The following is a 54,831-nucleotide window of genomic DNA, read 5'->3' on the forward strand; positions in this document are numbered from 1 at the left end:
CGAAAGGCGGCAATCAGGTGGGCTTTGACCGTTTCGCCGGTCTCGTTGATGCAAGCCTGCAGCACGACAGAGAAGCGGGAATGATCGTCGAGCGCGGTCAGCGGATGCAGCCGGCCGCCCTGCCGCAATGCCACATGGCCTTTGAAGTCCATCTGCCACAGATCGTTGGGGGCGGCATGCTCGAAGCGCCCGAACGGCTTGGCTCCACCCCCCAGCAAGCCCAGCTCGACGCCGTTGCGATGCAGGATCCCGGTCACCGTGGAGGGTGCAGGCGAACCGGTTCCTTCGCGCCGCAGCACCTTGGCGATCTTGCGTCCGCCCCAGGCCGGGTGTGCCCGGCGCATGCCAAGAACCGCCGCCTCGACTGCATCGACGCTGCGCGACGGGCTCGTCGCCGGGCGGCGCGACTGCTCCGCGAGCCCGGCCTCGCCATGGGCGCGATACCGCGCAATCAACTTGTGACCACAAGTGCGGCCGATCCCGAAACGACGACAAAGCGCACTGACATTGCTGCCGTCCTGCGCAGCAAGACGCACAAACTCCAACTTCCCATCCATCACACTGGTGTCCCCAAATGGCATCGCGAACCTCCCGGCGCAAAGCACGCCAAACTGTTCGCGATGTCCTCGCACACCTGTTCGCGATGTCCCCGGTCCAAACAGTGGGGAGACCCGCTGTCATCGTCGTCTTCGCAAATTACGAGCGTGACAAGAATGGCGGAGCGGCGAAAGCTGCCAATCTCCCCACTTGAGGGGGAGATGGCCGGCAGGACAGAGGGGGGCGCTGTCCCGCCTGCCTAAGAAGGTCCGGGCGCCCTCAACCCGCGCGCAAATACCTCGCCAGCGCCACCGCATTGTTGTGCGCTTCATCATGCGCGCCGTAGAGCAGCGTCACCTTGCCGTCGCCAAGCAGTTCACGCAGTTGCGTCACCGCCTCGCCATTGCCGTCCAGCTCGGCGCGATACCGCTTCTGAAAGTCGGCCCAGCGCGCCGGCTCGTGGCCGAACCATTTGCGCAACTCGTCGCTCGGCGCGATGTCCTTCAGCCACAGCGTCAGCGCGGCGTCCTTCTTGCTGACGCCGCGCGGCCATACCCGATCGACGAGAACCCGCTGCCCGTCATCGGAAGCGGGTGGTTCATAGATCCGCTTGACCTCCAGGTCGAAAGCCATCCGACCCTCCGTGCCGTCAGACCCACTCGCCCTTGCGCATCACCGGCACGCGGGCACCGTCCTTGTGGACGCCGTCGATGTCGATCTTGTCCGAGCCGATCATCCAGTCGATGTGGATGAAGCTCTTGTTGCCGCCACGCGCGGCGATCTCGCCCTGGCTGAGCGATGCGCCGTAGACGAAGCACTTGGAATAGCACTGGCCGAGCGCGATGTGGCAGGCGGCGTTTTCGTCGAACAGCGTGTTGAAGAACAACAGGCCGCTGGCCGAGATCGGCGATGAATGCGGCACAAGCGCCACTTCGCCGAGGCGCCGCGCGCCTTCGTCGGTGTCGAGCACCTTCTTCAGCACGTCCTCGCCCTTCGATGCCTTTGCCTCGACGATCCGGCCCTCTTCGAACCGCACCGAAATATCATCGATCAGCGTACCCTGATAGGACAGCGGCTTGGTCGACGAGACATGACCCTCGACGCGCCGCGCATGCGGCGTGGTGAAGACCTCCTCGGTCGGGATGTTGGGATTGCAGGTGATGCCGTTCTTGGCGGTCGAGGCGCCGCCCATCCATTCGTGGCCGTCCGCCAGCCCGACAGTGAGGTCAGTGCCCGGTCCCGTGAAATGCAGCGCGTGGAAATTGTGGCCGTTGAGCCATTCGGTCCGGCCGCGCAGCGCCGCATTGTGCGCCTTCCAGTTGCCGATCGGATCCTCCACGTCTACCCGCGAGGCGGCGAATATGGCGTCGGCGAGCTTGGCCACCGCGACATCGTCGGCGTCGTCCGGAAACACCTGCTTGGCCCAGGCGAGGTCGGGATAGGCGACGATGTTCCAGTTGATGTCGAAGCCGGTGATCTTTTCCAGCGCCGGCTGGTAGGCCATCGAGTTTGCCTTGTTGGCACGTGCCACTTTCGCCGGGTCCTGCGCCGACAACAGCGAGGGATCCTCGCCACGCACGGCCAGCCGCGCCGCATTGTTGGAAAAGGCCTTCGCCATGCCTTCATAGAGCCAGCCGGCGGCGCGGTCGAAACCCGCATCGGCGCCGAAGCGGTAGCGCGCCAGCGTCATCTCGTCGTCGTTGAAGATTGGCGTCACCAGACCGGCGCCGGCCTTGTAGGCATGCTCGACGATGCGCCTGGTCAGCGGCAGGGCCGCGATCGACGAGGTCAGCACCAGATCCTGACCGGGCTGCAGTTGCAGTCCGACCTTGATGGCGACTTCCGCCAGCCTGTCGAGCTTCACCGGGTCGATCGATGCGGAAACGCCGCGCGAATGTGTGGTCATGATCCTGCCTGCCGTCGTTGTTGGATTTCTCAATCTACATAGACCGACGACACTGCGCTTTCCACCGCGATCGCGCCGGTCGGGCGTGCGGTCGCCGATCCGAACTGTGCCATCGTCGCCGCGATCTCCTCCTTGATCCAGGCCTTGAAGTCCCGGACCTTGCGGCTCTCGGTCTTCTCCGCCGAAGTCACCAGCCAGTAACCGAGCCCGCTCTGGGCGCGGATTCCGAATGGCGCCACCAGGCGCCCGTCGGCCAGCGCATCGGCCGCCAGCAATTGCCAGCCGAGCATCACGCCATGGCCGGCAATGGCCGATTCCAGGCACAGCATCGGATCGGTGAAGCGCGCGCCCTTCTGGAAGGTGACGGGTTGGACGCCGGCCGCGGCAAACCAGCTTTCCCAGTTGATCATCGCCCGCTCGTCAGTGATGGCGCATGTCTGGGCAAGGTCCTCGATCGATCTCAATTTCCGGGCGATGTCGGGTGCGCAGACCGGGAAGACCTCCTGCGCCAAAAGCAGTTCTGCCTGCCCGCCCGGCCATTTGCCGCCGCCGAGCCGGATGGCGATATCGATGTCGGAATGGTCGAGATTGGCCAGCCGCACCGAGGCGTCGATGCGCAGCAGCACGTTGGGATGCCGGTCGAAGTGACGCGATAGCCTGGGCAGCAGCCATTTCGAGGCGAAGGCCGGCGCCACCGAAACCACCAATGTGCATTGTGTCGCCTCATCGGCCAGCGCCACCGCCTGGGCCAGCTCACGAAACCCCGCGCCGAGCCGGGTCGCGAACACGGCGCCGAATTCGGTCAGCACAAGGCCGCTCGGCGTGCGCTCGAACAGCGCCTGGCCGAGCTGCTTTTCGGTGCGGCTTATCTGCTGGCTGACGGCGCTGACGGAAACATTGAGTTCGCTCGCCGCCGCTGCGAGCGATCCGAGACGGGCTACGGTTTCGACGGCGCGAAGGCCGTTGAGGTGGATGGGGTTGAGCACGCTCATTTGAGATTTTCTAACCGATTAGGCCGAAATCTCAATTGAAAGACACATCGAAACGGCGGATTTTATAGATGGGAGACCGACCGGCGGAGCCGAAAATGCCAGGGATATTGTCATCGCTGAAGGTCTTGTTCGCCGCGGCCTCGCCGTACGAACCAGGCCGCGAGAGCGACACGCAGAGGTGGCTGATCGATCCGCTTTCGCATCCTGTGCTGAACACCATGTCGGAGCGCGAACTCGGCGATGTGCCGTTCAGGCTGACGGCACGGCGGACCGTGCATGAGACCGCTTCGTTGCACGCCAGTTTCGGCGTGCGCTGCTGAGCGGACGCCGCGCTTTCCAGTTTCAGGACAGGTCGACCACGACCTGGCATTCCGCGGCCGCACTGGCCCAACGGATGGCGGATTGTTTCAGCGATCCCTGCATTTATTGTGCGCTGCAATGACATCAGCCAATTCAACAGCGCTGCGCTACGCCTTCGCCGGCATGATCGCCATGGCCGTCGCCATGGGCATCGGCCGTTTCGTCTACACGCCGATCCTGCCCGGCATGATGGAAGAACTGCATCTGTCGCCGGCCAATGCCGGCTGGATCGCCTCGGCCAACTATCTCGGCTATCTCATCGGCGCGCTTGCCGCTGCGGGCGGCTGGGCGCATGGGCGCGAGCGTCCGCTGATGCTGGTCGGCCTCGGCGCCAGCACCATCCTGGCCGCGCTGATGGGGCTGACCGACGCCATGGCCGTCTTCCTCGCCGTCCGCTTTCTGGCCGGCCTGGCGAGCGCCTTCGTCATGGTCTTCATGGCCAGCATCGTCTTCAGCCACATCGCGGCGGCCGGACGCGGCGACCTGCAGGCGTGGCATTTTGGCGGCGTTGGCCTCGGCATCGCGATCTCGGCGGCGATGATGGCGGTGCTGGTCGCCGAACATGCCGGCTGGGCGGCTGGCTGGTTGTGGTCGGCGGCAATTTCGGCATGCGGTTTCGTGGTCGTCGCGCTGTTGGTGAATGAAGGCCCGCTCGCCGATGCCGAGGCCGCCCGCGAGCCGGCGCTGCCGAAAGACCGGTCGCTGATGAAGATCATTGTCGCCTACGGCCTGTTCGGGTTTGGCTATGTGGTGACCGCGACATTCCTGGTCGCCATCGTCCGGCAAGGCGGAGGCAGCCGTGTTTTCGAGGCCATTGTGTGGATGGTCGCTGGCCTTGCGGGCTTCCCCTCGATCTGGTTCTGGCAGAAGATCGCGGGCTGGATCGGGCTACACGCCGCCTATGCGCTGGCCTGCTTCATCGAAGTGATCGGCGTCATCGCCAGCGTGGCACTTGGCGGATATTCCGGACCGCTGCTTGGCGGTCTGCTGCTCGGTGGCACCTTCATCGCCATCACGGCGTTTGGTCTGCAGGCCGCGCGCCAGCAGGCGCCGAGGGCGCCCCGGCGTGTCTTTGCGTTGATGACGGCATCCTTCGGTTTTGGCCAGATCATCGGCCCGATCGCCGCCGGGCTTTTGGCGCAGGCGTCGGGCAATTTCTTCCTCGCTTCGATCGTTGCCGCGGCCATGCTGCTGGTCTCCGGCGTCATCACATGGTCGGCTGCGCCAAAATCGCCATGATTTGTGGTCTTGCTCTGCGCCGAGCATCGGGCAGGCATTTTCTTTCCCCCTAATGTGTGACCTTATGCCCGCTCAAACCCGCTGATTTGCGCATAGATCGAGGAATTCGCCACAGTGTTCGTATCTTTCTTCCCGCAGCCGAAGCTGTTCTTCACTTCGGCCGCCGTCTGGAGCCTTGCGGCGATCTTGTTCTGGTTTTTCGGAGGTCAGCAACTGGGAGCCCACATCGGCTTTCCGATGGCAGCACCAGGCGCACCACCTATCCTTGGCGTGCCTGTGTTTTGGTCGCCGCCATTCCTGTGGTTTTATATTTATTTCGGGGCAATGCTGGCCATCTTCTACCTGTTCTGGCGCTTCTACGCACCGCACCCCTGGCAGAACTGGTCGATCCTCGTTTCAGCGCTTATACTCTTTTCGACGTACCTAAACGTCGAGATTTATGTTGCGCTCAACAATTGGCGCGGACCATTCTTCGATCTCTTCCAAAAGGCGTTGACTGTACCGGGCTCGGTATCGGCTGCAGAACTCTATAGTCTGTTCTGGGTCTACGCCCTGATCGGCTTGATGTTCATCTCGCTGTTCGTGGTGACCCGTTTCATCGTCAGCCACTACATCTTCCGCTGGCGCACCGCGATGAACGACTTCTACGCACAGAACTGGCCGAGGCTGCGCCACATCGAAGGTGCTTCGCAGCGCGTCCAGGAGGACACTATGCGTTTCTCCACCTCAATGGAGCAACTGGGTGTCGCTTTCGCCGATTCGTTGCTCACGCTGATCGCGTTCCTACCAGTGCTCGATGCCTTGTCCGCGCACATCACCGAGCTGCCGATCGTCGGTTCCATCCCTCATTCGCTTGTGATCGCCGCGTTGCTGTGGTCCTTGTTCGGGACCGTTCTGCTTGCCGTTGCCGGCATAAAGTTGCCCGGCATGGAATTCCGCAACCAGCGGGTGGAGGCGGCCTACCGCAAGGAACTTGTCTATGGCGAGGATGATCCCGACCGGGCCACGCCGCCGAGCCTTGCCGAGTTATTCGAGAACGTACGGCGCTCTTATTTCCGCTATTATTTCCACTACGCCTATTTCAACGTTTTCCGGGCCGGATTCGGCCAAGCAGACGCCATCTTCTCGAGCGTTATTCTTATTCCGACCATCGCCGCCGGCAAAATCACGCTGGGCATATGGCAGCAGATCAGCACTGCCTTCGGCCAGGTTTCTAGTTCGTTCCAATATCTGGTTAGCGCTTGGCCTCAGATCGTCGAACTGATCTCGATCTACAAGCGTCTGCGCGCCTTCGAGGCGACGCTTCTCGGCGAGCCGCTGCCCGATATCGACCAGCGCTATCTGGCAAGGCAGGGTGCCGAGGATCCGGCTTAAGACGATTTCGGTTTGATGTGGAAACGGGTTGGCGGCTCAGCCGCCAACCGACGCCTGTCTCTCGGCGTCGCGTTGCCGCGAAACATAGTCGCGAAAGCTGATGCACTCGACATCCGCTTTGACGCAGACCTCGCCGGCAAATTGCTCCAGCGCGTTCCAGTAGGCGCCGTCATTCATCAGCGTGAAGTGGAAGCCGAGTTCAAGCGGAATGCGCTTACCCTGATATTGCGTGTCAAAAGCGGCGCGAAACGCCTGATAGGTCCGGTTTGCGAACGCGTCCACCTTGCTTGGCCGCTCGAAGCCGCCGGAATGCCTGACATAGAGATTGTAATCCATGGCGATCACCGGCCGTGATTTCGGTCCCTCTGGAATCTGCGGCAGTGAAAAATGCATGATGCCGTTGCTGGCCGTCGGCAAAGCAGGGCCTTGCGAGACGCCGCTGGCGTCGAACTGGTAGCCGGCGTCGGGAAGTGCCTCGTAGAGCGCTTTGCTCGCCGACAGATACGGCGCGCGGAAGCCGGCAACCGCATGCCGCGCGAAATCACGCCAGCCCTTGGGTTCAGGCGCGATGCCGTTGATCGAATAGGCGTTCTCGAGAATGCGTTCGAATGAGCCGAACTCCTTCAGCCAGTCGGCCTTGCTCCAATCCTTGCCGTCGAAATGGCCGCAGGCGTGGCTGGCGATGTCGTGGCCCTCATGGGCGGCGAGGCCGACCTGTTCGAGCCGCTCGGCCACTTCCTGTTTTGAAGCGGCAAAGCCGATGTTGGATTTGCCCGGTGTCTTGCCTGGCGCGGTGTATTCCTTGCGTGTCTCGGGCGACAGGAGGAAGACGCAGGAGACAAAATAGGTGAAATGCGCGCCGGTGCGCTGTGCCAGTGCCCGGCTGCGCTTCCACTGCGAGATGTCGCGGGCACTGTCGAAGGAGACGATGACGACCTGCTTCGGCTTTGCCGGCGTCGGCGCCGCGGGCGGATCGGCCAAAACCGCGCCGGCAGGGGCGAGCAAGGCAAGCGAGAACGCAACAACGCGGGACGAGCGATACATGGGCAGAAATCCGGGCTCCGGGCGGTCAGCAAGCCGGCTATCGCCTAAATGTGGCGCGGGTGCGATTGGGCTTTTCGCCGGTTTGTCCTAAAGGGCAAACATCCGTTTGCCCCGGGAATAGGCGATTTTCCAGCCGAACCCCTTCCATGCCGACAAAATTTCGCTAAAACGCGGGCTCATGAACCGCCCCGGCCCGGGGCAGGAATGGTTTGATTGATGTCCGACGACAGTTTTATCCGTGAAGTCAACGACGAGATGCGCCGCGACCAGGCGCAGAAGCTGTGGGACCGTTTCGGCCCGGCGTTGCTTGTCGCTGCGATCCTCGTGGTGCTCGGCACCGCCGCCTTCGTCGGCTATCGCTACTGGGACGAGACGCGCGCCAACCGCTCCGGCGACGCCTTCTCGCAGGCGCTCAAGCTTGCCAATGACGGCAAGAACGACGAGGCGCTGGCAGCGCTCGATCAATTGGAGAAGGACGGCTACGGCGCCTATCCGCTGCTCGCCCGCATGCGCGCCGCGACAGTCAAGGCAAGCAAGGGCGACGTCGATGCCGCCGTCAAGGACTTCGACGAGGTCGCCGCCGACACCGCCATTCCCCAGGGCATTCGCGACATGGCGCGGCTCAGGGCGGCGCTCCTGCTCGTCGACCACGGCTCCTTCGCCGACGTGTCCAGCCGCGTCGAGGCGCTGACCTCGGACACCAACACGCTGCGCCACACGGCGCGCGAGGCGCTCGGCCTTGCCGCCTGGAAGGAAGGCAAGACACAGGACGCTCTGAAGCTGTTCGATCAGATCGCCTCCGATGACGGCGCCCCGCGCAACACCCGCGAGCGGGCAACGCTGATGTCCGAGCTGATCCGTGGTTCGGGCAATGCGTCGTAAATGCATGTCGCCCAAAAGTGTGCAGCGGTTTTGGGACAACGACATGCATCATTGTAGGACCGTATGACCTTCAAAGTCGCCATCATCGGCAGACCTAACGTCGGCAAATCGACCCTTTTCAATCGGCTGGTGGGAAGGAAGCTGGCGCTTGTCGACGACACGCCGGGCGTCACCCGTGACCGTCGCGTCCATGCCGCCAAGCTCTACGACCTGCATTTCGACGTCATCGATACCGCGGGCTTCGAGGACGCGGCTGCCTCGACCTTGCCGGGCCGCATGCGCGCGCAGACCGAGATCGCCATTCGCGAGGCGGACCTGATCTTCTTCACCATCGATGCCAAATCCGGCCTGCTGCCCGACGACAGGACTTTTGCCGAGATCGTGCGAAAATCCGGCAAGCCGGTCGTGCTGGTCGCCAACAAGGCCGAGGCCAAGGGCGCGCAGGGCGGCATGCTGGAGGCATGGGAGCTCGGGCTGGGCGAGCCGATTCCGGTTTCGGCCGAACACGGCCAGGGCATGCCCGATCTGCGCGATGCGGTGATCGCGGCACTCGGCGAGGCGCGCGCCTTCGGCGAGGACGAGGAAGACGACCAGGAGATCGCTACCGGCGAGGTGCTGATCGGCGAGGACATCGCCGATCCGGACGCCGAGCCTGCCTATGACGACACCAAGCCGATGCGCATCGCCGTCGTCGGCCGCCCGAACGCCGGCAAGTCGACGCTGATCAACGCGCTGATCGGCGAGGAGCGGCTTTTGACCGGACCGGAGGCCGGCATCACCCGTGATTCGATCTCGGTCGACTGGGATTGGCGCGGCCGCCGGATAAAGCTGTTCGACACGGCCGGCATGCGCCGCAAGGCGAGGATTCACGAGAAGCTGGAAGTGATGTCGGTGCAGGACGGCTTGCGCGCCATCCGTTTCGCCGAGATCGTCATCATCGTGCTCGACGCCACCATTCCCTTCGAGAAGCAGGATCTGCAGATCGCCGACCTGATCATCCGCGAGGGCCGGGCGCCGGTGATCGCCTTCAACAAATGGGACTTGATCGATCATCCGCAGGAGCTCCTGGCGGAACTGCGCGAGAAAACCGAACGGCTGTTGCCGCAGGCGCGCGGCATCCAGGCCGTGCCGGTCTCGGCCGAGACCGGTCGCGGCCTCGACAAGCTGATGGATGCGGTACTGAAGACGCACAAGGTGTGGAACAGCCGTGTTTCGACCGGCAAGCTCAACCGTTGGCTTGAAGCCATACTGGCGCATCATCCGCCGCCTGCCGTCGCCGGGCGCCGGCTCAAGGTCAAATATGTCACCCAGGCCAAGACGCGGCCGCCGGGCTTCGTGGTCCAGTGCTCGCGGCCGGATGCGATGCCGCAATCCTATGTCCGTTATCTCTCCAACAGCCTGCGCGAAGCCTTCGACATGCCGGGCGTGCCGATCCGCATCGCGCTGCGCACCTCGGACAATCCGTTCGCCGGCCGGGCCAAGAAACGCGGCTGAGCCTCGGCTCGCCTGATCAGGCCACGGCACGCAAGCCCGCATCCTTTGTCCGCGTCGTTTCCGGCAGCGCCTGCCGCGCCGCCTCCAGCAGGATGTCGCCGAGGCGGGCCGCCACCGGCTCGGGCTCGGCATCCCTGCGATGCAGCAACAGCGCCATCTTGGGCAGCGCTGGCAGCCCGGCGATCTCCGGCGTCATCGCGCTGACGCTGGCCGGCAGGCCGATATCCGTGCGGATCGTCAGCCCCAGCCCCGCGGCGACCGCCGCCCAGATGCCGCCAAGGCTCGGGCTGGAGAAGGCCATGCGCCAAGGCAGGCCGGCACGGTCGAGCGTTTCGGTCGCCACCGTGCGCAGCAGGCAGGGCGCTTCGAGCGCTACCAGCGGCAGCGGCTCACCGTCGTGCAGGCTGGTCGCGATGCGCTTTGCCGGACCGATCCAGCGCATTTGAACATCGGCGACGTGCTGGCTGTAAGGCAGCGTCTCCCCGCTGTGCCAGGCCAGCGCGATGTCGAGACTGCCGGACATGACCCTTTCGGCAAGCTCGTGGCTGCGTGCGATCCTGGCTTCGATCTTGACCTTGGGGTGGGCGCGGGCGAAGCGGCCGAGCACTTCGGGCAGCACCGCCTCGCCGAAATCCTCCTGCAGGCCGAGCCGCACCCAGCCTTCCAGCTCGACGTCGTGGATGGCCGCAGCCGCTTCGTCATTCAATTCGAGCAGCCGGCGCGCATAGCCGAGCATGGTCTCGCCGGCCTCCGTCAAGGCGAGGCCGCGTCCCGACTTGCGAAAGATCGGCGTCGCCGCCTGCTCTTCCAGTTTCTTCAACTGGGCGCTGACCGCCGAGGTCGAGCGGCCAAGCCGGTCGGCCGCCTTGGCGAAGCTGCCCAGTTCCATGCCGGTGACGAAACTGCGGAGAACGTCGAGGTCGAATGTTACGCGTCGCATGCCATTGTCCCAAATTTTCGAATCGAATGTCAAAAACTTCCTGATTTTAAGGACTGATTTATGGCGGTAGATAGAACCCGTCAAGGTCGGCAGCGCTGGCCACCACGGGAATAGAACCATGTCCGCCATCGTCGACTGCGCCGATCAACAGCCAGCACAAATCCTGAAAGACAGGGCCGCCGGGCCTGCGGGGAGGGTATTCGGTCCCGGTCATCGCTGGAAGGTTCTGGGCATCGGCGTCGCCGCGAACGCCAGTTTCTCGGCGACCTTCTCCGGCATACCGGCAACGGCCGTCGTGCTTCGCCAAGGCTACCATTTGAGCAATGCGCAACTCGGCGTGGCGCTCAGCCTTCTCGGGCTGGGGGTTGCGCTCAGCGAGCTGCCATGGGGCCTGCTCACCGACCGCTGGGGCGATCGCCGCGTGCTTCTGATCGGGCTCGGCGCGACGGCTGCATGGCTGTTTGCCATGGCGATGCTCGTCGTGCCGACCAGAACCGGCGTCCCCGATGTCACGCTCCTGTCGGCGAGCCTGCTCTTCGCGGGATTGCTCGGCGGCAGCGTCAACGGTTCGAGCGGCCGCGCCATCATGGCCTGGTTCCGGGAAAGCGAACGCGGCTTTGCCATGAGCATAAGGCAGACGGCGGTGCCGCTTGGCGGCGGCCTCGGCGCACTGGTGCTGCCCTCGCTTGCCCTGGCGTTCGGCTTTGCCGCGGTGTTCGGGCTGCTTGCGGCGGCGTCCGCTCTGTCCAGCCTGTTCGCCTGGCGCTGGCTGCACGAGCCGCCGGCGCAGGACCACGGAAATGTCGCTTCGACGGCTGTGGCCGGACCGGCACCATTGCGCAACATCGAAGTCTGGCGCATCGCCACCGCCATTGGGCTGCTGTGCTTCCCGCAAGTGGCGGTGCTCACCTTCGCCTCGGTGTTCCTGCACGACTTCGCCGGGCTGGGAACGGCAGCGATCAGCGCCAGCCTCGCCGCGGTGCAGACCGGTGCCATGGTCATGCGCGTCTGGAGCGGCCGCTTCACCGACCGCCATGGCAACCGCCGCCGGTTTCTGCGCTCATGCAGTGCGCTCAGCGCGCTCGCCTTCGTGATCCTCTGGGTGCTGGTCCTGGTCAGCCCCGCCATGCCTGGCGGCCAATCCTTCCTGATCGCTGTCCTTCCCCTGGTGCTGATTGTCGCGGGCATCTCGGTTTCGGCCTGGCATGGCGTTGCCTACACCGAGCTTGCCACGCTGGCCGGCGCCGGCCATGTCGGAACAGCACTCAGCCTAGCCAACACCTTTGTCTTCGTCGGCTTCTTCCTGGTGCCGGTGGCCATTCCCGGGCTGCTGCATCTCTGGTCATGGTCGGGCGTCTGGCTGTCGGCCGCGATCTGCGCGCTGATCGCCTGGCCGATCTTCCTGCGGCAAACTTGAGGAACGCCTGCCGCAAAACCGCCCGACTTCGGCGCCACGACCCTGAGGAGACTGGGACAACCCGATCGATCCCGTTAACGTCCCATCAAGGTTAATGCATCATTTTGCTCTCCAGTGGGGTCAGTAGCGTTCCTGGAGAGAGTTCCGTGCATCGACGTCTGTTGAAGCGGCTGGCAGCCGTCGCCGGTGAGAAAAAACGCAGCCTCGTGTCTCCGTTCATCATCGGTCTCGGCATCTGGATCGGCTTCCCGACCGTCGCCGCCTACCAGGACATGACAAGCCTTGTGTCCGGCCTGGAAGCGCCCACCGCGCGCTGGAATTCCTACGTCGAAAAATCGGTCGCCGGCTCGGTTCACGCAGCCGAGATGCCATTCATCGATTCCGACGTCACCGGTTCGATCTCCGGATCTGGTGTTCATCTGGCCGGCGTCGGCAACGTGTCGTTTCGCGGCAAGGGCGGCAAGGTCAGCGCCACGCCCGACGAGGCTCGCGTCGTGCGCGCCGACAAGAAGGGCCGCATCGTCCAGGTCTCTCCCGTTGCCCCGCCGAAGAACTTCAACGCAGGGTCGATCTTCCAGCGGACCTCATCCTTGATGCGGCCCAGCATGGACAGCGACCTGAAGATGGCCTTCGCCAAGCCGCAGATCAAAGGCAAGGAGATCCAGATCGCGGCCGCCTTCCATGCGCGTGAGGACAAGAAGCCCGATCCCGGCGTGCCGACCATGCTTGCCGCCCTGGTCAACAACGATCATCCGGATGTGCTGGCGACGGCCTATGCGCAATCCGAGCCGGACTATGCCAAGGCCTCGCCCTTCGAAGCCCTGCTGCAGGACGAGCAGCCCAACAGCGGCCGCTTCATCCCACCGATGGTCAAGGGTGACCACTCGTGGATCCAGAACCCGCTGCCTGAGAGCGTCTTTTCCAAGCCGGAGCAGAAATGCCTGGCCAACGGCATCTACTTCGAGGCGAGGAGCGAATCCGTGCGCGGTCAGGCTGCCGTCGCCCAGGTCATCCTCAACCGCGTCCGCAACCCGGCCTATCCGAATTCGATCTGCGGGGTCGTCTACCAGAACGACAGCTGGTTCAATCGTTGCCAGTTCTCATTCGCGTGTGACGGCAGGAAGAAGCGCATAGACAGTCCTGCCGCCTACAAGACCGCCCAGGACATCGCCATGGCCGTCACCGCCGGCAAGATATTCATCCCGGAGGTCGGATCGTCGACCCACTACTACGCCCAGTACGTCCATCCCGGCTGGGCGCGCACGATGCAGAAGATGACCAAGATCGGCCTGCATATCTTCTACCGCACCTATAGTGGCGGCTGGAGCTGAGTGGCGTCGGTCGCCGGTCTTTTTCGGGCAGCCATGCGATCGATCAGGGAGCCATTGCCGGGGGGATTCGCGCAATGCATCCCCATCCTTGCGGCGGGCACGATGTCGCACCTCGCTAATTGCTTGTTTTTATTGCCTAAAATACATGGCAATGAACTTCCGCCCGTGGCTTGACGGGCGCAAACCCTCTAACTATGTTGCCGGCGACTTTACAAGCGGACGGACGGTGACGGTCTGACCGGGCAGGGGGGTTACGATGGCCAATAAAAATAGGCCAGACGGAACCGGAGAAACCGGCCGCGGCAAGCAGCATGAACCTGACATCCGTGACGACGATCTTGAGCGACGTCGGCGTGAACTTGAAGCATCGCTTGCGACAAGGCTGCCGAACCGGCTCGAGGGGAAAGACGGCGCGAAAGCGGGCAGTGCGGCCGGATACGGCCAGGCGGTCAAACTCTCCAGTGAATTCATCGCTGGCGTGGTGGTGGGCGCCGGCATCGGCTGGATCATCGACCGTATGGCGGGGACATCGCCGTGGGGTCTGATCGTTTTCCTGCTGCTTGGGTTTGGCGCCGGCGTGCTCAATGTCATGCGGTCCGCGGGCGTTGTGGCGGAATTCGGACAGGGCAATAAATCGCGCCCTGGCCGAGACGACAGCAAATAGCCGGGCTCGCGCGGCAATGGTAATTTGGCCGTACGCGGCATTGACGGGGTTAGAACGTGGCAGCTGACAAGGTCGATCCGATCCACCAGTTCAATATCATCAAGCTGGTTCCGATTAACATCGGCGGCTATGACCTGTCTTTCACCAATTCGGCACTGTTCATGGTCGCGACCGTGGTCGTTGCCGCGGCCTTCCTGCTGCTGACGACGTCGAGCCGCAGCCTGGTTCCCGGCCGGCTGCAGTCGATCTCCGAAATGGCCTATGAGTTCGTCGGCAACATGTTGCGCGACGCCGCCGGCACGCAAGGCATGAAGTTCTTCCCCTTCGTGTTCTCGCTGTTCATGTTCGTTCTGGTCGCCAACCTGCTCGGCCTGTTCCCCTATTTCTTCACCGTCACCAGCCACATCATCGTCACCTTCGGCCTCGCCGCATTGGTGATCGGAACCGTGGTGGTCTACGGCTTCATGAAGCATGGGCTCGGTTTCCTGAAACTGTTCGTGCCGCATGGCGTGCCGGTGTTCCTGTTGCCGCTGGTGGTGTTGATCGAAGTCATTTCTTTCGTATCGCGCCCGGTCAGCCTCTCGGTTCGTCTGTTCGCCAACATGTTGGCGGGCCACATCACGCTCAAGGTGTTCTCCGGCTTCGTTGTCAGCCTCTCCGCGCTCGGCGCGGTCGGTGTCGCGGGCTCGGTCCTGCCGCTGGCCATGGCGGTGGCGCTGACGGCGCTTGAATTACTGGTCGCCTTCCTGCAGGCCTACGTCTTCGCGGTGTTGACCTGCATGTATCTCAACGACGCCCTGCATCCCGGGCACTAAGGCCCCAAGAGTTTCCGGCCCAACGTTTCCAACATTGGCGCCGGATGGAAATCGCAACGGAATTTCAGATCCAAAGGAGTTGAACAAATGGACGCAGAAGCAGCAAAGTACATCGGCGCCGGCATCGCTTGCCTGGGCATGGGTGGCGCGGGCATTGGCCTGGGCAACATCTTCGGCAGCTACCTCTCGGGCGCACTGCGCAACCCGTCGGCTGCCGATGGCCAGTTCGGCCGCCTGATCTTCGGCTTCGCCGTGACCGAAGCTCTGGGCATCTTCTCGCTTCTCATCGCGCTTCTGGCCCTGTTCGGCTGAGAGCACTGGGAAGATTGGACAGGCCGGCCGCGCAAGCGGCGGGCCTGATATCTGGGGATAGTCCATGTTCGTGACATCTGCCTTCGCGCAAGAGTCCGCGCCATCAGCCGATACCAGCCACGCTGCGACGGAAGGCGACACGCATTCCGGCACCAGCGTGCCTGCTGAGGCGCACGGCACATTTCCGCCGTTCGATCCTGCGACTTTCCCGTCGCAGCTTCTGTGGCTGGCGATCACTTTTGGGCTGTTCTACCTCTTCCTGAAGCGGGTCGTGGTGCCGCGCGTCGGCGGCATCATCGATGTCCGCAACGACCGCATCAGCCAGGATCTCGACCAGGCAGCCAAGCTGAAAGGCGAGGCCGACGCCGCTGTTGCCGCTTACGAGCAGGAACTGGCGGAAGCCAAGAAGAACGCCAACTCGATCGGCCAGCAGGCCGCCGATGCGGCCAAGGCGGAAGCCGACACCGCGCGCAAGAAGATCGAGGCCGCGCTCGACGAGAAGCTCGGCGAGGCCGAGGCGCGCATTTCTTCCATCAAGGCCAACGCCATGAAGGAAGTCGGCAGCATCGCCGAGGACACCGCTTCGGCGATCGTCGAAGCATTGGTCGGCGGCAAGGCCAGCAAGGCCGAGATCGCGGCCGCGGTCAAATCCGTGGCCCGGTGAGGAGCGCATCATGGACGCTACATCTCTCGCGACGCTCTGGGCAACGATAGCCCTTGTCATCTTCCTGGCCATCGCCGTCTACATCAAGGTGCCCCGCCTGATCGCCAAGGCGCTCGATGCCCGCGCCATGCGCATCAGCAGCGAACTCGACGAGGCACGCAAGCTGCGTGAGGAGGCCCAGCAACTGCTCAGCCAGTATCAGCGCAAGCGCAAGGAAGCCGAGCAGGAGGCAGCCGACATCGTCGCGGCCGCCAAGCGCGAGGCCGATCTGCTCGCCGCCGAAGCGCACAAGAAGACCGAAGACTATGTTACCAGGCGCACCGCGCTGGCCGAGCAGAAGATTGGCCAGGCCGAGCGTGACGCCATCAGCGAAGTCCGCGCCAGCGCCGTCGACATTGCCGTCGAGGCCGCCCGCGCGCTGCTCGCCGCCAAGGTCGACGTCAAGGCCGGAGCCGATCTGTTCAAAGCTTCGCTGGCGGACGTGAAGGCAAAGCTCAACTAGACTTTAGCGAACGCAGTCCAATCAAAGCCGCTTGGGAAACCTGGCGGCTTTTTTGTTGTGCGTCGATGCCAACGCTGCCGATCTCCCCCCTCGTGGGGGAGATGCCCGGCAGGGCAGAGGGGGGCGTGAAGGAACGCCAGCAGTTCGATTTTCATCGGTTGCGTCGGGTGCGAATTATCCGTGGAACCTGGGCGCAACTGGCTGATAGGCTGGCGGGACAGCGCCCCCCTCTGTCCTGCCGGACATCTCCCCTCAAGGGGGAGATCAGCTACCGTCGCTCAAGCTCAATCCAACCCGTCGAAGATCTCTTCTTCAACCACCTCGGCGCCGCCAAGCCTGAACGGCGAAAACGACACGCGATGCAGGCGCGCGACCGGGCCGTGCGCCTCGATGGCCGTGCGGTGCCGGGCCGTGGCGTAACCCATGTGCACCTCGAATCCGTAGCGGCCGTTATGGCTGCCGCAACCGCACATCATGCGGTCGCGCATGACCTTGGCGACGATGGAGGCAGCGGCGATCGATTGCGAGCGTTGGTCCCCCTTGATCAATGCGCGGCCCTCGCACGGCAACCCCGGCGGCACGTCGCGTCCGTCGGCAAGCGCGAGCTTAGGCCGAACCGACAGCCCGACCAGCGCGCGTCGCATCGCCTCAAGGCTCGCCTTGAGGATATTGCTGCCGTCGATGCCCTCGGCACTGATCGAGGCCATCGAGACCGCCTGCGCGGAGCCCAGAATGCGCAGGAACAATGCCTCGCGCTGCAAATGGCTGAGCCGTTTGGAATCATCGAGGCCTTCGGGAATGTTGGCTGGGTCGAGCACCACCGCCGCAGCGACCACCGGCCCGGCCAGCGGGCCACGGCCAGCCTCGTCCATCCCCGCCACTGGCCACAGGCCGTCGGCCATCGCCTTCGTCTCGAAGGAGAAATCGGGTTTCTCGACAATTCCGAAGAGAAGCGGAGAATCAGAACGCGCGCGAGCCATGTTGCGGCGAGGTTCGCATCGGTTCCGATTCTCCGCAAGTCCCTCCGGGTCGGGTGGGGCGCCGGACCGGGAGGGCACCGTCTGCTGGCCGGGGCAGGCCGGACGGGATTTCACAAGCGAAAAGGGCAGATCAAAGCAGCATCAGCTGCTCCTGGTCCTTTCCCGCGGCGACGAACTGGTCGGTTCGCAGCGTGCGCCGTTCGGCATTGAGGCCGAGCCGCTTGGCGGTGATTTCGAAGCGCCGGCCGATCTGCCAGGCATAAGGTCCGGCGCCCTTCATGCGCTTGCCCCATTCCGAATCGTAGTCCTTGCCGTCGCGCATCGAGCGGATCAGCGACATCACGTGGCGATAGCGGTCGGGATAGTGGCGCAGCAGCCAGTCCTTGAAGATCGGGCTGACCTCCAGCGGCAGGCGCAGCACAACATAACCCGCCTCGCGCGCGCCGGCGGCGCTCGCCGAATCGAGGATCCGTTCCATCTCCTGGTCAGTCAGGCCGGGAATGATCGGCGCCACCATGACCGAGGCCGGAATGCCGGCATCGGAAAGCTGCCTGATCGCTTCCAGCCGCTTGGTCGGCGTCGATGCGCGCGGCTCCATCGTGCGCGCCAGCATGCGGTCGAGCGTCGTCACCGACAGCGCCACCTTGGCGAGCCCGCGCTCGGCCATGCGCGACAGGATGTCGATGTCGCGGGTCACCAAAGCGGATTTGGTGACGATGCCGACCGGATGGCCGCGCGCCTCCAGCACTTCGAGGATCTCGCGCATGATCCGGTACTGCTTCTCGATCGGCTGGTAGGGATCGGTGTTGGTGCCGATGGCGATGGTGCGCGGCTGGTAGCCGTCCTTCGACAGCTCCTTGTCGAGCAGCCGCGCCGCGTCCGGCTTGGCGAACAGCTTGGATTCGAAATCCAGGCCCGGCGACAGGCCCATGAACGAATGGGTCGGCCGCGCGAAGCAATAGACGCAGCCATGTTCGCAGCCGCGATAGGGGTTGATCGAGCGGTCGAAGGAAATGTCGGGCGATTCGTTGCGGGTGATGATGGTGCGCGGCTTTTCCACCTGCACCTCGGTCTTGAATGGCGGCAATTCCTCCAGCGAACTCCAGCCATCGTCGAAGACATGACGGGTGACCGGCTCGAACCTGCCGGACGGATTGATGCCCGCCGAGCGGCCACGGTTGCGATCCGGACGGATGCGCATGCCGCTCTGCTCGATCATCGCATTGGCCATCTCGGCCCGTCCTGCTCCGAAGGCTGCAATGTCGGCGCGCATGATCGGCTCCATCTTCGCCCGCTCCCAGGGACTGTCCATGTTGTGTCGAATCGCTCTGCTCATGAAATTATTCCTATTTCCTTGATGAGAACAAAGCAAGAACTTTCTGTGGTGCGTTGCAAAAACTGGCATCGCGTCCGCCTTTCCGCTATTCGGCTGACGATGCTCAGTGTTCTCATCGAAACCCGCAATGACGAGGAGGCTCTCGCCCGCACGCTCGGCTCGCTGATTGGCGGCGCCGTCGAGGGCGTGGTGCGCGAGGTCGTCGTCTGCGATACCGGCTCCACCGACCAGACGCATCATGTCGCCGAACATGCCGGCTGCCATTATGTGGCGAGCGGCGGTGTTGCCGCCGGCATCAGGCAGGCCAAGGGCGACTGGCTGTTGCTGCTGGAGCCGGGCGCCAGGCTGGTGGATGGCTGGACCGAAGCGGTCGTCGCCCACATGGCCCGGCAAACGATGGCGGCGCGGTTCTCGCGCTCACGCGGCAGCCGTGTGCCGTTCCTGGCGCGGGTGTTTTCGGGAAATCGCGCGCTGGCCGACGGACTGGTGATCAGCAAGCGGCAGGCAGCGTCCTTGTCGAAGCACGCCGGCAGTGCCGAGGCGCTTGCACGCGGCCTGGCGACAAAGAAGCTCGACGCCGAGATCTGGGTAGCGCCGGCGAAGCGGGAATCGCGCAAATGATTCTTTTGCAGCTGCTGTCTACGTCAGGGGCAGGCATAATCGCCGCGCCCTCAAGCATCAGCTGACCCTGCTGGTCGGCCATCCCGCCAAGGAGGTCCTGGACGTCTATGGCGAGCAAAGCCCGGTGACGCTGACCGGCGAAGCTGGCCTCGGCTTCGTTGAGGACCCGTTCGGCTTGCACATGGGCACCGTGCCGGCGTGCACGCTGCGGCTGATGATGGAAGTCGGCTCCGGCGTATCTGCGCCTTCGCGCCGGTGGTTTCACGGCGAACCGGTCATCCGCTGAAAGCGGACAGGATCTCCACAGGCATCCAGCGTGCCTGTCGCCGGGCAATGCGGCCTTGCCTGCTCTCGGCATCATAGTCCATGGCCGCTGGCTCGCGGCTGAACCGCAGCCGGTCGTCCAGGGCATTGACGATGACGATCGCCCTTGAATCCCCACCGTCGGTGGTGACCGCCGCGACATAGACGCCGCAGTCCCGGCAGATCAAATAGTCGGCGGTGCGCAATCCGAACCGGTATCGGTGCAACCGGGCGTCGTTCTCGACCGAGACGATCAATTGGCCGTTCGGATCGGCAACGGCGCGCGAGCCATGTTTGATGCAAAACGCGCATTGGCAAGCACGGACTTCGATTTGCGACGGGTCAAGGTCGGTTGAAAATTGAAGGCGTATGTTGCCGCAATGGCATCCGCCGGCATGCACAGTCATCGCTTCCGCCTCGTCGTCAACGGCAAGGGCCGCCGCCACGAAGGGTACTTCCTCCGGCATCGGGTTTGGAATGGTCTTTCGAAGGCGAGGGCAGCCTTTTGCCTGGCAACGCGACGTGAAACCGGCGCCTAGCCTCGGCTTTACGGAGCTGATTTGCCGCGCCGCAGGTGCTCGTCGAGGCGCGGCATGATCTCGACGAAGTTGCAGGGCATATGCCGGTAGTCGAGCTGCGCCTTCAAGATGCCATCCCAGGCGTCCTTGCAGGCACCGGGCGAGCCCGGCAGTACGAAGACGAAGGTGGCGTTGACGACGCCGCCGGTCGCCCGGCTCTGGATCGTCGAGGTGCCGATCTTGTCGTAGGAGATGCGGTGGAACACTTCCGAAAAGCCATCCATGCGCTTTTCGAAGATCGGTTCCAGCGCCTCCGGCGTTACGTCACGCCCGGTAAAGCCTGTCCCGCCGGTGGTGATGACGACGTCGATCGCCGCGTCCTTCGACCAGTCGAGCACCTTGTCGCGGATCTTGTCGCGGTCGTCGGTGACGATATCGCGGGCGGCCAGGATGTGGCCGGCCTCGGTGATGCGGTCGGCCAGCGTCTGTCCGGATTTGTCGTCGGCGAGGCTGCGCGTGTCGGAAACGGTCAGCACCGCGACACGCACCGGAATGAAGGAACGGCTCTCGTCAGTTCTGGCCATCTGCGCCCTCCGATGCGATGCTGCGCGTCGCCGCGACGAACCAGTCTGGCTGGCGGCCGCGGATCTCGGCCGCCGCGCGCTTGGCGACATTGCCGGTCTCGAACAGGCCGAAGCACGTCGCGCCCGATCCGGACATGCGTGAAAAACCCGATCCAGCCTTATCGAGCCATGAAAGCGCCCGGCCTATGGCGGGCTGTATCGCCTGCGCCGCCGGTTGGAGATCGTTGCGGGTGAGTTCCAGCCAGTTGCGCAGGCTGTGAAAATCGATGCCGCGCGGCAGCGGCGGCAACGGCTCGTTGTCCCGGTGGGAAAGTGCCGAAAACACCTCGGCCGTCGAGACCGGCATGCCCGGATTGACCAGCACCAGCCCCAGCGCCGAGACGTCCGGCACCATCGACAGCTCGTCACCAATGCCGCGCGCGACCAGCGGCCTGGCCGCTAGGCACATCGGCACATCGGCGCCAAGCGAAAGACCGATCCGCGCCAGCCCGGCGCCATCGATGTCCAGACCCCATGCCTGCGCCAGGCCGCGCAATACCGCCGCCGCGTCGCTGGATCCGCCGCCGACACCGGAGGCGACGGGCAGGTTCTTTTCAAGCTTGATGGCGACAGGCGGGGTCTTGTGCGGTCCGGCCTCTCCTCGCAGCGCATCGCGCGCCTTCAACACCAGATTGCCGGCGTCGAGGGGAACCTCCGGCGCATATCGCCCGGACACGGTGAAATCGTCGCTGTCGGCGAGCGCGACCTCGACCCGGTCGCCAAAACGCGTGAACACCGCCAGGCTTTCGATCAGGTGATAGCCGTCGGCGCGCCTTCCCGTGACGTGCAGCGCCAGGTTGATCTTGGCGGGCGCATGCCAGGTACGCGAACCGATGTCGGTGTCCACGGCGTCAGTCGTTTGGGAGATGATGCTCAGTCCTTGGCCAGCCGGTATTCGCCGGTCTTGGGATCCTTGACCAGCGTTCCCATCGCGCCGTTGGCCGCCTGCTTTTCGGTGCGCCGCACCTTGGCCGTCACGCGCTCGGCTTCGCGCACGAATGTGCGGTAGCCGAAATAGGCGGCGACGCCAACGACGGTGAAGAAAATGATCTGCGGCATGTCAAAACTCCTCCCACGCTGGGCCGGCGAAGGCGGCCGGTCGGGTCGGTTAATGCATGTCGCCCAAAAATGTGTTCGGTTTTGGCAAAACGACAGGCACGAGACTTCAAGGCACCTATGCTAGACGGTTTTACGCGGTTTTCAAAGCCCGAACCGAGCCCACAACGCGCGCTCTTCCGCCGCATCGATGACCCCGCTGGCAGCCGCAGCGGCGATATCGGGCGCGGAAAAGCCCTGGCTCGAGCCGAACAGGCCGAAGCGGCCGAGGAAGCCGCGCGGCGCGGTAATCAGCCTGAGCTGGGTCTTCGCCCCGAACCGGGTCTTGAGCACCGTGCGCATGTCGCTGAGCGCATCGACGAGGCCAAGCTCCAGGCCCTTCTTGCCGGTCCAGAACAGGCCGGTGAACAGGTCCGGATCGTCCTTCAGCTTTGTGCCTCGCCGCTCCTTGACCAGATCGATGAAGGTCTCGTGCACCTCGAGCTGCAGTGCCTTCAGCCGTTCGACGTCCTCCTTCTTCTCCGGCTTGAACGGATCGAGCACCGCCTTGTTCTGGCCGGCGGTGTGGACACGGCGCTCAACGCCGATCTTCTTCATCAGCTCCGGAAAGCCGAACGAGGCCGAGACCACGCCGATGGAACCGACGATCGAGGACGGATCGGCGAAGATTTCGTCACCGGCGACCGCGATCATGTAACCGCCCGAAGCCGCGACATCCTCGACGAAGACCAGCACCTTTTTGTTCTTTTCGGTCGCCAGGTCGCGGATGCGCTTGAAGATCAGCCGCGACTGGACCGGTGAGCCGCCAGGCGAATTGATCGAGATGGCGACAGCGGGCGCTTCGAAGGAGAACGCCTTCTCGATCAGGCCGGCAGTGGAGGCAAGCGACAGGCTCGGCCGGAACGGACCGCCGCCGGCCATGATGGTGCCGTGCAGCCGGATGACCGGAATGGTGACGACGGTGGAGCGCCAGGATTTCGGCAGCAGGCGGTTGAAAAGACGTTTCACGTGGGTGGGCTCTCCGGTCGATGGGTTGCAGGCATGTAGGGATTCCCCGGCCAACGGCAATGTGGTGGCCAGGAATAGCTCAATCTCCGAACAGCGAGGCGAGACCGTTGGTGATCATTTCGCTGCGCTCGTCGGGACCATTGCCCGACAGCGCGTGAAGCATCAGCGGCGGGCGGATGGCAAGCTTTCCCCGCGCCCCGAGCGTCGCCCGCACGACGATGCGGATCGCCGCCGCGTCGGGGCGAGGATGGACAGCCAGCATCTCGGCATCGCCGAAACGGCCTGATATCGCATCGAGGATGGCACCGAGTTGCTCGGGCCGCGCAATGACCGCAAGCCCGCCACGCGGCCTGACCACCGCCGCCGCGCTTCTGATCCAGCTCTCGAACAGCCCGTCCTCCATGACATGGGCTTCCTTCCTCAGGGGGGCGGGGGTTGCCCGGTCCCGGGGGGCATTGAAAGGCGGGTTCATGATGACGAAGTCGAAATCATTGTCGGCGAGGCCGGACGCTGCCCGTACCCGGCCCGACATCGTGACATCGGCGACAAGCACCGATGCGCGATCGCTGAGATGCGCATTGCCGGGATGGGCAAGGGTGGCCGCCGCGAAGGCCGCCATTTCCGGCGCGCGCTCGACGAGCACGGCCGCCGCACCCGGGCAGCGCGACAGCACGGCGAGGCCCGCAGCGCCCGCTCCGGCACCGAAATCGGCGAGGCGTCCGCCAAAGGAGGATGGCACGGATGCCGCCAGCATCATTGCATCCATGCCGGCGCGATGGCCGCCATGCTTGGGCTGCACGAGCCAGAACCGGCCGCGATGGAAGGCGTCGACCGTGTGGGCCGGTGTGTCCGGGCCAAAGGTGTCAAGGGCAGGGGCGGCTGGGGCTGCCGACATTATTTTCCGCGTATCTCGTTGGCGATGCCGGCATCGGTAAGGATACGCCGCGCCGCGTCGGCCTTTTCGGCGTCGACCATGACGCGCCGTGGCAGGATGCCGAGCGAGCCGTCGAGCACGCTCATATTCTGGTCGGCGACGAAACAGCCGATGCCGGCATCGCGCATCAGCGATTCGACAAAGGAGATGATGACGGCGTCGTTGGTGCGGATCAGCTCTATCATCGGGCGAAACTCTCAGTTTGCGGCGCCGATGTAAACGGCCACGCGGATTCCATGGCACACTCCGGCTCGGTCACGGCCCGCCCCGGTGTTGGCCGCGATCGGTATCGGTTGACAGCCTGTCATCGACGCCGCGCCAATTCGCCACTTGCCGTGGCCGTATCCGCCGCCCTAGAGTCGATACGGGACTAAGGGTGCCGTCGCACGCGTTATACCAAGACGGGAGTGATTGTCGTGGGTGTCGTTCTCAACATCGAAAATGGGAAGCGGGAACCCGCGTCCATCAAGGATCTCATCGACCTGACGGCAGCCGACATGGGGCGCGTCAACGAATTGATCCTGTCCAAGGCAGGCTCCGACGTCGAGATGATCCCGGAGGTCGCCAACCATCTGATCTCGTCCGGCGGCAAGCGGCTGAGGCCGATGCTGACGCTCGCAGCCGCCCAGATGTTCGGCTATTCCGGCGAGGGCCACGTCAAGCTCGCCACCTCTGTCGAATTCATGCACACCGCCACGCTGCTCCATGACGACGTCGTCGACGAGAGCGGCATGCGCCGCGGCAAGAAAACCGCCCGCATGATCTGGGGCAACCAGGCGAGCGTGCTGGTCGGCGATTTCCTGCTCGGCCAGGCGTTCCGCATGATGGTCGATGTCGGCTCGCTGGAAGCCCTCGACATCCTGTCCAGCGCAGCCTCGATCATCGCCGAGGGCGAGGTCATGCAGCTTGCCGCCGCCAAGAATCTCGAAACCACCGAGGACGAGCATTTCGCCGTCATCAAGGCCAAGACCGCTGCCCTGTTTTCAGCCGCTGCCGAGGTCGGTCCCGTCATCGCCCAGGCAACCCGCAACGACCGTGCGGCCCTGCGCTCCTACGGCATGAATCTCGGCCTCGCCTTCCAGCTGATTGACGATGCGCTCGACTATGGCGGCACCAGCAAGGACCTCGGCAAGAATGTCGGCGACGATTTTCGCGAGGGCAAGGTGACCCTGCCGGTTATCCTCGCCTACCGGCGCGGCAGCAAGGCCGAACGCACCTTCTGGAAGCGCGCCATCGAGGACAATGTCGTCGATGACGCCGGCCTGGAAAAGGCGATCGGCCTGATGACCCGCCACGGCGCCATTGCCGACACGATCGGACGCGCCCGCCATTTCGGCGAGATCGCCCGTGATGCGTTGGCGCCGCTGGAAGAGACGCCGCAGAAGTCGGCGCTGATCGACGTCATCGATTTCTGCATCAGCCGGGTGAATTGAGCGGCTGTCTTTCACGGAATTCCCTCTGGCTCGTGCCGGCGGGGGAGAATCTGTGAAAGCCGTTCCGCCGTCTCGACAAACCACCCCGTCGCAAATTATCTATAAAACATGGCAAAGGGCACGGACGACACCATCGCGGTGCGCATCGGCAAGGCGTTGGCTGACCGCATCATCTCCGGCGCGATCGAGCCGGGGGCAAGGCTTCGGCAGGATCATATCGCCGAGGAATTCAACACCAGCCATGTTCCCGTGCGCGAGGCTTTCCGCCGCCTGGAGGCGCAAGGGCTAGCGGTCAGCGAGCCGCGCCGAGGGGTGCGCGTAGCGGCTTTCGATCTCGGCGAGGTCAAGGAAGTCGCCGAAATGCGAGCCGCTCTCGAAGTGCTGGCGCTGCGCCATGCCGCGCCGCATCTGACGTCGGCCATTCTCGATCTCGCCGAGGAAGCTACAAAGGCAGGCGACAAATCCCGCGACGTCAGGTCGTGGGAAGAAGCCAACCGCGCCTTTCACCGGCTGATCCTCGCGCCATGCGGCATGCCGCGCCTGCTCGCCACCGTCGACGACCTGCACGCCGCCAGCGCCCGTTTTCTGTTCGCGGCATGGCGCTCGGAGTGGGAGACGCGGACCGATCAGGACCACAGGGCGATATTGGCCGCCTTGCGGCAGGGAAACACCGAATCCGCCGCCGCGACGCTCGGGCGGCATGTCCAATGGATTGGCCGCAAGCCGGTCAGGACGGCCTCCGGCGCGACGCGCGAAGCCTTTGCCATCGTGGGCTGAAGCCTTCCATCGTGGGCTGATGCACGTCGCCCAACAGGCCCGGTTTCGGGAGGACGACTGCATAAAGCGAATGGGCCTGAAGCGCGTCGCGACACGCTTTAGGCAGCCTCTGCACAGTGAAGGCTTGCTATCCCCGAAGAAATGTGGATTCGATAATAGATCGAAAGCAGAAATTATCTATAATTTCAATCGGTCGAAGGAATTCTCATGACAAACATCGCATTCGCGTCCCGCAAGCCGTCCTTCAGCCCGCTCCGGCTCCAGGATCGCTCGCTCGCATGGCAGGTCGGAGCCGTCGTGCTCGGCACGCTGTTCCTGGCGCTGTCCTCCTACATCGAAGTGCCCATGGTGCCCGTGCCGGTGACCATGCAGACCTTCGCCGTGACCCTGATCGGTGCGCTCTACGGTTGGCGGCTTGGCACGGTCACCATTGCCGCCTGGCTGGTCGAAGGCGCGGCCGGCTTCCCGGTCCTGGCCGGAGGCGCTGCCGGGCTGCAGCATTTCGTTGGGCCGACTGGCGGCTATCTCTTTGCTTTTCCGGTCACCGGCGCGCTTGTCGGCTGGCTGGCCGAACGCGGCTGGAACGGCAACAGGGTGGTGCTCGCCTTCGCCGCCATGCTGCTCGGCAACCTTGCATGTCTGGTGCTCGGAACGGCATGGCTCGCTGTCATGATCGGCGCCGAACAGGCCATCACCTTCGGCTTCCTGCCGTTCATCGTAGGTGGCTTGCTCAAATCGGCGCTCGGTGCCGCGACGCTCATGGCGCTTCGCGGCAAGGCCAAGCCCGCCAATTCGTGACGATCGTCCAATCCGTGACGATCAGCCAATCCGTGACGATAAGACTGCGCGCCCACCATCTCCTTTGCCTGCTCACCTATGTGGGCAAAGGATACAGCTCTGCCTTCACCGCCAACTATGACGGGATCGCGGAGCGCCTGAGCCGGGGCGAGGATATCCTCCTCGTCTCCGGACCGGACGACATCTGCGCCCCGCTGCTCGACGAACCCGAGCCGCACTGCCTGCGCGACAGCGCGGCCGCACGCGACCAACTGGCCGCGCGGGAGGTCGAGGATCTGCTGGCCCGGCCGATCCACGTCGGCGTCCGTCTCGATCTCGACGCCGCCACACTGGTGCGGCTTCGGCAGGCGTTTTCGACCGGCCTCGTGCGCAAGGCGTGCGAAGGCTGCGAATGGAGCGCGCTGTGCAGCACCGTTGCGGCCGGCAATTATCGCGATACGCGGCTGCAGCGGTCCGCGGAGACGGAAAACTGTCCTTTCTAGCCATGGTTTGTTAATCGGGTGACCCGATTGTGAATTTCAGGCGGATTGAAGCGCGACCCCAAAAAGGACATGCTTTGCCTGGAAAGATCGAGTCTACGCCGATTCCGCTGACGCGGTGACGGCGCGTGGCTGAAAGGGATACGATGCAGCAAGGACGTGCGCGCTGGCTGACAAGGCTGGCAATTGTGACGGGCATGGCGCTCTCGGCTTTGCCGGCCTATGCCAAGCAATCCACAGAGCCGGTCAAGATCTCGTCATTCTCTGGCGCCTATCTGGCGGCCCGGATCGCCGAAGGCGACAACGACCTCGACAGCGCCATCGCCTACTACAAGCAAGCCCTGGCCTTCAATCCAAGCGACACCGCGCTGCAGCAGAGCCTGATGCTGTCGCTGATCGCGCAAGGCCGCTTCGATGAATCGCTGGTCTATGCCGACAAGCTCAAGGAAGTGCCCGACGTCGAGCGTTTCTCGCGCCTGGCGCTGGCGGTCGATTCCTTCCACAAGAAGGACTTCACCAAGGCGCAGTACTGGCTCAAGCTGTCGCTGGAATCCGATCTTGATCGGCTGATTTCGGGCGTCATGTCCGGCTGGGCCGAACAAGGTGCCGGCCAGCCCGCCGACGCAATGGCCGCGATCGACAAATTGCAGGGGCCGGACTGGTTCGGCCTGTTCAAGTCCTTCCACCGCGCGCTGATCGCCGATGCCTCCAACATGCCCGAGAAGGCCGAGGCGATCTACGCCGCGACGATGCAGGATACGGCAGCCGGCGGCGCGGCTCCCGAGACCTGGATGCGCAACGCACAGGCCTATGCCTCGTTCCTGGCCCGCAAGGGCGACAAGGACAAGGCGATATCGGTGCTCGATCAGGCCGAGGCGTTCTCGCCCGGCAAGCTGGAAATCGTCACCTTGCGCGACAGGATCGCCAAGGGTGACAAGATTGAGCCCTTCGTTTCCGGCCCGTCCGACGGTGCTTCCGAAATCCTGCTCGATCTCGCCACCGCACTCAACCGTGGCGGCGGCGAACCGTTCGTGCGCCTCTATCTGCAATATGCCCTGGCCCTGAGGCCTGACAGCGACGCGGCTCTGGTGCAACTCGCCGCCGTCGCCGAGCAGTTGAAGGACGGCGAGGGCGCCATCGCGCTCTATCGGCGCATCCCCGATTCTTCGCCGCTGAAGCAGCTTTCGGACCTGCAGCTTGGCCTCAACCTTGCCGATCTCGACCGTCATGACGAGGCGATCACGCATCTCAAGGCCTTCGTCGACGCCCATCCCAACGACATGCGCGCCTATCTGGCACTCGGCGGGGTCTATTCCTCGAAGGAGGATTTCCGCTCGGCCGCCAACATCTACGACAAGGCCGTCGACGCGCTGAAGACGCCGACCGCAGCCAATTGGAACATCTTCTACCAGCGCGGGATCGCCTATGAGCGCCTGAAGGAATGGCCGAAAGCCGAGCCTAACTTCCGCAAGGCGCTGGAATTGCAGCCGGACCAGCCGCAGGTTCTGAACTATCTCGGCTATTCCTGGGTCGACATGAACACCAACCTCAAGGAAGGCCTGGCGATGATCCAGAAGGCCGTCGATCTGAGGCCGAGTGACGGTTACATCGTCGATTCGCTGGGTTGGGCCTATTTCCGCCTCGGCAGGTTCGATGACGCGGTACGCGAAATGGAACGCGCCGTGTCGCTTAAGCCGGAAGATCCGGTTCTCAACGACCATTTGGGCGACGCCTACTGGCGCGTCGGCCGCAAGTTGGAAGCCACCTTCCAGTGGAACCAGGCCCGCGACCTGAAGCCGGACCCGGATGTGCTGGCCACCTTGCAGCAGAAGCTGATGAAGGGCCTGCCGCCGATCGAATCCAACACGGCGCAGGAAACCCCGAAGGTGAAGCCAGAGCCGGTTCCCGCCCCGAAAGGGTGACGTCGACCATCTTGATTGCGAGAGGGCTCCGATTTGGAGCCCTTTTTCGTTTGCAGCGACGCGTTTTAGAACAGCTTCCGGTAGACGACGAAGCCGGAGCGCTCGGCAACCTTGTCGTAGAGCTTCATCGCCGTGTGGTTGGTCTCATGCGTCAGCCAGTATACCCGACCCGAGCCGGCGGCCTGGGCGCGCTCATAAACGCCTTCGATCAGGGCCCGGCCGATGCCTTTTCCCCGTGAGGCCTCCGTGGTGAAAAGATCCTGCAGATAGCAGTTCGGTGCGATCGCGGTGGTGCTGCGGTGGAACAGATAATGCACGAGGCCGAGAAGCTGCCCGTCGCTTTCGGCAACCAGCGCATGGACGGGCTCATAGGCATCGAAGAAGCGCGACCACGTCATCGCGGTGATCTCGCCTGTCAGCGCCGTCTCACCCGCGCGGCCATAGAATGCGTTGTAGCCGTCCCAAAGCGGCAGCCATTGATCGTAGTCCTGTCGCGTGATCGGGCGGACTATGATGGAACTGGGCATGGCTGGCACCTGTCGTTCATGTAAGGGGTCGAACAGATCGCAGGTTCTCGGGGCCGACAATGGGCCAGCACCCGGCAACGTTCTCAACATCGCGCGGTACGTCCAAGGCTGCCCGGCCTCGATGCGCCTTGCTTGACGCTTCGCCGCCGTGTCTCTAGGACGTGGCGCTAAGCTAGCCTTTGCTGTCGAGGCCACCCGTGACGATTGAAATGCCTGCCCATATGCATCCCAGCCGCTCTTTCCAGGGGCTGATCCTGACCTTGCACAATTACTGGGCGGCCTATGGTTGCGTCATCCTCCAGCCCTATGACATGGAGGTCGGCGCCGGTACGTTTCACCCGGCAACGACGCTGCGCGCGCTCGGCCCCCGGGGCTGGAATGCCGCCTACGTCCAGCCCTCGCGCCGTCCCAAGGATGGCCGCTATGGCGAGAACCCGAACCGGCTGCAGCATTATTACCAGTATCAGGTGATCCTGAAGCCGAACCCGCCGAACCTGCAGGAGCTCTACCTCGGCTCGCTGGCGGCGATCGGCGTCGACCCGCTGCTGCATGACATCCGCTTCGTCGAGGACGACTGGGAAAGCCCGACCCTGGGCGCCTGGGGGCTCGGTTGGGAATGCTGGTGCGATGGCATGGAGGTCTCGCAGTTCACCTACTTCCAGCAGGTCTGCGGCATCGAATGCGCTCCCGTGGCGGGCGAACTGACCTACGGGCTGGAACGGCTGGCCATGTATGTGCAGGGCGTCGACAACATCTACGACCTCAATTTCAACGGTCGTGAAGGCGCTGAAAAGGTCACCTATGGCGACGTCTTCCTGCAGGCCGAGCAGGAATATTCGCGCCACAATTTCGAATACGCCAACACGGCGATGCTGCTCAGGCATTTCGAGGACGCCGAGGCCGAGTGCAAGGCCCTGCTCGACGCCGGGGCTCCCGCGTCGAACGACAATTTGCCGATGCACAAGATGGTTTTTCCCGCCTACGACCAGTGCATAAAGGCCAGCCATGTCTTCAACCTGCTCGACGCGCGTGGCGTGATCTCCGTCACCGAGCGGCAGAGCTACATCCTGCGCGTGCGCAATCTGGCGAAGGCCTGCGGCGAGGCGTTTTTGAAGACGCAGGCGGGTGGACTGGCGGCTTAAAGCAATTCCGGGAACCGCTCTAGTTTCAGACGCCTTTCATCATTTCGATCGGTGACAGGATCTGGCTGCTGGCGCCAGCCATGGTCCGCAGCGCCTGCCGCACACCTGGCATCGAGAAGGCGCCGTGGGCCTGCGCGGTGAAGCAGGCGCTGAGCGCGAGGATCTGCAGAAGTCTGGATGCCGTTTTCATGGTCGTTCAGCCAATAGTTTCCTGCCTGAGCGTAGGTCGCTTCAGCGCTGCGTTCGGTTCATGGAAATCTTTGACCCAAGGACGAGTGGGGCCGCCTCTTCCCGACAGGACTGCTAAAATTTCCGGAAATCGGCCGAAGTCAGCGATAGCCGTGTTGAAAGGGTGACAGCAGGCAGCCGAGTTGCTATGCCCTTCCACCTCCCCCTTGATGGGGGAGGTCGCCGCGCAGCGGCGGGGGGGGGCGATAGCGCGATTTCTCATGCCGAAGCTCGATCGGTTCAAGCTGCAGTCCGCCCAACGGCTTCGCGCGGCAATGACCGACGAGGAGCGCATCTTGTGGCGGCATCTGTGGCGCATTCCAGTTGAAGGCACTCATTTCCGCAGGCAGGCGTCGATCGGGATTTACTTCCCCGACTTCATCTCACACCGGCTGAAACTGATCATCGAGGTCGACGGCGCTCACCACAGTTTCGACGGCCAACAGCGCCACGACGAACGTCGAACAAAATGGTTCGAGAGCCAGGATTATCGCGTCGTCCGATTCTGGAACCATGAAATCAAAAACGAACTGGATTCCGTGCTCGATACGATCTATGCGGCGGTGGAAGAACGAAAATCACACCTTGGCCCGCGAGACGCCGAAGGCGCTCGATCCTGAGATGCCGCCACCCCACCCCGGCGCTGACGCGCCGACCCTCCCCATCGAGGGGAGGGTGAGGAGCCACCAATGCCTGACCTGCTTCTAGAACTTCGCTCCGAGGAAATCCCCGCCCAGCCGCGCGCCCGCAGCGCCGGAGGCGCGAGGACGCGCAAACAGGAAAATGGCATGCGGGCGGAGAAACTCTGATGCCGGATCTTTTGCTCGAACTTCGCTCCGAGGAAATCCCTGCCCGCATGCAGCGTAAGGCGGCGGGTGACCTCCGGAAAATGCTGACCGACGGTCTGGTCGAAGCGGGTCTGACTTACGAGGCGGCGCGCGAGTACTGGACGCCGCGGCGGTTGACGCTCGATATCAGGGGTCTGACAGCGCGTTCGAAGGATATAAACGAAGAGATCAAGGGTCCGTCGACGACGGCGCCGGAGCAGGCGGTCCAGGGTTTCCTGCGCAAGGCCGGGCTGTCTTCGATCGCCGAGGCGCATGTCCATTCCGATCCGAAGAAGGGCGACTTCTATGTCGCCCACATCTCAAAGCCGGGTAGGGCTGCCGAACAGATCATCGCCGAACTGGTGCCCGGTATCATCCGCAATTTCCCCTGGCCGAAATCGATGCGCTGGGGGCCGGCCTCCGCGAAACCGGGCTCATTGCGCTGGGTGCGACCGCTGCAATCGATCCTGTGCACCTTTGGACCGGAAACCGAGGAGCCGGTGGTTGTCGATTTCGAGATCGACGGCATCCGCTCCGGCAACGTCACCTACGGCCACCGTTTCCTTGCGCCCGGCGAAATCACCGTGCGTCGCTTCGACGACTATGTGAGCAAGCTGGAGGCGGCGAAGGTCGTGCTCGACGCCGATCGCCGCAAGGAGATCATTCTCGCCGATGCCCGCAACCTCGCTTTCGCCAATGGGCTCGACCTGGTCGAAGACGAGGGCTTGCTGGAGGAGGTGTCGGGGCTGGTCGAATGGCCGGTCGTGCTGATGGGCGAGTTCGAGCAGGCTTTCCTCGCCATCCCCGCCGAAGTCATCCGGCTGACCATCCGCGCCAACCAGAAGTGCTTCGTCACGCGCCTGCAAGGCGAGGGCGAGACACTTTCCAACCGCTTCATCCTTACCTCCAACATCGAGGCCACGGACGGCGGCAAGGAGATCGCCCACGGCAACGGCAAGGTGGTGCGCGCGCGCCTCTCCGACGCCCTCTATTTCTGGACGACCGACCAGGGCGATCTGCCTGATCTTGGCCAGCTCGAGACATCGGCGGAAAAATTCGGGCTCGATCTGAAAAAGCCGCTTGACCAGCGCATGGCCCGCCTCGACCATCTCGATGTGACGTTCCACGCCAAGCTCGGCACGCAGGGCGAGCGCGTGGAGCGGATCAAGGGATTGGCCAGGGAATTGGCGCCGATCGTCGGCGCTGACCCCGCGGTGGCGAGCCGCGCCGCCATTCTCGCAAAGGCAGATCTGACCACCGAAGTCGTCGGCGAGTTCCCCGAACTCCAGGGCGCCATGGGCCGCAAATATGCGCTGCTCCAGGGCGAACATCCGTCCGTGGCAGCGGCCATCGAGGAACATTACAAGCCGCAGGGCCCGTCCGATTATGTGCCGAGCGATCCGGTGTCGGTCGCTGTGGCACTTGCCGACAAGCTGGATACGCTCGTCGGCTTCTGGGCCATCGACGAAAAGCCGACAGGATCGAAGGATCCGTATGCGCTGCGTCGAGCGGCGCTGGGCATGGTGAGGGTCATACTGGAAAACAAGCTCAAGCTTTCGCTGGGCATCGCCATCGCGGCCGCAGTCTCTTCGGCCCTCGCCGTATATGAACAAAAAGGCGAGGGAACGGAGAGCCGTGGCGTCGTCGCGATGCTCGATTCCAGCATTCGCGACTACAAGGGCGCAAGCCAGCTGTTGTCGGAAGCAGGCTTGATTTCCAACCTGTTGAAAGGTGGACTGGCCAAGGCAAGTTCGGAAACTTTTGGCTCCGCCGATCAGGAGCGGGAGTTCTTTGACGGCCAGCGTCTGATGGAGCTTGAAGCGTCGCTGTCGCCATTGATCGCCGATCTTTTGTCCTTCTTCCACGACCGCCTGAAAGTCTACCTCCGCGACCAGGGCGCACGCCACGATCTGATCGACGCCGTCATCACCCCGCGGTCCGACGACCTCCTGCAGATCGTACGCCGGGTCGAAGCGCTGGGCTCCTTCCTCGATACCGAGGACGGCAAAAATCTGCTCGCCGGCACCAAGCGTGCGGCCAACATCCTGGCTGCCGAGGAGAAGAAGAAAACGGCGATCGCGCAAACCGTTGAGCCGGCCTTGTTCCGGCAGGATGCCGAGAAATCGCTGTTTGCGGCGGTGAATCAGGCCGAGAAGCAAGCCGGCGAAGCGATTCAAAACGAAGACTTTTCCGCCGCCATGCTGGCGCTTAGCGCGTTGCGTGAACCGGTTGATTCATTCTTCGAGCATGTTCTCGTGAATGATGAGGATCTGGCCGTGCGCGCCAACCGCCTGGCGCTGCTGGCTCGCATCCGTGCGGCCACCGGTCAGGTCGCGGATTTCGCGAAAATCGCTGGTTGATCGGCCTCGAAAAATATCTTCCAACCCGCCGTTCGAGCCGGCTTATAGTCATATGGCGATGATCTCTCCGTGGCAAACGGGACGTGTTCCCCAACCCCACGGAGGCTTCCATGAATTCCGATCACGAAATCGAAGTGACAGAAGAAACCCCGGCCGCCGCCGAGGCGATTGATTCCGCTTTCGAAACCGCCCTCGACCATGCCGCCGCCGCCACGGTCGAAGCCGCCGATCACTCTGACGATGAGGACGGCGACGACGAAGGCGAAGCGGCTGATGACGCTGAAGCCGCCAAGCTCTCGGGCGACGATGAAGACGAAGAGGAAGATGAGGACGAAGACGACGCCGATGACAGCGTTAAGGCCAAAGGCGACGACGCCGAGGACGAATCAGAATCCGAAGACGGCGAGTCCGAAGAAGACGACGGCAAGGAAGAAGCGGCCTGAGATTTCAATCCGGTTCTATCGAGAAGAAAGGGCGGCGCATTAGCGTCGCCCTTTCTTGTTCCGGGATGCTGATGCAGTCAGTCTTCCAGGATGCTGACGCGTACGCTGTTTTCGTAGACGTCGACCTGGATCAGCGGCTCGCCATTGACGATGGCCCGCCTTGTCGAGGAACTCATCGCGCCGGGGCGCTCCAGCATACGCTGCAGATCGGCGCGCTGGTCGTTGGTCCTGAACCAGCCATCAGCCTCGTCGTCGCGGTCGCGGCGATGGAATTTGTGCCAGTTGGCGCGATCCTGCCGCACCATCTGTGCCGCGCCGTCCAGCGCATAGCCATCGCTCGCCTGGTGGTCGCGGTCTGAGATACGCGCGACATAGGACCCCAGCATGTCATCGGCTTGCGCTGCATTGGCGCCGAGCAGCGACGCCAGCAGAAGCCCGGCCATGGTGACGGTTTTGGATTTTCTCATGATCAACCCCCTTTGAATGATGAATCCCGCGCCGCTTGACTAAATTCATGCGGCAGCGTCGACCGGCGAAATATGCCAGGACGAATTCGCGCGGCGATGGTGCGCAGGGCGCCGGCGCGCCGTCAAGCTGCCGGTTGACTGGCGGGCGGGCGCTACTTGACCTTGCCTACCCCGGGCGCGGGCATCGATGCGGCTGCAGGCGCGGCGGGTTTCTTTTGCGTGTCCGGCGTGGGCGCGGCCGAGGCGGTCGCGCTTGCAGGCGCAGCAGCAGGTGCGGTGGCCGCGGCCGGCGTCGTTGCTTGCACCGGTGCCGAGAAGGCGTCGCCGACGACGCCGCCACGAATGATCATCGGGTTCCGCATGAAACCATGGCGGGCTTCAGGCGCGTTCGGGATCGCGGCCACCTTTTCATAGGTGACGTCTGGCTCGCCGAGCGCAACCACGGACACCATGTCGCTCGCCTTGGCATCGGCTGCCATCATGATGACGGAGGGCGTCGAGGCCGGCGCGCCGGGAAAAACCAGCGAAGAGGCCTGAGCCCCGCATGTCAAAGCCGCCAGGGTGATCCCCAGTACGATACGCACAGACACTGATATCGCTCCCCTTTTGCCCTCGCCGCGATGATAGCGGACCGGAATTGATACCGGCTTTCGCGGAAACATAGCATTTTAGGGATTGATAAATCGCCAAGGCCGTTCTCGGCCCGGCTTGCTCAACAGCCGCCATCGTACTACGCAGCCGGCATCTGCGAGGTGACGAGAGTGGCTGAGATAATTGGCGCCGGCGAGGCGTTGGAGCGGGCGCTGGCACTGCTCCAGGGCGGCGATGTCGTCGCCATCCCCACGGAAACGGTCTACGGGCTTGCCGGCGACGCCACCAACGGCATCGGCGTGGCGTGCATCTTCGAGGCCAAGGGGCGGCCGCGTTTCAATCCGCTGATCGCTCATGTCGCCGACATGGCGATGGCCGAACGCATCGCCCTGTTCGATCCGCTGTCGAAGAAACTGGCGATTGCGTTCTGGCCGGGCCCGCTGACCCTGGTGTTACCGCAGCGGCCCGGCAACGGCATTCATCCGCTGGTCACGGCCGGGCTCGATACGATCGCCCTGCGCATGCCTAGGGGCTTTGGCGGCGACCTCATCGCCCGTCTCGGCCGGCCGCTTGCCGCACCCAGCGCCAATTCATCCGGCAAGATCAGCGCGACGACGGCGCAAGCGGTGGCGGCCGATCTCGGCGCACGCATCAAGCTGGTGGTCGACGGCGGCGCGACGCCGGTCGGGCTGGAATCGACCATCGTCAAGGCCGAGGCGGGACGATTGCGGCTGCTCCGGCCCGGCGGCATTGCCGCCGAGGACATCGAGGCGGCCGTCGGCATGGAGCTGTTGCGCGGTGGCGGCGCCGGCGTCGAAGCGCCCGGCATGCTTGCCTCGCACTATGCGCCAAGGGCCGCGGTGCGGCTTCATGCCGGCACGGTCGGCGACGGCGAAGCTCTGCTCGCTTTCGGCAATCGCCGGGCCGCGGGCTGGCAACGCGCCACCGCCTTCCTCAATTTGTCCGAAACGGGCGACCTGCGCGAAGCGGCGAGCAATCTCTTCGCCTATATGCAGGATCTCGACCGCAGCGGTGCGCGGACCATCGCCGTCGAGCCGATACCCTTCGACGGACTGGGCGAAGCCATCAACGATCGGCTTTCACGCGCCGCCGCCCCTCGTGACAACACACAGCCCACGACATAGTTTTCCCACATGACCGAAATTTCACAGACACTCGATCCCGCTCTCATCGATCGCTTCGCGGCGATCGTCGGCGATAAATATGCGCTGCGCGACGCGCGGGACATTGCGCCTTTCCTCGTCGAACGGCGTGGGCTTTGGCACGGCGCGACGTCACTGGTGCTGCGGCCGGGCAGCGTCGACGAAGTCAGCCGGATCATGCGGCTGGCGACCAAGACGGGAACACCGGTCGTGCCGCAGAGCGGCAACACCGGGCTTGTCGGCGCCCAGGTGCCGGACAGGTCCGGCCGCGAGATCATCCTGTCGCTGTCGCGGCTGAACCGCATTCGCGAGATCGACCTCCTGTCCAACACGGTGACGGTCGAGGCCGGCGTCATCCTGCAGACGCTGCAGGAAGCCGCCGATGCCGCCGGCCGGCTGTTTCCGTTGTCGCTGGCCGCGCAAGGCTCCTGCCAGCTCGGCGGCAACCTCTCGTCCAATGCCGGCGGCACCGGCGTGCTAGCTTACGGCAATGCGCGCGAACTCTGTCTCGGCGTCGAAGTGGTGCTGCCGACCGGCGAGGTGTTCGACGATCTGCGCAAGCTGAAGAAGGACAACACCGGCTACGATTTGAAGGACCTGTTCGTCGGCGCCGAAGGCACGCTCGGTGTCATCACCGCCGCCGTGCTCAAGCTGTTCCCGAAGCCGAAGGGGCGGGAAGTGGCCTTTGCCGGCCTGTCGTCGCCAGAGGCCGCGCTCTCCCTGTTCGGCTTGGCCATGGACCGCGCCGGCGCTTCGCTCACCGCCTTCGAACTGATCGGCAAACGGCCGTACGACTTCACTTTGAAGCATGCACAAGGCGTGACTCGGCCGCTGGCCGAGGACTGGCCCTGGTATGTGCTGATGCAGGTGTCCTCGGGCCGTTCGGAAGAGGACGGCAAGGCGCTTGTCGAGGAGGTGCTGTCGGCCGCTCTGGAGCTGGGCATCGTCGGCGACGCGGTGATCGCGGCAAGCCTCGCCCAGGCCGATGCCTTCTGGAATTTCCGCGAGGTACTGCCCGAGAGCCAGAAGCCCGAAGGAGCCTCGATCAAGCACGACATTTCCGTGCCGATATCGTCAATCCCCGAATTCATCGGCAAAGCCGCCGGTGCTGTAGCTTCGGTCAGCCCAGCCGCGCGGGTGGTCTGTTTCGGCCACATGGGCGACGGCAATTTGCACTACAACATCTCGCGGCCGGAGGGCGCCGACGACGAGGCCTTCCTCGGCCTCTACCACGCCATGAACAAGGTCGTGCACGATGTCGTCCGCTCCTTCCATGGCTCGATCTCGGCCGAGCACGGCATCGGCCAGTTGAAGCGCGACGAACTGATCGCCACCGCGCCGCCGATGGCGATCGATCTGATGCGCAGGGTGAAGGCTGCCTTCGATCCGGCCGGCATCATGAATCCGGGTAAGGTTATCTGATCCTTTCTACATCTTCTGGCTGGTGGCATTCCGATAACCATCCCTGAGATCAGCAAAATTTAACCGACTTTCTTAAGCGCGGCGGTAAGGAGCCAGCGCTAATGTTTCCCCATAACGAGGCCGGGAAAACTGGCCCGGAGAGAACCGGACACCGGCTCTCAGGAGACAGACAGGAAGGCACTCTATGAACACCGGACTTAAGCCAGTCTGGGCGGGACGCAACATGCGCCTCGACCCATTCCGACTGCCCCAGATGGTGAGCTACGCCACGCGCGACGATTATGGCGACGTGACTTTCACCATCGACCATCGCGGCGCCGTGATCCGCCGCCTGCTCGAGATGAGCGGCGTGCCGGCGATCATCGCTCTGCCCGCCAATGCGTTCCGCGGCGTTGCCGCCCGCGCAATGGAGGATCCGGACGGCAATGTCACGGTGACCCTGGAACTCCTGCACAACGATCCCATGCTGTCGGTGCCGCTGCTGGTGGCCGACGATCTTGAAGATGTCGCCGCCGACTGGCGCGCCTGGGCCGACGCGTACCGCCTGCCGATGCTGTTGATCGAATCGGATGGCATTGCCCGCACTTTGGAAGAATCGCTCGGCGCCGCCATCAAGACGCTGCCGCCGCAGGATCGCCGCAAGGGCCGCGTTTCGACCATGCGCCGTCCGCGCTTCCTCGCCCGCCGCCGGGCCGGCGACCTCGGTCTCAGGCTGGTCATCGACGGCCAGGAGATCATTTCAAGGGAGTGAGAAGCGGTTCGCGTAGCGAACGAAAAGCCAATTGCTTGGCTTTTCGAGCTTCGAACGCCCTGAGCTTGCGAAGGGCCAAGGCGTGGAAAGAGGCCGCTACACCAGCGGCTTCAGCGCCACCCATAGCGCGCCGCCGATCAAGCCGAGGAAGATCAGCCAGCCGACCTGGTTGTTCGAGCGGAACAGCCGCAGGCATTGGTCCGGATTGTCGATATCTAGAACCGTGATCTGACGGGCCATGTGCGCGCCGGCGGCGATCAATCCGGCCAACGCTACCACCGGAGCCTGTGCCGACGCGAAGGCGATGGCGAAGCAGATCAGCGTGCCGCCATAAAGTCCTGCCAGCCACGCCTTGGTGTTGTCCCCGAACAGCCGTGCCGTCGAGCGCACGCCGACAATGGCATCATCTTCCTTGTCCTGATGCGCATAGATCGTGTCGTAGCCGATCACCCACAGGATAGAGCCGATATAAAGCATGACGGCGGGCCCATCGAGATCACCGAACTCGACCGCCCATCCCATCAGCGCGCCCCAGGAAAAGGCAAGGCCGAGAAACAGTTGCGGCCAGTTGGTTATCCGCTTCATGAATGGATAGACGGCAACGATCGCCAGCGAACAGACGCCGAGCAGAATGGCGAAGCTGTTGAACTGTACGAGCACCGCAAGGCCGGCCAGGGCTTGCAGGACGAGAAACAGCCAGGCCCGCCGACGTGTCGTCTGGCCCGAGGGCAGCGGACGCGAGCGGGTGCGTTCGACCTGGTTGTCGATGCCCTCGTCGACAAGGTCGTTGTAGGTGCAGCCGGCGCCGCGCATGGCGATGGCGCCGATGAGGAACAACACGAGATACAGGGGGGCCGGCAGAAGCGAGAGCAGCGGGTCGCCGGGGCGCGGATAGGCGCTCGCCGCAAGCGCCGCCGACCACCAGCATGGCCATAAAAGCAATTGCCAGCCGATCGGCCTGTCCCATCTCGCAAGCTGCGCATAGGGCCAAACCGAGCGCGGCAGCACGCGGTAGACCCAATGACCGTTCGGCGCATCGGCGACACGGCCCTGGGCCACTTTCGACTGGATAGGTTCCATGCGCATGGAGTGGCAGCAGCCGCGGAAACCGTCAAGCGGCAAGCAGTCGGTCGGCGACGGTCCACCCGTCAGGCGGTGAAGATGTCGCGCTTGGAGAACCAGGCTTTCGCCGTTTCGACGAATGCGAGCGCTGCGTTCGACACGCGCTGATGCGTGTCATAGGTAAGGATGATCCGTTGCATGGGCAGCGGATCCGACAACGGCCTGCAGATCAGCGGCAGGCCGTCATAGCTGCGGTCGCCATGCGGGCGGGTGTAGCTGACCGCGACGCCGAACCCGTTCGCCACCATGCTGCGCTGGAGTTCGAACGAACTTGTCGCCTTGTCGGCCACTGGCGAGAGGCCGCGGCCGCGAAACAGATCGAGCATATGCTGCCAGCTGTGCGGCTGGTCTGTTGTGATCAGCGGGTAGGCGGCGAGATCCGCAAGGCTGACCTCGGCGCGGTCCGCCAGCGCATGGCCCGACGGCAACAGCGCATGCGGCCGCAACTCGTGCAGCAGGATACGGGCGAAGTGGGTCGGTAGGCTCAGATCATAGGTGAGACCGAGATCGATGGCGGCGTCGCCGAGGCGCCGCCCCAGCGTCTCGAAGGTCTCGTCGCGAACGACGATTTTCACCGCCGGATGGCGTTCGGAAAAAGCACGGATCAGCGCAGGTGCGAAGAACGGCGCCAGATCCTCGAAACATCCAAGCACCAACTCTCCGCCGACGGCCGAGTTGTCGGCACCCAGGCTCATCAGCTCGTCGGTCTCGGCAAGGACCTGTTTTGCCTTCACCGCCACGGTGCGGCCGAAAGAAGTCAGCGAAACGCCGCTTCCGCGCTGGCGCACGAACAGTTTCTGCCCGAAATCCTTTTCCACGGCGTCGATTGCGACCGAAATCGACGGTTGCGAAATGTTCAGCGCTTTGGCCGCGCCGGTGACGCTGCCGTGGCGGGCGACGGCGACCAGATAGCGCAATTGCGTCAGGGTAGGACTCATAGTTCAGGCCTATGTGTCAGATGAGAAGTTATTATTTTACCGAATGAAGGAGGGCTGCGATAGTCGTCTCGATCCTGAAAGGAGGACACCATGGCTTCCCAGACTGCCGCCCGCCCTGTCGACACCGACCTGATCGATGCGGAGACGATCGCCGATTATCAGCGTGACGGCGCGGTTTGCATCCGCGGCGCCTTCAAGGGCTGGGTCGATACGATCGCCGCCGGCATCGAGCGCAACATGCGGAACCGCAGCGCCACCGCGTCTGATATCGCCAATGGTCGCGGCAGTTTCTTCGACGATTATTGCAACTGGGAACGCATCCCCGAATTCGTCGAGGTGGTGCGGGAATCGCCGGCCGCCCAACTGGCGGCGGCAGTGATGCAATCGCGCACCGCGCAATTCTTCCATGACCATGTTCTGGTCAAGGAACCCGGCACGCAGAAGCCGACGCCCTGGCATCAGGACATCCCCTACTACTTCGTCGATGGCCAGCAGACGGTCAGCTTCTGGATCCCCATCGACCCGGTGAAGGAGGCGACGCTGCGCCTGATCGCCGGCTCGCACAAATGGGACAAGATGATCCTGCCGGTGCGCTGGCTCGACGACAGCAATTTCTACGCCGGCGAGGGCGACTACCTGCCGGTGCCCGATCCCGACAAGGATCCGTCGATGAAGGTGCTCGAATGGGAGATGGAGCCGGGCGATGCCATCCTGTTCGACTTCAGGACCGCGCATGGCGCGCGCGGCAACCTGACCGCGGCACGGCGCCGGGCGGTCTCCCTGCGCTGGGTCGGTGACGATGCCCATTATGTCGAGCGGCCGGGCCGCACCTCGCCGCCCTATCACGGCCATGGCATGCAGCCAGGCCAGAAATTGCGCGAAGACTGGTTTCCGGTCGTTTTCCCTGGCTGAGCGGGCCAGAATATGGGTGCCGGAATTCGGCGCCCATATTCGGCAGGGGATAACGTTCCCGTGCGCAATTCGGGTCAAAACATCTTGATGCCTTGACCCGTCGCCCAGAGAGCAATAGCGGGTGCTCCAAGAGACTGTTTCGAAATTCGCTCTGGCGAGTCATATGGTGGTGGTTTCGAGAACCGTAGCGGAGCGGACATTTGGTCCGTGAGCAACGGAAGCGCAGAAAACGCCGCCAGATGGCCGCCAGAGCAGAATTTCGGCATCAAGAGGTGGCCATGAACGTTCTTCTTCTGGGCTCCGGCGGCCGCGAACATGCGCTGGCCTGGAAGATTGCCGCTTCGCCGCTACTGACCAAGCTCTACGCGGCTCCCGGCAATCCGGGCATCGGCAGCGAGGCCGAGCTGGTGAAGCTCGATATCACCGATCATGCCGCCATCGCCGTCTTTTGTCGGGAGAAAAAAATCGACCTCGTCGTGGTTGGCCCGGAAGGACCGCTCGTCGCCGGCATCGCGGACGATCTGCGCGCCGAAAACATCCGCGTCTTCGGGCCTTCCAAGGCTGCCGCGCGGCTGGAAGGCTCCAAGGGTTTCACCAAGGATCTCTGCGCCAGGTACAACATCCCGACCGCGGCCTACGGCCGCTTCGGCGATCTGGCCTCCGCGAAAGCCTATGTCGAGAAAACGGGCGCGCCGATCGTCATCAAGGCCGATGGGCTTGCCGCCGGCAAGGGCGTCACCGTTGCCATGACGCTGGACGAGGCACGGGCGGCACTCGATTCCTGCTTCGACGGTTCTTTCGGCGCCGCAGGCGCGGAAGTTGTGATCGAGGAATTCATGACCGGCGAGGAGGCGAGCTTCTTCTGCCTCTGCGATGGCACCACGGCGCTGCCCTTCGGCACCGCGCAGGACCACAAGCGCGTCGGTGACGGCGACGTCGGCCCCAATACCGGCGGCATGGGGGCCTATTCGCCGGCCCCGATGATGACGCCGGAAATGGTCGAGCGCACCATGCGCGAGATCATCCAGCCGACCATGCGCGGCATGGCCGATCTCGGCGCGCCCTTCGCCGGCATCCTCTTCGCCGGGCTGATGATCACGGACAAGGGGCCGAAGCTGATCGAATACAACACCCGCTTCGGCGACCCGGAATGCCAGGTGCTGATGATGCGGCTGAAGGACGACCTGCTGGTGCTGCTCAACGCCGCAACCGACGGCCAGCTGGCACACACCTCCGTGCGCTGGCGCGACGAGGCGGCGCTCACCGTGGTGATGGCGGCGCGGGGCTATCCCGGCACGCCGGAAAAAGGCTCGGTCATTCGCGGCGTCGAGGACGCGGCGGCTGACGGCGTCCAGATATTCCATGCCGGCACCGCCATCAACGGCGGCGCACTGGTTGCCAATGGCGGCCGCGTGCTCAATGTCACCGCGACGGGTGCGACCGTCGGCGAGGCGCAGGCGCGGGCCTATGCCGCGCTCGACCGCATCGACTGGCCCGACGGATTCTGCCGCCGCGACATCGGCTGGCAGGCCGTGGCGCGCGAACAGGCGCACTGAAGCTCGGATTGTGACGGCAGCTATCGCTGGCCGCGATCACTTTTGGTCGAAGCGGTGCTGACCGGGTCGGCCGCGGCAAAGGCGGCATCGAGTTGCGCGGGTGAACGCTGCTCGGTCCGCTTCCAGGCAACATATTCGACGATGCCGAAGCTCGGGCGTCGCGGCACGGTCTTCACGACAGGCATGCGGAAGCCGTCGCGAAATCTCGACCAGCGCGTACCGAGCACCGCGACCAGTTCCTCGAACGTCGGCGGCGTCGCGACATCGGCATAGATGAGGGTGGTCTTGCCGGCCAACGCTGCTTCGCGCGACAGCGGTACCGGTACGCTGGCGAGATAGTCTGACGGCACGTCGATCAGCCCGCCAAAAGGCCATTGCTGGTGCAGCGTGGCGGCGTCTGTCGGCGCGACGTTGACATCGATATCGTCAGGCGTGCCGGCGACCCTGTAGGGGCAACGGAAATGGCCGCAATTGGCCTGCGCCGAGAATTGCCAGAGTGCATAGCCCTGCCAGTTGCCCATTGGAAAATGCACGTCGATGTCAGGTTTGTAGCGCGCGTACCAGAGCGGCAGCCGCGACAGGAGCCGGTATTTGTAGCGGTTGTCGGCGATGAACTGTGCGGTCTTGCCATTGGTGTAGAGCACCGGGAAACGGCCGACGCGCCTGTGCACCTGGCGCACGAACTCCTCGGCATCGTCGAGCGACATCCATTGCGAGGGATCGTTGCCCTCGATGTCGAGAGCCATGAGATCGTCGGGTGCCGGTTCGGCGAAGTCGAGGAAATTGTTGGCCTGGTCGACCGGATTGCCGGGGCGGGCGAGATGATAGGCGCCCCATTTCATGCCGAGCGCCTTGGCCACGATCCTGCGCGTCTGGAACAGCTCGCGCGTCACCGCATGGCGCTTCCACAACGCCTTGCAGAGCTTCACCTCGGTGTCGCTGCCAAAGCAGAAATAGGGCGGCGGCATGCCGTCCGACGCCTTGTTGATGAAGGCGACGACGCGTTTGTCGGTGGCAAGCTGCGCCCAGTCGATGGAATTGTATTCGTAGGCATCGACCACCAAAGCGCGGTCGGCATTCTTCCACGGCTCGGAAAAATCCGAGGCCCTTGCCGCCGCCGACAGCGTCATCGTCGCCGCAAGAGCGAGAAGCGCTGTGCGGCGAAGGAGGCGCACCGTCCTTTTCAAAACAGGGAATCCCCGTGGATCAAAGACAGATGCTGGACCGCTATGGTTAAGGAAATGCTTCTCTATGAAGATGCCGGCCAATGCCGGGAAGTCAGCGCCGGCTGAATGGCTGGAATTCAAAAGGATCCGGCGCCGGCGCCTGCTGCAGCGTACCTTCGGCGGCGCGTTTGCGGTGGTGGGCGAGCGAGCATTTCGGCGAGCACAATATGCCGCGATCCGACCAATAGGCGGCGCCGTTTTCCAAGTCGCCGTGATAGTAAGAGAACCCCGCCGCCCGGTAAGGCAGGCCGCATTCGATACAACGGTAGGCGTCGGGTCTGGCGAGCATGGGATTGGTTCCAGTCGGCTGGTTCTGGTCTGTCGCCGGTCGAATTGATCCGGCTTCGATCGAATTTAATACGTGCCGGGACGATTGCAAAATCCGCGTGACAAAATTTGACGTTTACGTAAAAAGGAAAGCGGAAGGTCGCCCAAAGGCGGATGGTTTTGCGGCTCCGCGAGCCATAGGGTCCGTTGGCGGAAGGTGAAGAGGAAAGCGGCATGTATCGGGCACCCGTCGAAGATATCGCGTTCACGCTGAAGCACGTGGCCGGCATGAAATCCGCCCTCGAAGCCGGCTCGTTCGGCGATCTCGGCGAGGACCTGGTCGACGCCGTCCTCGGCGAGGCAGGCCGTTTCGCCACCGAGGAGGTTGCCCCGCTCTACAAGATCGGCGACGAACACGGTGCGGTGTTGAAGGACGCTTCCGTCATCACCCCGCCCGGCTGGAAGGAACTCTATCGCCGCTGGATCGACGGTGGTTGGAACGCGCTGTCCGGGCCGGAAGCGTATGGCGGTCAGGCGCTGCCGACCATGCTTGGCGTCGCAGCGCTCGAAATGTGGAACTCCGCCGCCATGGCTTTCGGCATCGGCCCGACGCTGACCATGGGCGCGGTCGAAGCGCTCGACAAGCACGCCTCCGAAGGCCTCAAGGCGAAATATCTGGAAAAACTCGTCTCCGGCGAATGGATGGGTACGATGAACCTGACCGAGCCGCAGGCCGGCTCGGACCTTGCCGCCTTACGCGCCCGCGCCGAGCCGGCCGGTGACGGCACATACCGCATCTTCGGCCAGAAGATCTTCATCACCTATGGTGAGCACGATTTCACCGACAACATCGTTCATCTGGTGCTGGCGCGGCTGCCGGATGCGCCTGCCGGCACGCGCGGCATCTCGTTGTTCCTGGTGCCGAAATTCCTGGTCGGCGACGATGGCGCGCTTGGCGCGCGCAACGACGTCTTCTGTTCCGGCCTCGAACACAAGCTCGGCATCCATGCCTCGCCGACCTGCACCATGATCTATGGCGACGGTTTCCAGGGCGCCAAGCCGGGCGCCATCGGCTGGCTGGTCGGCGAGGAGAACAAGGGCCTCGCCTGCATGTTCACCATGATGAACAATGCGCGGCTTTGCGTCGGCATGCAGGGCGTGGCGGTCGCCGAAGCCGCGACCCAGAAGGCGATCGCCTATGCCAATGAGCGCCGCCAGGGCAAGGCGGCGGATTATGCCGGCGCCGGCATGGCGCCGATCGTTCATCATCCCGATGTGCAGCGCAATCTCCTGACCATGAAAGCGCTGACGCAGAGCGCACGGGCGATCAGCTATTCCTGTGCGCATGCCATCGACATGGCGCGTGTATCGTCCGGCGAGGAGGCGGCGCATTGGCGCGACCGCGCCAATCTTTTGACGCCGCTGGCCAAGGCGTTTTCGACCGATGTCGGCGTGGAAGTGGCCTCGCTTGGCCTCCAGGTGCATGGCGGCATGGGTTTCATCGAGGAGACGGGCGCGGCTGCCCTTTATCGCGATGCCCGCATCGCGCCGATCTATGAGGGCACCAATGGCATCCAGGCGATCGATCTGGTCACCCGCAAGCTGCCACTCGGTGGTGGCGAGCATGTCCAGGGCTTCATCGGCGAACTGGCCGCGGTCGCCAATGTGGTGCGCACCTCCAACCTGCATGGGTTCGGTCGCACCGCCGATGCTCTCGACGCGGCACTCGACGACCTGACGCAAGCGACCCGCTTCCTGCAAAAAATGTCGGCGGAGGGCCGGTCGGAAGAGGCGTTGGCGGGTGCCACACCTTATCTGCGGCTGATCTCATTGGCAGCCGGCGGCGCCTGTCTGGCGCGGGGCGCTCTGGCCGATCACGGGCGCATCGCGCTTTGCCGCTTCTTCGCCGAAAATCTGCTTGGCGAGGCGCGCGCGCTGAAAGAGCGCGTTATCGACGGTGCCGAAAGTCTCGCCATTGCCGGCAAGGCGCTGATTTCTGCCTGACGTTCACAGGGCCTAACAAGGAAGAACCGTGACAGACCACATCCTCGTCGAGCGCCAGGGCGCCATCCAGATCATCCGCATGAACCGCCCGGACAAGAAGAACGCACTGACGCGCGCCATGTATGCCAAGATGTCGCAAACATTGGCCGAAGGCGATGCCGATCCGGCCATCCGCGTCCATGTGTTCCTCGGGGTGCCCGGCGCCTTCTCCTCCGGCAACGACCTTGCCGATTTCATGGTGGTGGCCACCGGCGGCGACGGCGGCACTGAAGTCTGGGATTTCCTGATGGCGCTGGCCAGGGTCGAAAAACCCATGGTCTCCGGCGTCGACGGCATCGCCGTCGGCATCGGCACCACGCTCAACCTACATTGCGACCTGACCTTCGCCACGCCTCGCACCGTGTTCCGGACGCCCTTCGTCGACCTCGGCCTGGTGCCGGAGGCGGGATCGAGCCTCTTGGCGTCGCGCGTGCTGGGGCAGCAGGCCGCTTTCGCGTTGCTTGCCCTTGGCGAGGGCTTTTCGGCCGAGCGCGCCAAAGCCACCGGCCTGATCTACGACGTGGTCGAGGAAGGAGCGCTGGAGGCCTCCGTGCTGGCGGCGGCGGGCCAGATCGCCGCCAAGCCGCCGCAGGCGCTGAAGATCGCGCGCGACCTGATGCGCGGCTCGCGCGAAGACCTCATTGCTCGCATCGGCGAGGAAAGCGAGCACTTCCGCGAGCGGCTGAAGTCGGACGAGGCGCGCGCCGCGCTGACGGCGTTCATGACCAGGAAGAAATAGCTCGACCTTCTACCTCCCCTCGAGGGGAGGTAGGCCCGCGGGGCCGGCTGGGGTGAAGCGCCGACTTACCGCGTTCAGGGATAAAGCCGGGTCTTGTCCCAACCGCCCATGGCGTTGCGGGAAAAGACCACACGATCATGCAGCCGGAACGGCCGGTCGTGCCAGAACTCGATCGTATTCGGCACGATGCGGAACCCCGACCAGTGTTTGGGTCGCGGAATCTCGCCGATTGCGTAACGGGCCGTGTATTCGGCGACAGCTTTCTCCAGCGCGAACCGGCTTTCGAGCGGCCGCGACTGTTTCGAGGCCCAGGCGCCGATGCGGCTGCCGCGCGGCCGCGTCGCATAATAGGCGTCGGCTTCGGCATCGCTGACGATCTCCACCGGACCGCGAATGCGTACCTGGCGGCGCAGCGATTTCCAGTGAAAGCACATCGCCGCCTTCATGCTGCCCAGAATCTCCTGGCCCTTGGCGCTCTCGAAATTCGTGTAGAACACAAAGCCGCCTTCATCGAACCCCTTGAGCAGCACCATCCGCACATCCGGCATGCCTTCGGCATCGACGGTCGCCAGCGCCACGCCGTTGGCATCGTTGATTTCGCTCTTCGTGGCGTCGTCCAGCCATGCGGCAAAGAGGCGAAACGGCTCGCCGGCCTCGGTAAAGTCACCGCTTGTTAACTCAGTGTCACTCATAGTTTTTCTCAAATTGTCACGGATCAGGGGAGGTTGCCGATTGTCGCGTATCGCGCAAGCTTTTGACAGCTGGCAATGGAGCGTTATCGCTTCGGCCAGCGCGAAAGCCGCGATCGTGGTCGTCAGCCTGCCACTGGCTGCCTGTGGAGCGGGTGGCTTCAGCCTGGAAAAGGCCGAGGTCGACCGCTCGATCCTGACCAGCAGCACGTCTGCTTCCGCGGCGCCGGCCGATTCGGATCGAAACTCCGACCAGACGACGATCGGCAATGCCGTATCCTCCGCCGACATCGAGCAGCTCGGCGGGCAGGCCGTACCATGGGCGAATGCCGGCACCGGATCGCGCGGCTCCATCACCGAGCTCGCCGAATTGAAGGACAGCGGCCAGACCTGCCGCCGCTTCAAGGCGTCGCGCGAAAGCTTTGATGGCGTTGCAATGTTCGAGGGTGAGCTGTGCCTCGCCAGTGCCGGTGGTTGGCGCATGCAGGGCTTCAAGCCACTCTAACTTCCGCCCTCGATTTCCGCCCTTGATATGACGGTCCGGCACTGGAATTTCTTCCTATGCGAGCGCATATAGGAGGCAAGTATGGACTCAACTCATTTCCAGGGCAGGACGCATGCGCGACCCGTATGAGGTGCTGGGCGTTGCAAAGAACGCATCGGCCAAGGACATAAAATCGGCATACCGGAAGCTCGCCAAGAAACATCATCCGGACCAGAATCCGAATGATCCCAAGGCGAAGGATCGTTTTGCCGCGGCCAACCAAGCCTATGAGATCGTCGGCGACGAGAAAAACCGTGCCGCCTTCGATCGCGGCGAGATTGACGCCGACGGCAAGCCACGTTTCCAGGGTTTCGAGGGCGCCGCCGGTGGCGATCCCTTCGGCGGATTTCGTCGACAGCAAGGGGCGGGTGGTTCGCGATTCGAATTCCGCTCGGGTCGTCCGGGCGGCGATCCGTTCGACGGCAACAGCGATATTTTCAGCCAGATTTTTGGCGACGCCTTTTCGGGCGCGCGCGGTGCCGGCATGGGCGACCGCCGCCAGCCCGCGACCGCTGCCGATCTGAACGTGACGCTCGACATCACCATCGAGGAAGCCGCGAATGCCGAAAAAGTGACGGCGATGTTCCCGGATGGCCGCAAGGTGGCGGTCAAGCTGCCGGCCTATGTCGAGGACGGCCAGACCATCCGGCTAAAGGGGCAGGGCGAGCAGGGACCGGGTCAGCCCGGTGACGCGCTGGTCAAGATCCATATCCGCCGGCATCCGCGTTACCGTATCGAGGGCCGCGACCTGCACGCCGACCTGCCGGTGTCGCTGGCGGACGCGGCACTGGGCGCCAAGGTGCCGGTCGAGACGCCGACCGGCAGGCTCGCGGTCAACGTTCCTGCCTGGTCGAGCTCGGACAAGGTTCTGCGCCTCAAGGGCAGGGGCCTGCCGGAAAAGGCCGGCGGGCATGGCGATCTCTATGTCCATGTCCGCATCATGCTGCCGGAGAGCGGCGACAGCGCGCTCGAAGCGCTGCTGCGAAGCCAAAAAGGCTGATCGACGGCTTTTGTCCCCCGAACTGTCCGGTTTGAACGCTTGAAGGGGCTTTGTGCCTGTGCGATAGGCACTCCACAAAGCAGAAGATCTTGCGGAGAGCACGCACATGGCGGGTGGACAGGGCCTGATGGCCGGCAAACGCGGCCTTATTCTCGGCGTCGCGAACAACAGGTCGATCGCCTACGGCATCGCCAAGGCCTGCGTCGACCATGGCGCGGAAATCGCGCTGACCTATCAGGGCGAGGCCTTCAAGAAGCGTGTCGAGCCGCTGGCGGCGGAACTGGGCGCCTTTGTCGCCGGCCATTGCGACGTCACCGATCCAGCGAGCCTCGACGAGGTTTTCGCCAATGTCGCCAAGCATTGGGGGGGCAAGCTCGATTTCCTCGTCCATGCCATCGCTTTTTCCGACAAGGACGAGCTGACCGGCCGCTATGTCGAGACGACGCGCGACAACTTCCTGCGCACCATGGACATTTCGGTCTATTCCTTCACCACCATCGCCAAGCGCGCCGAGGCGTTGATGACCGATGGCGGATCGCTTTTGACGCTGACCTATTACGGCGCCGAGAAGGTGATGCCGCACTACAACGTCATGGGCGTAGCCAAGGCCGCGCTCGAAGCCAGCGTGCGCTACCTGGCCGTCGATCTCGGCTCCAAGAAGATCCGTGTCAACGCCATCTCCGCCGGCCCGATCAAGACGCTGGCCGCTTCCGGCATCGGCGACTTCCGCTACATCCTGAAGTGGAACGAATACAATTCGCCGCTGAAGCAGACAGTCACGCAGGAAGAGGTCGGCGATTCCGGCGTCTATTTCCTGTCCGACCTGTCACGTGGCGTCACCGGCGAAGTGCACCACGTCGATTCCGGCTATCACATTGTCGGCATGAAGGCGGTCGACGCGCCTGATATTTCGACGGTCAAGGACTAATTCCCTCCGACCATCCTCCGCCCAGGCCCAGGCCCGACCTCCGGAAGACCTGATGTACCCGCTGGCTTATATCGTGCGCCACGGCCAGACCGCGTGGAACGCCGAGTTCCGGCTGCAAGGGCAGGCCGACACCGATCTCAATGCCCTTGGCCGCGAACAGGCGACCGGAAACGGCCGTCGGCTGGCCGAACTTGTCCATGATCCGGAGAATTTCGATTTCGTCGCCAGCCCGATGAAGCGGACGCGCGAAACGATGGAGCGTATCCGCGCCGCGATGCAGATCGATCCGGATGCCTATCGGACCGATCCCCGCCTCGTCGAAGTCAATTTCGGCGATTGGCAGGGATCCACCTTTGCCGAACTCGAGACCCGATATCCCGGCGCGAGCAGGACGCGCGCTTTGGACAAATGGAATTTTCAGCCGCCGGGCGAAGGCGCCGAGAGTTACCGGATGCTGCTCGATCGGGTCAAACCCTGGTTCGATGCGCTGAACCGGCAAACCGTCTGCGTGACGCATGGCGGCGTCATGCGCACCTTGTTCCGTTTCGTGCTTGATATGGCAGAGGACGAGGCAGCGAACCTGGAGATACCACAGGATCGCGTGCTCAAGCTCGAAGGCAAAAGCCTGGAGTGGCTTTAGGTCACCTGATCTCTAATGCATGTCGCTCAAAAGTGGCCCCGGTTTTGGGAGAACGACATGCTTAAAAGCAAAGAACTAAAGCGCGTCGCGAATCCGTTCAAACGCAACGCGCTTTAGTTCGTGTCGCTGTCCGGCAGCTGCATATCGGTCACGACGTTTTCGCCATTGGTCACATCATAAGCGATCACGATGTCCATGCCCGGCTTCAGCGCGTCGAGATCGGTCTCGGCATTCAGCTTGTAGGATTTGCCGTCGTCCAGCGTCAGCGTCAGCGCGTCCTTGTCGATCTTCTTGATCAGGCCTTCGGTCTGGCCGGCGAAAGCAGCGGTGGAAAGCAGCAGCGTGGCGGCAACAGCGCCAATCAGGGTACGCATCATCGTCCTCTTTGGTCATTGCGCCGGCACGGTGGCGGCGGATCCTCAACGGCGAATGGAGCAGAGCAGAAACCAACCGAATGTGTCAAAACTAAATCCGCCGGATCACAGTTTGACCCCTGTGGAAAACGCCAATAGAAGGCAGGCTTCAACCGGCTCGGCTGCCGATCAGGGCACTTTTCCATGTCTCACAACACGTTCGGCCATCTTTTCCGTGTCACCACCTGGGGTGAAAGCCATGGCGCCGCACTCGGCTGTGTGGTGGACGGCTGCCCGCCCGGCATCCGCTTCACCCGGCTGGAGATCCAGGCCGAACTCGACAAGCGCCGGCCGGGCCAGTCGCGCTTCGTCACCCAGCGCCGCGAACCCGACGAGGTGAAGGTGCTGTCGGGTTTCGTCCTCGACGAGGACGGCGAGACCATGATCACCACCGGCACGCCGGTCTCGATGCTGATCGAAAATGTCGATCAGCGTTCGAAGGACTATGGCGAAATCGCCCGCCAGTACCGGCCTGGCCATGCCGACTACACCTATGACGTCAAATACGGCATACGCGACTATCGTGGCGGCGGTCGGTCCTCGGCCCGCGAGACGGCCGCGCGCGTGGCGGCCGGCGCGCTCGCCCGCAAGGTGGTGCCAGGGATGGTGGTGCGCGGTGCGCTGGTGTCGATGGGTGAAAAGTCCATCGATCGCGCCAACTGGAACTGGAACTTCATTGGCGATGCGGAAAATCCGTTCTTCACGCCCGATCCCGCTTCCGTTCCCGTCTTTACCCAGTATCTCGACGGTATCCGCAAGGCCGGTTCCTCGGTCGGCGCGGTGATCGAGATCGTCGCCGACGGCGTTCCGCCAGGGCTCGGCGCGCCGATCTATGCCAAGCTCGACCAGGACATTGCGTCGGGTCTGATGTCGATCAACGCCGTCAAGGGCGTCGAGATCGGCAACGGCTTCGAGGCCGCCCGCATCACCGGCGAAAAGAATGCCGACGAGATGCGCATGGGCAATGACGGCAAGCCGGTGTTCCTGTCCAACAATGCCGGCGGTATCCTTGGCGGCATCTCGACCGGCCAGGCGATCATTGCCCGTTTCGCCGTCAAGCCGACTTCGTCGATCCTGACGCCGCGAAAGTCGATCGACAAGGACGGCAACGATGTCGAGGTGATGACCAAGGGCCGCCACGATCCCTGCGTCGGCATCCGCGCCGTGCCGATAGGCGAGGCGATGGTAGCCTGCGCCATCGCCGATCATTATCTGCGCCATCGGGGACAGACGGGAAGGGAGTAGGCAGTAGGCAGTAGGGAATAGGCAGTAGGCCTTTTTTTCTTTCCCCTACTGCCCTATTGCCTACTCCCTATTCCCGCGAGCAAAGCGAGCACTCCATGCCTTACGACCAGAAGAAGATCGTCGAAGCCCTGCGTGCCTTCGAACGCGGCGAGATCGTCGTCGTCATGGACGATGACGGGCGCGAGAACGAGGGCGACCTGATCGTCGCCGCCGTTCATTGCACGCCGGAGAAGATGGCCTTCATCGTGCGCAACACCTCCGGCATCGTCTGCACGCCGATGCCGCGCGAGGAAGCCAAGCGCCTCAACCTGCAGCCGATGGTCGCCGACAATGATTCGGCCCACACCACCGCCTTCACCGTCAGCGTCGATTTCAAGCACGGCACCACGACGGGCATTTCGGCCGACGACCGCACGCTGACCGTCCGCAATCTGGCCAACGGCAATGTCGGCGCTTCCGATTTCGTCCGCCCCGGCCACATTTTTCCGCTCATCGCGCGCGAGGGCGGCGTGCTGATGCGCTCCGGCCATACCGAAGCCGCTGTCGATCTTTGCAAACTCGCCGGCCTGCCGCCGATCGGTGTGATCTCGGAACTGGTCAATGACGACGGCACCGTCAAGCGCGGCCCGCAGGTCGCGGCCTTTGCCGAGGAGCATGGTCTCAAGCAGGTGTCGGTCGCCGATCTCATTGCTTATCGGCAACGCAAGGAAACGCTGGTCGAACGCGTGGCCTGCTCGGAGATAGACACACTCGGCGGCAAGGCGCAGGTCTTCACCTACACACTGCCCTGGGATTCCATGCATCATGTCGCAATCGTCTTCGGCGACATTCGCGATGGGGAAGAGGTGCCGGTGCGGCTGCATTCCGAGGATGTGGTGACCGACGTCTTCGGCACCAGCCACCGGCTGGACGCCATCATGAAGACGATGGGCGAGCGCAAGCGCGGCGTCATCGTCTATCTGCGTGAGGGCTCTGTCGGTGTCGCGCACCAGGAGCGCAAGCGCCCGGCGAGCGGCGAGCGCGAGGATCATGAGGAGGCCCGCCGCCGCGAGAATGAATGGCGCGAAATTGGCCTTGGCGCACAGATACTCAAGGATCTCGGCATTTCCTCGATCAATTTGATCGCCTCGCGCGAGCGCCACTATGTCGGCCTCGAAGGTTTTGGCATCCACATCGCCAAGACCGAAATCATCTGAACTGCCGGTGATGATAGCGCCCGGTCCGTTCAAACCGGGCGCTTCGTGGATCATTCAGCAGGAACGACCGCCGCTTCGCACTCATCCAGTTCGCAATTGTGGGTGGCCAGGCTGCGCTGGCCGAGCAGCACCGTGACCAGTGCAATGGCGCCTGATGCCACCGAAACCCAGAACCCGTTCTGGGCGCCGAA

At 63.7% G+C, this 54,831-nt stretch carries 61 protein-coding genes and 1 pseudogene (1 of these 62 only partly in view); 36 read left to right on the top strand and 26 right to left on the bottom strand.

Annotated features, from left to right (window positions below; all coding sequences use genetic code 11):
• The 4 genes from LB577_RS13205 to LB577_RS13220 form a co-directional block, all read right to left on the bottom strand.
• The coding region (locus LB577_RS13205; RefSeq protein WP_224687020.1) for a helix-turn-helix domain-containing protein at positions 1-581 on the bottom strand (581 nt) is incomplete at its 3' end.
• A 235-nt stretch (positions 582-816) separates the two neighbouring features.
• The gene (locus LB577_RS13210; RefSeq protein ID WP_224687021.1) at positions 817-1,170 is read right to left on the bottom strand and encodes a DUF488 domain-containing protein; all 354 of its coding nucleotides are present in this window, start codon (positions 1,168-1,170) and stop codon (positions 817-819) included.
• 16 nt (positions 1,171-1,186) lie between these two features.
• Entirely contained in the window at positions 1,187-2,443 is a 1,257-nt protein-coding gene (locus LB577_RS13215) for an aminopeptidase (protein WP_224687022.1), read from the bottom strand.
• 29 nt (positions 2,444-2,472) lie between these two features.
• Positions 2,473-3,435, bottom strand: a complete 963-nt coding sequence (locus tag LB577_RS13220) for a LysR substrate-binding domain-containing protein (protein WP_224687023.1) — start codon at positions 3,433-3,435, stop codon at positions 2,473-2,475.
• 95 nt (positions 3,436-3,530) lie between these two features.
• Here LB577_RS13220 and LB577_RS13225 point away from each other — a divergent pair, with 95 nt between their 5' ends.
• The 3 genes from LB577_RS13225 to sbmA all read left to right on the top strand — a co-directional run bounded on the left by LB577_RS13225 (position 3,531) and on the right by sbmA (position 6,408).
• A complete protein-coding gene (locus LB577_RS13225; protein ID WP_224687024.1) occupies positions 3,531-3,755 on the top strand; it encodes a hypothetical protein in 225 nt (74 codons plus the stop codon).
• Positions 3,756-3,873: 118 nt separating this feature from the next.
• Positions 3,874-5,034 carry a YbfB/YjiJ family MFS transporter gene (locus LB577_RS13230; protein WP_224687025.1) on the top strand — a complete coding sequence of 387 codons (1,161 nt, stop codon included), beginning with the start codon at positions 3,874-3,876 and terminating at the stop codon, positions 5,032-5,034.
• 114 nt (positions 5,035-5,148) lie between these two features.
• Positions 5,149-6,408 carry a peptide antibiotic transporter SbmA gene (gene sbmA / locus LB577_RS13235; protein ID WP_224687026.1) on the top strand — a complete coding sequence of 420 codons (1,260 nt, stop codon included), beginning with the start codon at positions 5,149-5,151 and terminating at the stop codon, positions 6,406-6,408.
• A 36-nt stretch (positions 6,409-6,444) separates the two neighbouring features.
• On the opposite strand, the gene LB577_RS13240 is transcribed toward sbmA, so the two are convergent.
• The gene (locus LB577_RS13240) at positions 6,445-7,452 is read right to left on the bottom strand and encodes a polysaccharide deacetylase family protein (RefSeq protein WP_224687027.1); all 1,008 of its coding nucleotides are present in this window, start codon (positions 7,450-7,452) and stop codon (positions 6,445-6,447) included.
• 216 nt (positions 7,453-7,668) lie between these two features.
• Here LB577_RS13240 and LB577_RS13245 point away from each other — a divergent pair, with 216 nt between their 5' ends.
• A complete protein-coding gene (locus tag LB577_RS13245; RefSeq protein WP_013896729.1) occupies positions 7,669-8,334 on the top strand; it encodes a tetratricopeptide repeat protein in 666 nt (221 codons plus the stop codon).
• Positions 8,335-8,397: 63 nt separating this feature from the next.
• Positions 8,398-9,828: a ribosome biogenesis GTPase Der gene (der, locus tag LB577_RS13250; protein WP_023764553.1), complete on the top strand. Its 1,431-nt coding sequence runs from the start codon at positions 8,398-8,400 to the stop codon at positions 9,826-9,828.
• A 16-nt stretch (positions 9,829-9,844) separates the two neighbouring features.
• Here der and LB577_RS13255 read toward each other — a convergent pair whose 3' ends face one another.
• A complete protein-coding gene (locus tag LB577_RS13255; protein ID WP_224687028.1) occupies positions 9,845-10,768 on the bottom strand; it encodes a LysR substrate-binding domain-containing protein in 924 nt (307 codons plus the stop codon).
• A gap of 118 nt (positions 10,769-10,886) precedes the next feature.
• Here LB577_RS13255 and LB577_RS13260 point away from each other — a divergent pair, with 118 nt between their 5' ends.
• From LB577_RS13260 to LB577_RS13290, 7 genes are all read left to right on the top strand, one after another.
• Complete coding sequence (locus tag LB577_RS13260; RefSeq protein WP_224687029.1) at positions 10,887-12,185, top strand: MFS transporter; 1,299 nt, start codon at positions 10,887-10,889, stop codon at positions 12,183-12,185.
• Between the two features lie 146 nt (positions 12,186-12,331).
• Positions 12,332-13,516: a cell wall hydrolase gene (locus LB577_RS13265; RefSeq protein WP_224687030.1), complete on the top strand. Its 1,185-nt coding sequence runs from the start codon at positions 12,332-12,334 to the stop codon at positions 13,514-13,516.
• Positions 13,517-13,772: 256 nt separating this feature from the next.
• Positions 13,773-14,180 (top strand): AtpZ/AtpI family protein, encoded by a 408-nt coding sequence (locus tag LB577_RS13270; protein ID WP_224687031.1) that lies wholly within the window; start codon positions 13,773-13,775, stop codon positions 14,178-14,180.
• A gap of 56 nt (positions 14,181-14,236) precedes the next feature.
• On the top strand, positions 14,237-14,995 hold the full coding sequence (locus LB577_RS13275) for a F0F1 ATP synthase subunit A (RefSeq protein ID WP_224687032.1): 759 nt from the start codon (positions 14,237-14,239) through the stop codon (positions 14,993-14,995).
• An 87-nt stretch (positions 14,996-15,082) separates the two neighbouring features.
• Positions 15,083-15,307, top strand: coding sequence for a F0F1 ATP synthase subunit C (locus LB577_RS13280; protein WP_013896722.1), 225 nt, complete (start codon positions 15,083-15,085; stop codon positions 15,305-15,307).
• Positions 15,308-15,371: 64 nt separating this feature from the next.
• Positions 15,372-15,971, top strand: coding sequence for a F0F1 ATP synthase subunit B (locus LB577_RS13285; RefSeq protein WP_013896721.1), 600 nt, complete (start codon positions 15,372-15,374; stop codon positions 15,969-15,971).
• A 10-nt stretch (positions 15,972-15,981) separates the two neighbouring features.
• Positions 15,982-16,473, top strand: a complete 492-nt coding sequence (locus tag LB577_RS13290) for a F0F1 ATP synthase subunit B (RefSeq protein WP_023764547.1) — start codon at positions 15,982-15,984, stop codon at positions 16,471-16,473.
• A gap of 284 nt (positions 16,474-16,757) precedes the next feature.
• Here the strand turns inward: LB577_RS13290 and LB577_RS13295 are convergent, their stop codons facing one another.
• Both LB577_RS13295 and LB577_RS13300 read right to left on the bottom strand, forming a co-directional pair.
• Complete coding sequence (locus LB577_RS13295; RefSeq protein ID WP_224687033.1) at positions 16,758-17,453, bottom strand: ribonuclease HII; 696 nt, start codon at positions 17,451-17,453, stop codon at positions 16,758-16,760.
• Between the two features lie 130 nt (positions 17,454-17,583).
• Positions 17,584-18,738 carry a PA0069 family radical SAM protein gene (locus LB577_RS13300; RefSeq protein ID WP_023778642.1) on the bottom strand — a complete coding sequence of 385 codons (1,155 nt, stop codon included), beginning with the start codon at positions 18,736-18,738 and terminating at the stop codon, positions 17,584-17,586.
• Positions 18,739-18,888: 150 nt separating this feature from the next.
• On the opposite strand from LB577_RS13300, the gene LB577_RS13305 reads away from it, so the two are divergent.
• Positions 18,889-19,410: a glycosyltransferase gene (locus tag LB577_RS13305; RefSeq protein WP_224687034.1), complete on the top strand. Its 522-nt coding sequence runs from the start codon at positions 18,889-18,891 to the stop codon at positions 19,408-19,410.
• Between the two features lie 16 nt (positions 19,411-19,426).
• A pseudogene (locus LB577_RS13310) lies at positions 19,427-19,696 on the top strand (hypothetical protein); the annotation flags it as partial.
• Here the strand turns inward: LB577_RS13310 and LB577_RS13315 are convergent.
• The 7 genes from LB577_RS13315 to LB577_RS13345 all read right to left on the bottom strand — a co-directional run bounded on the left by LB577_RS13315 (position 19,686) and on the right by LB577_RS13345 (position 24,037).
• On the bottom strand, positions 19,686-20,159 hold the full coding sequence (locus LB577_RS13315; RefSeq protein WP_224687035.1) for a GFA family protein: 474 nt from the start codon (positions 20,157-20,159) through the stop codon (positions 19,686-19,688). The pseudogene LB577_RS13310 and the gene LB577_RS13315 overlap by 11 nt on opposite strands.
• Positions 20,160-20,260: 101 nt before the next feature.
• Positions 20,261-20,815, bottom strand: a complete 555-nt coding sequence (gene moaB, locus LB577_RS13320) for a molybdenum cofactor biosynthesis protein B (protein WP_224687036.1) — start codon at positions 20,813-20,815, stop codon at positions 20,261-20,263.
• A complete protein-coding gene (locus LB577_RS13325) occupies positions 20,802-21,701 on the bottom strand; it encodes a 4-(cytidine 5'-diphospho)-2-C-methyl-D-erythritol kinase (protein ID WP_224687037.1) in 900 nt (299 codons plus the stop codon). Before LB577_RS13325 ends, moaB begins: the two co-directional genes overlap by 14 nt.
• A gap of 26 nt (positions 21,702-21,727) precedes the next feature.
• Entirely contained in the window at positions 21,728-21,913 is a 186-nt protein-coding gene (locus LB577_RS13330; protein ID WP_013896713.1) for a membrane protein, read from the bottom strand.
• Positions 21,914-22,054: 141 nt separating this feature from the next.
• Positions 22,055-22,918 carry a S49 family peptidase gene (locus tag LB577_RS13335; protein ID WP_013896712.1) on the bottom strand — a complete coding sequence of 288 codons (864 nt, stop codon included), beginning with the start codon at positions 22,916-22,918 and terminating at the stop codon, positions 22,055-22,057.
• Positions 22,919-22,997: 79 nt separating this feature from the next.
• Entirely contained in the window at positions 22,998-23,813 is an 816-nt protein-coding gene (locus tag LB577_RS13340) for a tRNA1(Val) (adenine(37)-N6)-methyltransferase (protein ID WP_224687038.1), read from the bottom strand.
• Complete coding sequence (locus tag LB577_RS13345) at positions 23,813-24,037, bottom strand: DUF2007 domain-containing protein (RefSeq protein ID WP_013896710.1); 225 nt, start codon at positions 24,035-24,037, stop codon at positions 23,813-23,815. The genes LB577_RS13340 and LB577_RS13345 overlap by 1 nt, the downstream gene beginning before the upstream one ends.
• Positions 24,038-24,268: 231 nt before the next feature.
• Here LB577_RS13345 and LB577_RS13350 point away from each other — a divergent pair, with 231 nt between their 5' ends.
• The 5 genes from LB577_RS13350 to LB577_RS13370 all read left to right on the top strand — a co-directional run bounded on the left by LB577_RS13350 (position 24,269) and on the right by LB577_RS13370 (position 29,261).
• On the top strand, positions 24,269-25,285 hold the full coding sequence (locus LB577_RS13350) for a polyprenyl synthetase family protein (RefSeq protein WP_224687039.1): 1,017 nt from the start codon (positions 24,269-24,271) through the stop codon (positions 25,283-25,285).
• Between the two features lie 108 nt (positions 25,286-25,393).
• Complete coding sequence (locus LB577_RS13355; protein WP_023764537.1) at positions 25,394-26,062, top strand: GntR family transcriptional regulator; 669 nt, start codon at positions 25,394-25,396, stop codon at positions 26,060-26,062.
• Positions 26,063-26,269: 207 nt separating this feature from the next.
• The gene (locus LB577_RS13360; protein WP_224687040.1) at positions 26,270-26,860 is read left to right on the top strand and encodes a biotin transporter BioY; all 591 of its coding nucleotides are present in this window, start codon (positions 26,270-26,272) and stop codon (positions 26,858-26,860) included.
• A 32-nt stretch (positions 26,861-26,892) separates the two neighbouring features.
• Positions 26,893-27,342, top strand: coding sequence for a DUF1284 domain-containing protein (locus LB577_RS13365; protein ID WP_224687126.1), 450 nt, complete (start codon positions 26,893-26,895; stop codon positions 27,340-27,342).
• 143 nt (positions 27,343-27,485) lie between these two features.
• Entirely contained in the window at positions 27,486-29,261 is a 1,776-nt protein-coding gene (locus tag LB577_RS13370) for a tetratricopeptide repeat protein (protein WP_224687127.1), read from the top strand.
• Positions 29,262-29,326: 65 nt separating this feature from the next.
• Here LB577_RS13370 and LB577_RS13375 read toward each other — a convergent pair whose 3' ends face one another.
• Positions 29,327-29,788: a GNAT family N-acetyltransferase gene (locus tag LB577_RS13375; RefSeq protein ID WP_224687041.1), complete on the bottom strand. Its 462-nt coding sequence runs from the start codon at positions 29,786-29,788 to the stop codon at positions 29,327-29,329.
• Positions 29,789-29,997: 209 nt separating this feature from the next.
• On the opposite strand from LB577_RS13375, the gene LB577_RS13380 reads away from it, so the two are divergent.
• Positions 29,998-30,930: a glycine--tRNA ligase subunit alpha gene (locus LB577_RS13380; RefSeq protein WP_224687128.1), complete on the top strand. Its 933-nt coding sequence runs from the start codon at positions 29,998-30,000 to the stop codon at positions 30,928-30,930.
• A gap of 25 nt (positions 30,931-30,955) precedes the next feature.
• Here the strand turns inward: LB577_RS13380 and LB577_RS13385 are convergent, their stop codons facing one another.
• Positions 30,956-31,120 carry a hypothetical protein gene (locus LB577_RS13385; RefSeq protein ID WP_224687042.1) on the bottom strand — a complete coding sequence of 55 codons (165 nt, stop codon included), beginning with the start codon at positions 31,118-31,120 and terminating at the stop codon, positions 30,956-30,958.
• A gap of 259 nt (positions 31,121-31,379) precedes the next feature.
• On the opposite strand from LB577_RS13385, the gene LB577_RS13390 reads away from it, so the two are divergent.
• The 3 genes from LB577_RS13390 to LB577_RS13400 all read left to right on the top strand — a co-directional run bounded on the left by LB577_RS13390 (position 31,380) and on the right by LB577_RS13400 (position 34,788).
• Positions 31,380-31,778 (top strand): endonuclease domain-containing protein, encoded by a 399-nt coding sequence (locus tag LB577_RS13390; RefSeq protein WP_224687043.1) that lies wholly within the window; start codon positions 31,380-31,382, stop codon positions 31,776-31,778.
• A gap of 188 nt (positions 31,779-31,966) precedes the next feature.
• Positions 31,967-34,345 carry a glycine--tRNA ligase subunit beta gene (gene glyS, locus LB577_RS13395; protein ID WP_224687044.1) on the top strand — a complete coding sequence of 793 codons (2,379 nt, stop codon included), beginning with the start codon at positions 31,967-31,969 and terminating at the stop codon, positions 34,343-34,345.
• A 110-nt stretch (positions 34,346-34,455) separates the two neighbouring features.
• Entirely contained in the window at positions 34,456-34,788 is a 333-nt protein-coding gene (locus tag LB577_RS13400) for an ATPase (protein WP_224687045.1), read from the top strand.
• Between the two features lie 77 nt (positions 34,789-34,865).
• On the opposite strand, the gene LB577_RS13405 is transcribed toward LB577_RS13400, so the two are convergent.
• Positions 34,866-35,255, bottom strand: a complete 390-nt coding sequence (locus LB577_RS13405; RefSeq protein ID WP_013896699.1) for a hypothetical protein — start codon at positions 35,253-35,255, stop codon at positions 34,866-34,868.
• A 152-nt stretch (positions 35,256-35,407) separates the two neighbouring features.
• Positions 35,408-35,845, bottom strand: coding sequence for a hypothetical protein (locus tag LB577_RS13410; protein WP_023778659.1), 438 nt, complete (start codon positions 35,843-35,845; stop codon positions 35,408-35,410).
• 171 nt (positions 35,846-36,016) lie between these two features.
• Between LB577_RS13410 and LB577_RS13415 the strand changes: the two genes are divergently transcribed.
• The 3 genes from LB577_RS13415 (at position 36,017) to LB577_RS13425 (ending at position 39,182) form a co-directional block, all read left to right on the top strand.
• On the top strand, positions 36,017-36,991 hold the full coding sequence (locus tag LB577_RS13415) for an L-threonylcarbamoyladenylate synthase (RefSeq protein WP_224687046.1): 975 nt from the start codon (positions 36,017-36,019) through the stop codon (positions 36,989-36,991).
• Positions 36,992-37,000: 9 nt separating this feature from the next.
• Complete coding sequence (locus LB577_RS13420; protein ID WP_224687047.1) at positions 37,001-38,431, top strand: FAD-binding oxidoreductase; 1,431 nt, start codon at positions 37,001-37,003, stop codon at positions 38,429-38,431.
• A 184-nt stretch (positions 38,432-38,615) separates the two neighbouring features.
• The gene (locus tag LB577_RS13425; RefSeq protein WP_224687048.1) at positions 38,616-39,182 is read left to right on the top strand and encodes a DUF6101 family protein; all 567 of its coding nucleotides are present in this window, start codon (positions 38,616-38,618) and stop codon (positions 39,180-39,182) included.
• Between the two features lie 96 nt (positions 39,183-39,278).
• On the opposite strand, the gene ubiA is transcribed toward LB577_RS13425, so the two are convergent.
• Positions 39,279-40,262 (bottom strand): 4-hydroxybenzoate octaprenyltransferase, encoded by a 984-nt coding sequence (gene ubiA / locus LB577_RS13430; protein ID WP_224687129.1) that lies wholly within the window; start codon positions 40,260-40,262, stop codon positions 39,279-39,281.
• A gap of 68 nt (positions 40,263-40,330) precedes the next feature.
• Positions 40,331-41,242 (bottom strand): LysR family transcriptional regulator, encoded by a 912-nt coding sequence (locus tag LB577_RS13435; RefSeq protein ID WP_224687049.1) that lies wholly within the window; start codon positions 41,240-41,242, stop codon positions 40,331-40,333.
• Between the two features lie 90 nt (positions 41,243-41,332).
• Between LB577_RS13435 and LB577_RS13440 the strand changes: the two genes are divergently transcribed.
• Both LB577_RS13440 and purD read left to right on the top strand, forming a co-directional pair.
• The gene (locus tag LB577_RS13440) at positions 41,333-42,154 is read left to right on the top strand and encodes a phytanoyl-CoA dioxygenase family protein (protein ID WP_224687050.1); all 822 of its coding nucleotides are present in this window, start codon (positions 41,333-41,335) and stop codon (positions 42,152-42,154) included.
• A 278-nt stretch (positions 42,155-42,432) separates the two neighbouring features.
• On the top strand, positions 42,433-43,710 hold the full coding sequence (purD, locus tag LB577_RS13445) for a phosphoribosylamine--glycine ligase (protein ID WP_224687051.1): 1,278 nt from the start codon (positions 42,433-42,435) through the stop codon (positions 43,708-43,710).
• A gap of 20 nt (positions 43,711-43,730) precedes the next feature.
• Here the strand turns inward: purD and LB577_RS13450 are convergent, their stop codons facing one another.
• Positions 43,731-44,840, bottom strand: coding sequence for a glycoside hydrolase family 25 protein (locus tag LB577_RS13450; RefSeq protein ID WP_224687130.1), 1,110 nt, complete (start codon positions 44,838-44,840; stop codon positions 43,731-43,733).
• A gap of 148 nt (positions 44,841-44,988) precedes the next feature.
• A complete protein-coding gene (locus LB577_RS13455; RefSeq protein ID WP_013896689.1) occupies positions 44,989-45,225 on the bottom strand; it encodes a hypothetical protein in 237 nt (78 codons plus the stop codon).
• Between the two features lie 212 nt (positions 45,226-45,437).
• Here LB577_RS13455 and LB577_RS13460 point away from each other — a divergent pair, with 212 nt between their 5' ends.
• Positions 45,438-47,207 carry an acyl-CoA dehydrogenase family protein gene (locus LB577_RS13460; RefSeq protein WP_224687052.1) on the top strand — a complete coding sequence of 590 codons (1,770 nt, stop codon included), beginning with the start codon at positions 45,438-45,440 and terminating at the stop codon, positions 47,205-47,207.
• A 28-nt stretch (positions 47,208-47,235) separates the two neighbouring features.
• Positions 47,236-47,985, top strand: a complete 750-nt coding sequence (locus LB577_RS13465) for a crotonase/enoyl-CoA hydratase family protein (protein WP_224687053.1) — start codon at positions 47,236-47,238, stop codon at positions 47,983-47,985.
• 74 nt (positions 47,986-48,059) lie between these two features.
• On the opposite strand, the gene pdxH is transcribed toward LB577_RS13465, so the two are convergent.
• Positions 48,060-48,677 (bottom strand): pyridoxamine 5'-phosphate oxidase, encoded by a 618-nt coding sequence (gene pdxH / locus LB577_RS13470; RefSeq protein ID WP_023764516.1) that lies wholly within the window; start codon positions 48,675-48,677, stop codon positions 48,060-48,062.
• A 40-nt stretch (positions 48,678-48,717) separates the two neighbouring features.
• On the opposite strand from pdxH, the gene LB577_RS13475 reads away from it, so the two are divergent.
• From LB577_RS13475 to LB577_RS13490, 4 genes are all read left to right on the top strand, one after another.
• Positions 48,718-49,179: an RT0821/Lpp0805 family surface protein gene (locus LB577_RS13475; protein WP_224687054.1), complete on the top strand. Its 462-nt coding sequence runs from the start codon at positions 48,718-48,720 to the stop codon at positions 49,177-49,179.
• Positions 49,180-49,291: 112 nt separating this feature from the next.
• On the top strand, positions 49,292-50,218 hold the full coding sequence (locus LB577_RS13480) for a DnaJ C-terminal domain-containing protein (RefSeq protein WP_224687055.1): 927 nt from the start codon (positions 49,292-49,294) through the stop codon (positions 50,216-50,218).
• A gap of 106 nt (positions 50,219-50,324) precedes the next feature.
• A complete protein-coding gene (gene fabI, locus LB577_RS13485; protein ID WP_224687056.1) occupies positions 50,325-51,146 on the top strand; it encodes an enoyl-ACP reductase FabI in 822 nt (273 codons plus the stop codon).
• 52 nt (positions 51,147-51,198) lie between these two features.
• Positions 51,199-51,786 carry a histidine phosphatase family protein gene (locus LB577_RS13490; protein ID WP_224687057.1) on the top strand — a complete coding sequence of 196 codons (588 nt, stop codon included), beginning with the start codon at positions 51,199-51,201 and terminating at the stop codon, positions 51,784-51,786.
• Positions 51,787-51,899: 113 nt separating this feature from the next.
• On the opposite strand, the gene LB577_RS13495 is transcribed toward LB577_RS13490, so the two are convergent.
• Positions 51,900-52,160, bottom strand: coding sequence for a DUF1344 domain-containing protein (locus LB577_RS13495; protein ID WP_013896681.1), 261 nt, complete (start codon positions 52,158-52,160; stop codon positions 51,900-51,902).
• Between the two features lie 183 nt (positions 52,161-52,343).
• Here LB577_RS13495 and aroC point away from each other — a divergent pair, with 183 nt between their 5' ends.
• The gene (gene aroC, locus LB577_RS13500) at positions 52,344-53,444 is read left to right on the top strand and encodes a chorismate synthase (protein WP_224687058.1); all 1,101 of its coding nucleotides are present in this window, start codon (positions 52,344-52,346) and stop codon (positions 53,442-53,444) included.
• A 95-nt stretch (positions 53,445-53,539) separates the two neighbouring features.
• Complete coding sequence (ribB, locus tag LB577_RS13505) at positions 53,540-54,640, top strand: 3,4-dihydroxy-2-butanone-4-phosphate synthase (protein ID WP_224687059.1); 1,101 nt, start codon at positions 53,540-53,542, stop codon at positions 54,638-54,640.
• 50 nt (positions 54,641-54,690) lie between these two features.
• Here the strand turns inward: ribB and LB577_RS13510 are convergent, their stop codons facing one another.
• Positions 54,691-54,831 carry the end of an MFS transporter gene (locus LB577_RS13510; RefSeq protein ID WP_224687060.1) on the bottom strand. 1,083 nt of this gene lie beyond the right edge of the window, so 141 of the gene's 1,224 nt are visible here — the last part of the coding sequence; the start codon falls outside the window, past its right edge — the gene reads right to left on this strand; its stop codon occupies positions 54,691-54,693.

The organism is Mesorhizobium sp. B283B1A (genome assembly GCF_020165735.1).
GTDB classification, from domain to species: domain Bacteria; phylum Pseudomonadota; class Alphaproteobacteria; order Rhizobiales; family Rhizobiaceae; genus Mesorhizobium; species Mesorhizobium opportunistum.

What these genes read in the sequence shown, in the direction of transcription:
- aroC (WP_224687058.1), top strand. Translation starts at nt 52,344, where the DNA reads ATGTCTCACAACACGTTCGGCCATCTTTTCCGTGTCACCACCTGGGGT.
- pdxH (WP_023764516.1), bottom strand. Translation starts at nt 48,677, where the DNA reads ATGAGTGACACTGAGTTAACAAGCGGTGACTTTACCGAGGCCGGCGAG.
- LB577_RS13450 (WP_224687130.1), bottom strand. Translation starts at nt 44,840, where the DNA reads ATGACGCTGTCGGCGGCGGCAAGGGCCTCGGATTTTTCCGAGCCGTGG.
- LB577_RS13210 (WP_224687021.1), bottom strand. Translation starts at nt 1,170, where the DNA reads ATGGCTTTCGACCTGGAGGTCAAGCGGATCTATGAACCACCCGCTTCC.
- ribB (WP_224687059.1), top strand. Translation starts at nt 53,540, where the DNA reads ATGCCTTACGACCAGAAGAAGATCGTCGAAGCCCTGCGTGCCTTCGAA.
- LB577_RS13455 (WP_013896689.1), bottom strand. Translation starts at nt 45,225, where the DNA reads ATGCTCGCCAGACCCGACGCCTACCGTTGTATCGAATGCGGCCTGCCT.
- LB577_RS13270 (WP_224687031.1), top strand. Translation starts at nt 13,773, where the DNA reads ATGGCCAATAAAAATAGGCCAGACGGAACCGGAGAAACCGGCCGCGGC.
- LB577_RS13230 (WP_224687025.1), top strand. Translation starts at nt 3,874, where the DNA reads ATGACATCAGCCAATTCAACAGCGCTGCGCTACGCCTTCGCCGGCATG.
- LB577_RS13460 (WP_224687052.1), top strand. Translation starts at nt 45,438, where the DNA reads ATGTATCGGGCACCCGTCGAAGATATCGCGTTCACGCTGAAGCACGTG.
- LB577_RS13420 (WP_224687047.1), top strand. Translation starts at nt 37,001, where the DNA reads ATGACCGAAATTTCACAGACACTCGATCCCGCTCTCATCGATCGCTTC.
- moaB (WP_224687036.1), bottom strand. Translation starts at nt 20,815, where the DNA reads ATGGCCAGAACTGACGAGAGCCGTTCCTTCATTCCGGTGCGTGTCGCG.
- LB577_RS13255 (WP_224687028.1), bottom strand. Translation starts at nt 10,768, where the DNA reads ATGCGACGCGTAACATTCGACCTCGACGTTCTCCGCAGTTTCGTCACC.
- LB577_RS13300 (WP_023778642.1), bottom strand. Translation starts at nt 18,738, where the DNA reads ATGGAGCCGATCATGCGCGCCGACATTGCAGCCTTCGGAGCAGGACGG.
- LB577_RS13400 (WP_224687045.1), top strand. Translation starts at nt 34,456, where the DNA reads ATGAATTCCGATCACGAAATCGAAGTGACAGAAGAAACCCCGGCCGCC.
- LB577_RS13260 (WP_224687029.1), top strand. Translation starts at nt 10,887, where the DNA reads ATGTCCGCCATCGTCGACTGCGCCGATCAACAGCCAGCACAAATCCTG.
- LB577_RS13495 (WP_013896681.1), bottom strand. Translation starts at nt 52,160, where the DNA reads ATGCGTACCCTGATTGGCGCTGTTGCCGCCACGCTGCTGCTTTCCACC.
- der (WP_023764553.1), top strand. Translation starts at nt 8,398, where the DNA reads ATGACCTTCAAAGTCGCCATCATCGGCAGACCTAACGTCGGCAAATCG.
- LB577_RS13225 (WP_224687024.1), top strand. Translation starts at nt 3,531, where the DNA reads ATGCCAGGGATATTGTCATCGCTGAAGGTCTTGTTCGCCGCGGCCTCG.
- LB577_RS13390 (WP_224687043.1), top strand. Translation starts at nt 31,380, where the DNA reads ATGCCGAAGCTCGATCGGTTCAAGCTGCAGTCCGCCCAACGGCTTCGC.
- ubiA (WP_224687129.1), bottom strand. Translation starts at nt 40,262, where the DNA reads ATGGAACCTATCCAGTCGAAAGTGGCCCAGGGCCGTGTCGCCGATGCG.
- LB577_RS13355 (WP_023764537.1), top strand. Translation starts at nt 25,394, where the DNA reads ATGGCAAAGGGCACGGACGACACCATCGCGGTGCGCATCGGCAAGGCG.
- LB577_RS13360 (WP_224687040.1), top strand. Translation starts at nt 26,270, where the DNA reads ATGACAAACATCGCATTCGCGTCCCGCAAGCCGTCCTTCAGCCCGCTC.
- LB577_RS13380 (WP_224687128.1), top strand. Translation starts at nt 29,998, where the DNA reads ATGCCTGCCCATATGCATCCCAGCCGCTCTTTCCAGGGGCTGATCCTG.
- fabI (WP_224687056.1), top strand. Translation starts at nt 50,325, where the DNA reads ATGGCGGGTGGACAGGGCCTGATGGCCGGCAAACGCGGCCTTATTCTC.
- LB577_RS13425 (WP_224687048.1), top strand. Translation starts at nt 38,616, where the DNA reads ATGAACACCGGACTTAAGCCAGTCTGGGCGGGACGCAACATGCGCCTC.
- LB577_RS13490 (WP_224687057.1), top strand. Translation starts at nt 51,199, where the DNA reads ATGTACCCGCTGGCTTATATCGTGCGCCACGGCCAGACCGCGTGGAAC.
- glyS (WP_224687044.1), top strand. Translation starts at nt 31,967, where the DNA reads ATGCCGGATCTTTTGCTCGAACTTCGCTCCGAGGAAATCCCTGCCCGC.
- LB577_RS13220 (WP_224687023.1), bottom strand. Translation starts at nt 3,435, where the DNA reads ATGAGCGTGCTCAACCCCATCCACCTCAACGGCCTTCGCGCCGTCGAA.
- LB577_RS13245 (WP_013896729.1), top strand. Translation starts at nt 7,669, where the DNA reads ATGTCCGACGACAGTTTTATCCGTGAAGTCAACGACGAGATGCGCCGC.
- LB577_RS13480 (WP_224687055.1), top strand. Translation starts at nt 49,292, where the DNA reads ATGCGCGACCCGTATGAGGTGCTGGGCGTTGCAAAGAACGCATCGGCC.
- LB577_RS13370 (WP_224687127.1), top strand. Translation starts at nt 27,486, where the DNA reads ATGCAGCAAGGACGTGCGCGCTGGCTGACAAGGCTGGCAATTGTGACG.
- LB577_RS13290 (WP_023764547.1), top strand. Translation starts at nt 15,982, where the DNA reads ATGGACGCTACATCTCTCGCGACGCTCTGGGCAACGATAGCCCTTGTC.
- LB577_RS13280 (WP_013896722.1), top strand. Translation starts at nt 15,083, where the DNA reads ATGGACGCAGAAGCAGCAAAGTACATCGGCGCCGGCATCGCTTGCCTG.
- LB577_RS13330 (WP_013896713.1), bottom strand. Translation starts at nt 21,913, where the DNA reads ATGCCGCAGATCATTTTCTTCACCGTCGTTGGCGTCGCCGCCTATTTC.
- LB577_RS13340 (WP_224687038.1), bottom strand. Translation starts at nt 23,813, where the DNA reads ATGTCGGCAGCCCCAGCCGCCCCTGCCCTTGACACCTTTGGCCCGGAC.
- LB577_RS13215 (WP_224687022.1), bottom strand. Translation starts at nt 2,443, where the DNA reads ATGACCACACATTCGCGCGGCGTTTCCGCATCGATCGACCCGGTGAAG.
- LB577_RS13240 (WP_224687027.1), bottom strand. Translation starts at nt 7,452, where the DNA reads ATGTATCGCTCGTCCCGCGTTGTTGCGTTCTCGCTTGCCTTGCTCGCC.
- LB577_RS13295 (WP_224687033.1), bottom strand. Translation starts at nt 17,453, where the DNA reads ATGGCTCGCGCGCGTTCTGATTCTCCGCTTCTCTTCGGAATTGTCGAG.
- LB577_RS13285 (WP_013896721.1), top strand. Translation starts at nt 15,372, where the DNA reads ATGTTCGTGACATCTGCCTTCGCGCAAGAGTCCGCGCCATCAGCCGAT.
- LB577_RS13435 (WP_224687049.1), bottom strand. Translation starts at nt 41,242, where the DNA reads ATGAGTCCTACCCTGACGCAATTGCGCTATCTGGTCGCCGTCGCCCGC.
- purD (WP_224687051.1), top strand. Translation starts at nt 42,433, where the DNA reads ATGAACGTTCTTCTTCTGGGCTCCGGCGGCCGCGAACATGCGCTGGCC.
- LB577_RS13345 (WP_013896710.1), bottom strand. Translation starts at nt 24,037, where the DNA reads ATGATAGAGCTGATCCGCACCAACGACGCCGTCATCATCTCCTTTGTC.
- LB577_RS13440 (WP_224687050.1), top strand. Translation starts at nt 41,333, where the DNA reads ATGGCTTCCCAGACTGCCGCCCGCCCTGTCGACACCGACCTGATCGAT.
- LB577_RS13305 (WP_224687034.1), top strand. Translation starts at nt 18,889, where the DNA reads ATGCTCAGTGTTCTCATCGAAACCCGCAATGACGAGGAGGCTCTCGCC.
- LB577_RS13405 (WP_013896699.1), bottom strand. Translation starts at nt 35,255, where the DNA reads ATGAGAAAATCCAAAACCGTCACCATGGCCGGGCTTCTGCTGGCGTCG.
- LB577_RS13375 (WP_224687041.1), bottom strand. Translation starts at nt 29,788, where the DNA reads ATGCCCAGTTCCATCATAGTCCGCCCGATCACGCGACAGGACTACGAT.
- LB577_RS13385 (WP_224687042.1), bottom strand. Translation starts at nt 31,120, where the DNA reads ATGAAAACGGCATCCAGACTTCTGCAGATCCTCGCGCTCAGCGCCTGC.